58 protein-coding genes and 2 tRNA genes (2 of these 60 cut by a window edge) are annotated in these 54,526 nt (G+C 67.0%); 29 read left to right on the top strand and 31 right to left on the bottom strand.

What is annotated here, in order from left to right; translation table 11 throughout:
* The 4 genes in view from catC to L540_RS08140 are tightly spaced (at most 35 nt apart) and all read left to right on the top strand, a layout consistent with a single transcriptional unit that may run on beyond the window.
* A protein-coding gene (catC, locus tag L540_RS08155; protein WP_029577992.1) for a muconolactone Delta-isomerase crosses the window boundary here: on the top strand, window positions 1-131 show its final stretch. It extends 145 nt beyond the left edge of the window; only the last 131 of its 276 coding nucleotides appear in the window; the start codon falls outside the window, past its left edge; it ends in the stop codon at window positions 129-131.
* A gap of 14 nt (window positions 132-145) precedes the next feature.
* Window positions 146-442, top strand: coding sequence for a YciI family protein (locus L540_RS08150; protein WP_043206844.1), 297 nt, complete (start codon window positions 146-148; stop codon window positions 440-442).
* 35 nt (window positions 443-477) lie between these two features.
* Complete coding sequence (gene pcaD / locus L540_RS08145) at window positions 478-1,257, top strand: 3-oxoadipate enol-lactonase (RefSeq protein WP_043206846.1); 780 nt, start codon at window positions 478-480, stop codon at window positions 1,255-1,257.
* A 3-nt stretch (window positions 1,258-1,260) separates the two neighbouring features.
* Entirely contained in the window at window positions 1,261-2,301 is a 1,041-nt protein-coding gene (locus L540_RS08140) for a cyclase family protein (RefSeq protein ID WP_043206848.1), read from the top strand.
* Between the two features lie 84 nt (window positions 2,302-2,385).
* On the opposite strand, the gene L540_RS08135 is transcribed toward L540_RS08140, so the two are convergent.
* Window positions 2,386-2,724, bottom strand: coding sequence for a PsiF family protein (locus tag L540_RS08135; RefSeq protein WP_043206851.1), 339 nt, complete (start codon window positions 2,722-2,724; stop codon window positions 2,386-2,388).
* Between the two features lie 227 nt (window positions 2,725-2,951).
* On the opposite strand from L540_RS08135, the gene L540_RS08130 reads away from it, so the two are divergent.
* From L540_RS08130 to L540_RS08110, 5 genes are all read left to right on the top strand, one after another.
* Complete coding sequence (locus L540_RS08130; protein ID WP_043206853.1) at window positions 2,952-3,293, top strand: FxLYD domain-containing protein; 342 nt, start codon at window positions 2,952-2,954, stop codon at window positions 3,291-3,293.
* A 139-nt stretch (window positions 3,294-3,432) separates the two neighbouring features.
* A complete protein-coding gene (locus L540_RS08125) occupies window positions 3,433-4,080 on the top strand; it encodes a carbonic anhydrase (protein ID WP_043206855.1) in 648 nt (215 codons plus the stop codon).
* A gap of 54 nt (window positions 4,081-4,134) precedes the next feature.
* Window positions 4,135-5,658 carry a phospholipase D family protein gene (locus tag L540_RS08120; protein ID WP_043207353.1) on the top strand — a complete coding sequence of 508 codons (1,524 nt, stop codon included), beginning with the start codon at window positions 4,135-4,137 and terminating at the stop codon, window positions 5,656-5,658.
* A 147-nt stretch (window positions 5,659-5,805) separates the two neighbouring features.
* Window positions 5,806-7,545 (top strand): nitrite/sulfite reductase, encoded by a 1,740-nt coding sequence (locus tag L540_RS08115; RefSeq protein ID WP_043206857.1) that lies wholly within the window; start codon window positions 5,806-5,808, stop codon window positions 7,543-7,545.
* A gap of 8 nt (window positions 7,546-7,553) precedes the next feature.
* Window positions 7,554-8,039 (top strand): DUF934 domain-containing protein, encoded by a 486-nt coding sequence (locus L540_RS08110; RefSeq protein WP_043206860.1) that lies wholly within the window; start codon window positions 7,554-7,556, stop codon window positions 8,037-8,039.
* Between the two features lie 8 nt (window positions 8,040-8,047).
* Here the strand turns inward: L540_RS08110 and L540_RS08105 are convergent, their stop codons facing one another.
* From L540_RS08105 to hemA, 5 genes are all read right to left on the bottom strand, one after another.
* Window positions 8,048-8,614, bottom strand: coding sequence for a UbiX family flavin prenyltransferase (locus tag L540_RS08105; RefSeq protein ID WP_043206861.1), 567 nt, complete (start codon window positions 8,612-8,614; stop codon window positions 8,048-8,050).
* A 2-nt stretch (window positions 8,615-8,616) separates the two neighbouring features.
* Window positions 8,617-8,943, bottom strand: coding sequence for a Grx4 family monothiol glutaredoxin (grxD, locus tag L540_RS08100; protein ID WP_043206862.1), 327 nt, complete (start codon window positions 8,941-8,943; stop codon window positions 8,617-8,619).
* A gap of 40 nt (window positions 8,944-8,983) precedes the next feature.
* Window positions 8,984-9,793 (bottom strand): peptide chain release factor N(5)-glutamine methyltransferase, encoded by an 810-nt coding sequence (prmC, locus tag L540_RS08095; protein ID WP_043207355.1) that lies wholly within the window; start codon window positions 9,791-9,793, stop codon window positions 8,984-8,986.
* A gap of 5 nt (window positions 9,794-9,798) precedes the next feature.
* On the bottom strand, window positions 9,799-10,875 hold the full coding sequence (gene prfA, locus L540_RS08090; RefSeq protein ID WP_043206863.1) for a peptide chain release factor 1: 1,077 nt from the start codon (window positions 10,873-10,875) through the stop codon (window positions 9,799-9,801).
* Between the two features lie 81 nt (window positions 10,876-10,956).
* Complete coding sequence (gene hemA / locus L540_RS08085) at window positions 10,957-12,231, bottom strand: glutamyl-tRNA reductase (RefSeq protein ID WP_043206865.1); 1,275 nt, start codon at window positions 12,229-12,231, stop codon at window positions 10,957-10,959.
* Window positions 12,232-12,531: 300 nt separating this feature from the next.
* Here hemA and L540_RS08080 point away from each other — a divergent pair.
* Both L540_RS08080 and L540_RS08075 read left to right on the top strand, forming a co-directional pair.
* Window positions 12,532-12,607: transfer RNA gene (locus tag L540_RS08080), tRNA-Phe, on the top strand.
* Between the two features lie 225 nt (window positions 12,608-12,832).
* The gene (locus L540_RS08075) at window positions 12,833-13,162 is read left to right on the top strand and encodes a YegP family protein (RefSeq protein WP_043206866.1); all 330 of its coding nucleotides are present in this window, start codon (window positions 12,833-12,835) and stop codon (window positions 13,160-13,162) included.
* Window positions 13,163-13,237: 75 nt separating this feature from the next.
* On the opposite strand, the gene L540_RS08070 is transcribed toward L540_RS08075, so the two are convergent.
* A complete protein-coding gene (locus L540_RS08070) occupies window positions 13,238-14,014 on the bottom strand; it encodes an AraC family transcriptional regulator (protein ID WP_043206868.1) in 777 nt (258 codons plus the stop codon).
* A 100-nt stretch (window positions 14,015-14,114) separates the two neighbouring features.
* Here L540_RS08070 and L540_RS08065 point away from each other — a divergent pair, with 100 nt between their 5' ends.
* Window positions 14,115-15,029, top strand: coding sequence for a DMT family transporter (locus L540_RS08065; protein ID WP_043206870.1), 915 nt, complete (start codon window positions 14,115-14,117; stop codon window positions 15,027-15,029).
* 27 nt (window positions 15,030-15,056) lie between these two features.
* Window positions 15,057-15,890, top strand: a complete 834-nt coding sequence (locus L540_RS08060; RefSeq protein ID WP_043206873.1) for a metallophosphoesterase — start codon at window positions 15,057-15,059, stop codon at window positions 15,888-15,890.
* A gap of 113 nt (window positions 15,891-16,003) precedes the next feature.
* Here the strand turns inward: L540_RS08060 and L540_RS08055 are convergent.
* Both L540_RS08055 and ispB read right to left on the bottom strand, forming a co-directional pair.
* Window positions 16,004-16,080, bottom strand: a tRNA-Pro gene (locus L540_RS08055).
* 59 nt (window positions 16,081-16,139) lie between these two features.
* On the bottom strand, window positions 16,140-17,105 hold the full coding sequence (gene ispB, locus L540_RS08050; protein ID WP_043206875.1) for an octaprenyl diphosphate synthase: 966 nt from the start codon (window positions 17,103-17,105) through the stop codon (window positions 16,140-16,142).
* A 302-nt stretch (window positions 17,106-17,407) separates the two neighbouring features.
* On the opposite strand from ispB, the gene rplU reads away from it, so the two are divergent.
* The 4 genes from rplU (at window position 17,408) to proB (ending at window position 20,449) form a co-directional block, all read left to right on the top strand.
* A complete protein-coding gene (gene rplU, locus L540_RS08045) occupies window positions 17,408-17,719 on the top strand; it encodes a 50S ribosomal protein L21 (protein ID WP_005016713.1) in 312 nt (103 codons plus the stop codon).
* 33 nt (window positions 17,720-17,752) lie between these two features.
* Complete coding sequence (gene rpmA / locus L540_RS08040) at window positions 17,753-18,013, top strand: 50S ribosomal protein L27 (RefSeq protein ID WP_029577942.1); 261 nt, start codon at window positions 17,753-17,755, stop codon at window positions 18,011-18,013.
* 120 nt (window positions 18,014-18,133) lie between these two features.
* The gene (gene obgE / locus L540_RS08035) at window positions 18,134-19,252 is read left to right on the top strand and encodes a GTPase ObgE (protein WP_043206879.1); all 1,119 of its coding nucleotides are present in this window, start codon (window positions 18,134-18,136) and stop codon (window positions 19,250-19,252) included.
* A 63-nt stretch (window positions 19,253-19,315) separates the two neighbouring features.
* Window positions 19,316-20,449 carry a glutamate 5-kinase gene (gene proB, locus L540_RS08030; RefSeq protein ID WP_043206881.1) on the top strand — a complete coding sequence of 378 codons (1,134 nt, stop codon included), beginning with the start codon at window positions 19,316-19,318 and terminating at the stop codon, window positions 20,447-20,449.
* 3 nt (window positions 20,450-20,452) lie between these two features.
* On the opposite strand, the gene L540_RS08025 is transcribed toward proB, so the two are convergent.
* The gene (locus tag L540_RS08025) at window positions 20,453-21,202 is read right to left on the bottom strand and encodes a response regulator transcription factor (RefSeq protein WP_231584759.1); all 750 of its coding nucleotides are present in this window, start codon (window positions 21,200-21,202) and stop codon (window positions 20,453-20,455) included.
* A 109-nt stretch (window positions 21,203-21,311) separates the two neighbouring features.
* Here L540_RS08025 and L540_RS08020 point away from each other — a divergent pair, with 109 nt between their 5' ends.
* The gene (locus L540_RS08020; protein WP_082149576.1) at window positions 21,312-21,716 is read left to right on the top strand and encodes a helix-turn-helix domain-containing protein; all 405 of its coding nucleotides are present in this window, start codon (window positions 21,312-21,314) and stop codon (window positions 21,714-21,716) included.
* 124 nt (window positions 21,717-21,840) lie between these two features.
* Window positions 21,841-22,215, top strand: coding sequence for a helix-turn-helix domain-containing protein (locus L540_RS08015; RefSeq protein ID WP_068945298.1), 375 nt, complete (start codon window positions 21,841-21,843; stop codon window positions 22,213-22,215).
* A gap of 18 nt (window positions 22,216-22,233) precedes the next feature.
* Here L540_RS08015 and L540_RS08010 read toward each other — a convergent pair whose 3' ends face one another.
* A complete protein-coding gene (locus L540_RS08010) occupies window positions 22,234-22,794 on the bottom strand; it encodes a SecDF P1 head subdomain-containing protein (RefSeq protein ID WP_043206890.1) in 561 nt (186 codons plus the stop codon).
* Window positions 22,795-23,086: 292 nt separating this feature from the next.
* Between L540_RS08010 and thiC the strand changes: the two genes are divergently transcribed.
* Window positions 23,087-25,000: a phosphomethylpyrimidine synthase ThiC gene (gene thiC, locus L540_RS08005; protein ID WP_043206892.1), complete on the top strand. Its 1,914-nt coding sequence runs from the start codon at window positions 23,087-23,089 to the stop codon at window positions 24,998-25,000.
* A 31-nt stretch (window positions 25,001-25,031) separates the two neighbouring features.
* Here the strand turns inward: thiC and L540_RS08000 are convergent, their stop codons facing one another.
* Window positions 25,032-25,394, bottom strand: a complete 363-nt coding sequence (locus L540_RS08000) for a hypothetical protein (RefSeq protein ID WP_043206894.1) — start codon at window positions 25,392-25,394, stop codon at window positions 25,032-25,034.
* Window positions 25,395-25,464: 70 nt separating this feature from the next.
* On the bottom strand, window positions 25,465-26,358 hold the full coding sequence (locus L540_RS07995) for a LysR family transcriptional regulator (protein WP_043206896.1): 894 nt from the start codon (window positions 26,356-26,358) through the stop codon (window positions 25,465-25,467).
* A 98-nt stretch (window positions 26,359-26,456) separates the two neighbouring features.
* Between L540_RS07995 and L540_RS07990 the strand changes: the two genes are divergently transcribed.
* Entirely contained in the window at window positions 26,457-27,440 is a 984-nt protein-coding gene (locus tag L540_RS07990) for a TerC family protein (protein ID WP_043207356.1), read from the top strand.
* A gap of 56 nt (window positions 27,441-27,496) precedes the next feature.
* Here the strand turns inward: L540_RS07990 and L540_RS07985 are convergent, their stop codons facing one another.
* The 7 genes from L540_RS07985 to gpmA form a co-directional block, all read right to left on the bottom strand.
* The gene (locus L540_RS07985; RefSeq protein WP_043206897.1) at window positions 27,497-28,927 is read right to left on the bottom strand and encodes an aldehyde dehydrogenase family protein; all 1,431 of its coding nucleotides are present in this window, start codon (window positions 28,925-28,927) and stop codon (window positions 27,497-27,499) included.
* Window positions 28,928-29,027: 100 nt separating this feature from the next.
* Window positions 29,028-30,440 carry an FAD-binding oxidoreductase gene (locus L540_RS07980; protein ID WP_043206899.1) on the bottom strand — a complete coding sequence of 471 codons (1,413 nt, stop codon included), beginning with the start codon at window positions 30,438-30,440 and terminating at the stop codon, window positions 29,028-29,030.
* A gap of 4 nt (window positions 30,441-30,444) precedes the next feature.
* Complete coding sequence (locus L540_RS07975; RefSeq protein WP_043206901.1) at window positions 30,445-31,143, bottom strand: FadR/GntR family transcriptional regulator; 699 nt, start codon at window positions 31,141-31,143, stop codon at window positions 30,445-30,447.
* A gap of 73 nt (window positions 31,144-31,216) precedes the next feature.
* Window positions 31,217-31,966: a HesA/MoeB/ThiF family protein gene (locus L540_RS07970; protein ID WP_043206903.1), complete on the bottom strand. Its 750-nt coding sequence runs from the start codon at window positions 31,964-31,966 to the stop codon at window positions 31,217-31,219.
* Window positions 31,963-33,414, bottom strand: a complete 1,452-nt coding sequence (locus L540_RS07965) for a S41 family peptidase (RefSeq protein WP_043206905.1) — start codon at window positions 33,412-33,414, stop codon at window positions 31,963-31,965. The genes L540_RS07970 and L540_RS07965 overlap by 4 nt, the downstream gene beginning before the upstream one ends.
* A gap of 27 nt (window positions 33,415-33,441) precedes the next feature.
* Window positions 33,442-34,986, bottom strand: coding sequence for a murein hydrolase activator EnvC family protein (locus L540_RS07960; protein ID WP_043206907.1), 1,545 nt, complete (start codon window positions 34,984-34,986; stop codon window positions 33,442-33,444).
* Between the two features lie 4 nt (window positions 34,987-34,990).
* The gene (gene gpmA, locus L540_RS07955; RefSeq protein ID WP_043206908.1) at window positions 34,991-35,743 is read right to left on the bottom strand and encodes a 2,3-diphosphoglycerate-dependent phosphoglycerate mutase; all 753 of its coding nucleotides are present in this window, start codon (window positions 35,741-35,743) and stop codon (window positions 34,991-34,993) included.
* Window positions 35,744-35,935: 192 nt separating this feature from the next.
* Between gpmA and L540_RS07950 the strand changes: the two genes are divergently transcribed.
* The 5 genes from L540_RS07950 to L540_RS07930 all read left to right on the top strand — a co-directional run bounded on the left by L540_RS07950 (window position 35,936) and on the right by L540_RS07930 (window position 39,392).
* The gene (locus tag L540_RS07950; protein ID WP_043206910.1) at window positions 35,936-36,358 is read left to right on the top strand and encodes a rhodanese-like domain-containing protein; all 423 of its coding nucleotides are present in this window, start codon (window positions 35,936-35,938) and stop codon (window positions 36,356-36,358) included.
* Window positions 36,359-36,415: 57 nt separating this feature from the next.
* Entirely contained in the window at window positions 36,416-36,673 is a 258-nt protein-coding gene (grxC, locus tag L540_RS07945; RefSeq protein WP_029577923.1) for a glutaredoxin 3, read from the top strand.
* A 55-nt stretch (window positions 36,674-36,728) separates the two neighbouring features.
* Window positions 36,729-37,253, top strand: coding sequence for a protein-export chaperone SecB (secB, locus tag L540_RS07940; RefSeq protein ID WP_043206912.1), 525 nt, complete (start codon window positions 36,729-36,731; stop codon window positions 37,251-37,253).
* A gap of 12 nt (window positions 37,254-37,265) precedes the next feature.
* Complete coding sequence (locus tag L540_RS07935) at window positions 37,266-38,336, top strand: NAD(P)H-dependent glycerol-3-phosphate dehydrogenase (RefSeq protein WP_043206914.1); 1,071 nt, start codon at window positions 37,266-37,268, stop codon at window positions 38,334-38,336.
* A gap of 66 nt (window positions 38,337-38,402) precedes the next feature.
* Window positions 38,403-39,392 carry a Bug family tripartite tricarboxylate transporter substrate binding protein gene (locus L540_RS07930; protein ID WP_043206918.1) on the top strand — a complete coding sequence of 330 codons (990 nt, stop codon included), beginning with the start codon at window positions 38,403-38,405 and terminating at the stop codon, window positions 39,390-39,392.
* Window positions 39,393-39,424: 32 nt separating this feature from the next.
* Here the strand turns inward: L540_RS07930 and L540_RS07925 are convergent, their stop codons facing one another.
* Both L540_RS07925 and L540_RS07920 read right to left on the bottom strand, forming a co-directional pair.
* Window positions 39,425-39,895, bottom strand: a complete 471-nt coding sequence (locus L540_RS07925; RefSeq protein ID WP_043206920.1) for a tRNA (cytidine(34)-2'-O)-methyltransferase — start codon at window positions 39,893-39,895, stop codon at window positions 39,425-39,427.
* A gap of 28 nt (window positions 39,896-39,923) precedes the next feature.
* Window positions 39,924-40,673 (bottom strand): ComF family protein, encoded by a 750-nt coding sequence (locus L540_RS07920; protein ID WP_414734119.1) that lies wholly within the window; start codon window positions 40,671-40,673, stop codon window positions 39,924-39,926.
* A gap of 73 nt (window positions 40,674-40,746) precedes the next feature.
* On the opposite strand from L540_RS07920, the gene L540_RS07915 reads away from it, so the two are divergent.
* Window positions 40,747-41,673: a methyltransferase domain-containing protein gene (locus tag L540_RS07915; RefSeq protein ID WP_043206922.1), complete on the top strand. Its 927-nt coding sequence runs from the start codon at window positions 40,747-40,749 to the stop codon at window positions 41,671-41,673.
* Window positions 41,674-41,677: 4 nt separating this feature from the next.
* On the opposite strand, the gene L540_RS07910 is transcribed toward L540_RS07915, so the two are convergent.
* The 7 genes from L540_RS07910 to rsmB all read right to left on the bottom strand — a co-directional run bounded on the left by L540_RS07910 (window position 41,678) and on the right by rsmB (window position 51,125).
* Entirely contained in the window at window positions 41,678-42,910 is a 1,233-nt protein-coding gene (locus L540_RS07910; RefSeq protein WP_043206925.1) for a YbdK family carboxylate-amine ligase, read from the bottom strand.
* A gap of 387 nt (window positions 42,911-43,297) precedes the next feature.
* The gene (locus L540_RS07905) at window positions 43,298-44,767 is read right to left on the bottom strand and encodes a TrkH family potassium uptake protein (RefSeq protein WP_043206927.1); all 1,470 of its coding nucleotides are present in this window, start codon (window positions 44,765-44,767) and stop codon (window positions 43,298-43,300) included.
* A gap of 28 nt (window positions 44,768-44,795) precedes the next feature.
* A complete protein-coding gene (gene trkA / locus L540_RS07900; RefSeq protein ID WP_043206928.1) occupies window positions 44,796-46,175 on the bottom strand; it encodes a Trk system potassium transporter TrkA in 1,380 nt (459 codons plus the stop codon).
* Window positions 46,172-46,861, bottom strand: coding sequence for a response regulator (locus L540_RS07895; protein ID WP_043206930.1), 690 nt, complete (start codon window positions 46,859-46,861; stop codon window positions 46,172-46,174). Before L540_RS07895 ends, trkA begins: the two co-directional genes overlap by 4 nt.
* Before the next feature lie 11 nt (window positions 46,862-46,872).
* Window positions 46,873-49,170 carry a sensor histidine kinase gene (locus tag L540_RS07890; protein ID WP_043206932.1) on the bottom strand — a complete coding sequence of 766 codons (2,298 nt, stop codon included), beginning with the start codon at window positions 49,168-49,170 and terminating at the stop codon, window positions 46,873-46,875.
* Window positions 49,167-49,751: a DUF4390 domain-containing protein gene (locus tag L540_RS07885; protein ID WP_043206935.1), complete on the bottom strand. Its 585-nt coding sequence runs from the start codon at window positions 49,749-49,751 to the stop codon at window positions 49,167-49,169. Before L540_RS07885 ends, L540_RS07890 begins: the two co-directional genes overlap by 4 nt.
* 42 nt (window positions 49,752-49,793) lie before the next feature.
* Entirely contained in the window at window positions 49,794-51,125 is a 1,332-nt protein-coding gene (gene rsmB / locus L540_RS07880) for a 16S rRNA (cytosine(967)-C(5))-methyltransferase RsmB (RefSeq protein WP_043207358.1), read from the bottom strand.
* An 87-nt stretch (window positions 51,126-51,212) separates the two neighbouring features.
* On the opposite strand from rsmB, the gene L540_RS07875 reads away from it, so the two are divergent.
* Window positions 51,213-51,842, top strand: coding sequence for a LysE family translocator (locus L540_RS07875; RefSeq protein ID WP_043206937.1), 630 nt, complete (start codon window positions 51,213-51,215; stop codon window positions 51,840-51,842).
* 13 nt (window positions 51,843-51,855) lie between these two features.
* Here L540_RS07875 and L540_RS07870 read toward each other — a convergent pair whose 3' ends face one another.
* The gene (locus tag L540_RS07870) at window positions 51,856-52,755 is read right to left on the bottom strand and encodes a LysR family transcriptional regulator (protein WP_231584757.1); all 900 of its coding nucleotides are present in this window, start codon (window positions 52,753-52,755) and stop codon (window positions 51,856-51,858) included.
* Window positions 52,756-52,864: 109 nt separating this feature from the next.
* On the opposite strand from L540_RS07870, the gene L540_RS07865 reads away from it, so the two are divergent.
* Window positions 52,865-54,079 (top strand): MFS transporter, encoded by a 1,215-nt coding sequence (locus tag L540_RS07865; protein ID WP_048026169.1) that lies wholly within the window; start codon window positions 52,865-52,867, stop codon window positions 54,077-54,079.
* On the opposite strand, the gene L540_RS07860 is transcribed toward L540_RS07865, so the two are convergent.
* A protein-coding gene (locus L540_RS07860) for a LysR family transcriptional regulator (protein ID WP_043206942.1) crosses the window boundary here: on the bottom strand, window positions 54,054-54,526 show its 3' portion. It continues 448 nt past the right edge of the window; 473 of the gene's 921 nt are visible here — the last part of the coding sequence; the start codon falls outside the window, past its right edge — the gene reads right to left on this strand; the stop codon is at window positions 54,054-54,056. The two genes, L540_RS07865 and L540_RS07860, sit on opposite strands and share 26 nt — an antisense overlap.

Here is a 54,526-nt window from a genome sequence, read left to right as displayed (position 1 = left end):
GCTACGCCAACGTCAGCATCTTCAACGTCGACAGCCACGACGAACTGCACCAGCTGCTGTCCTCGCTGCCGCTTTTCCCCTATATGGATATCCGCGTCACCGCGCTGGCGCGCCACCCCTCGGCCATCTGATCCCGGAGCCGCTCATGCCCTACATCATCGAGACCTTCGACAAGCCCGGCAGCCTGGCCTTGCGCCAGGCCACCCGGAACGAGCATCTCGCCTTCCTGGACGCCAACAAGCACCTGCTGCTGGCCTGCGGCGCCAAACTGCATGATGACGGCACGGATATCGGCGGCGGCCTCTATGTTGTCGACGTCGATACCCGTGAAGAGGCCGAGCGGCTGATCCAGGCCGATCCCTTCTACAAGGCCGAGCTGTTCGAGCGCGTGTCGATCACGCGCTGGCGCAAAGCCTATGTAGACGGCAAAAGCTATCTTTGATGTTGTGAACCGGCGCGCCGCGCCAAGGAATTTCCATGCCCTACGCCGATCTCAGCCAGGCTCGCCTGTACTACGTCGTCGACGGTCCCGCCGACGCCCCCGCCCTGGTCCTGTCCAACTCCCTGGGCACCAATGCCGATATGTGGGCGCGCCAGGTGCCGGCCCTGGCCAAGCACTTTCGCGTCGTGCGCTACGACACCCGCGGCCACGGCCGGTCGTCCGTGCCGGACGGCGAATACCGTTTTGAGCAACTGGCCGGCGATGTGGTCGAACTGCTGGATCACCTGGGCATCGCCCGCGCCCATTTCTGCGGCCTGTCCATGGGCGGCCCCACCGGCCTGACCCTGGCGCTGGACCACGCCAGCCGCATCGACCGCCTGGTCCTGTGCAACACCGCCGCCCGCATCGGCAGCGCGCAAGGCTGGACCGACCGCATCGCCGCGGTGCAGAAACAAACCCTGTCCGCCATGGCGCCCGCGCTGGTCGAGCGCTGGCTGACCGAAGGTTATCGCCAGCGCGAACCGGGTCTGTCGCAAGTGCTGGTGGATATGCTGCGCCGCACGCCCGATGCCGGCTACAACGGCAATTGCGCGGCGCTGCGCGACGCCGACCTGCGCGCGCGCCTGGGCGAGATCCGCGCCCGCACCCTGGTCATCGCCGGCACCCATGACCTGGCCGCCACGCCGGCCGACGGCCGCTACCTGGCCGAGCACATCGCCGGGGCGCGCTATGTCGAACTCAACACCTCGCATATTTCCAACTGGGAAGATCCCGAGACCTTCACCCGCGAGGTCCTGGCCTTCCTGACGGAGTAAGCCATGCAACGCTGGAAACAACGGCCTGCCGGATCGAACTGGGGCGACTACGGCCCGGACGACCAGCTTGGCCGCCTGAACCTCATCACCGAGGAGCAGGTGCTCAAGGCGGCCCGTGAAATCCGCGCCGGCAAGACCTTCTGCCTGTCGCTGCCGCTGGACCTGCCCGGCGGCAACGTGCTCAATCCACGGCGCCACCCGCCGCAACTCAGCCCGACGCGGCTCAACGACACGCCTTACGTCAATTTCCCGCTGCGTGCCCTCAATCCCGACGCGGTCGACGTCCTGAGCGACGACCAGGTGCTGCTGTCCATGCAGTACTCCACGCAATGGGACTCGCTGGCCCATGTGGGCGCGCTGTTCGACGCCGACGGCGATGGCCGCGACGAGCTGGTCTACTACAACGGCTTTCGCGCCGGCGTGGACGTCATCGGCCCGGTCGATGGCGACCATACCGGTTGCGGCTGCAACAGCGGCGGGCCCTCGGCCGCGCTGAAGATAGGCGTGGAAAACCTGGCCGAAAAAGGTATGCAGGGCCGTGGCGTGCTGGTGGACCTGGCGCGCGAATTCGGCACCGGCCGCACCCTCATCGGCGCGGCCGAGCTGCGGCAGGCCATGAAAGCGCAGAACGTCGACATCGAATCCGGCGACATGCTGGTGCTGCGCACCGGCTACGCCGAAGCCGTGGTGCAGATGCAGGGCAAGCCCGACGCCGATGTCCTGCACCAGTACGGCGCGGCGCTCGATGGCACCGACGAAGCGCTGCTGTCGTGGATCAGCGATAGCGGCATCGCGGCCATCTGCGCCGACAACTACGCGGTCGAAGCCTATCCGGCCCGCGACCGCCAGGGCCGGCGCGCCATGCTGCCCCTGCACCACCATTGCCTGTTCAAGCTGGGCCTGCCGCTGGCCGAGCTCTGGTACTTGAAAGACCTCGCGCAATGGCTGCAGGCCCATGGCCGCAACCGTTTCATGTTGACCGCGCCGCCCCTGCGCCTGCCGCATGCGATCGGCTCGCCGGTCACGCCCATTGCCACCGTGTAGGCAGCGGGAAGCCTGCCGCCCGGCAATGAAAAAGGCCTTGTCCGTGGACAAGGCCTTTGCTTTTATCGGGAGCCCCGCTGGGCGTCATCCCCCTTTCAGGCAGTTGCTCATGAAGGTCTTGCGCTTGTCGCCCGCCAAGGACTGGGCGCCAGCCTTGGCGTTGCAGTCCTTCATGCGCTGCTGCTGCGGCGTCAATTGCTTGGCGGGCGCTTCGCCACGGAGACAGCTGCTCATGTAGGCTTTGCGGTCATCGCCCTTTTTGCCTTCGGCGGACCGGTTGCATGCCGCCATCCGCTCTTGCTGTGGCGTCATCTGCTTGGCGCTGGGCGTGGCGGCGGGCGCGGCAGTCTGGGCGGCCACCGGACCGCTGGCCAGAAGAGCCAGGCACAGGCCGGCAACCATGCTGGACTTACGGAAAACCATGCTTTCCTCCCCTGCCCCCGGGACCGCGCGACCTGCGCGGCAAGGCCGGAAGCGGACAATGCCGGGACGGTCCCCGGTATGGGCGAGTTTCGATCAAAGCCCTGCCGCTGGCAAGCCTGCGCCCATGCCTGACGAGAATGGTTACGAACTGCACCGTGTTCGACGTTTTCGCCGGGCCGGGCCGGCGACATAATGGCGGCACTGCCTCCCGGCCTTCGGAATGCGCCATGAATCTGTTCAAGCATGTATTCGCCGCCGTCCTGCTGTGCCTGTCCGCCCACGCCGCGGCGCAAAGCCTGCCCCACGGGGTCACATTGGGCAATCTGCAGGCCACGCGCGACAACATCGCCGGCCAGACGGTGATCACGGGGACATATGGAAACCAGGGACAGACCCGCATCATCCAACCCTCCGTCACCTTCGCGCTATTTGACGCCAACGGCAAGGAAATCGGCCGTATCTCCTCGCAATCGCCCATTCCGCTGGATCCGGGCGACCTCTGGCACATCCGGGCCAGCACGCCCATGACCTTCCAGCGCTTTACGGCGGTCGAGGTGCGCGCCGACTGAGCCGGCGGCCCGGCCTGTTTTTCAGCGACAGGCCGTTGTGGGAAAATGCACGACGCCCGGGGGCCGCCTAAGCGGCCCCGGCGCACGGCCTGGCCGGCGCCAGCCAGTGTGCCCAAGAGGCAACAACCAGGATACGATCATGTTTCCCAAAAGACTTACCGACGGCTACCAGGCCTTCCTCAAGGGCCGCTTCCCCGCCGAACGCAGCCGCTACGAAGCCCTGGCCGAAACAGGCCAACGCCCCGAAATCCTGATCATCAGCTGCTGCGACTCGCGCGTGTCGCCCGAAGCGATTTTCGATGTGGGTCCCGGCGAACTCTTCGTCGTGCGCAACGTGGCCAACCTGGTGCCGCCTTGCGAGCCCGATGCCGACTCTTCCTTCCACGGCACCAGCGCGGCGATCGAATTCGCCGTCAATGGCCTGGAGGTCAAGCACATCGTCGTCATGGGCCATGCCTCCTGTGGCGGCATCCGCTCTTACTACGACGACGCCGAGCCGCTGTCCAAGATGGACTTCATCGGCAAATGGATGTCGCAGATCGCGCCGGTGGCCGATGCCCTGGGCGACAGCACCGGAGACCGCGCCCAGGACCTCAAGCGCCTGGAGCTGGCCGTCATCGGGCACAGCCTGGCAAACCTGATGACCTTCCCGTCCATCAGCCGCCGCGTGAAAAGCGGCGCGCTGCAGCTGCACGGCTGCTATTTCGGCGTCGCCACCGGCGTGCTGTTCGTGCGCGACGAAGCCTCCGGCGTCTTCGCGCCCTGCCTTGAAACCCAGCCGGGCTAAGGCGTGGCGGCGGACACCCATGTACGCCGCTATCGCTGGCTGGGCCGGCTTATCGTGACCGGCCTGTTCGCCGCCCTGCTCGGCGGCTGCGCCCTGCCCTCGCAAGAAGGCCGCAAGGCCTCGGCCAGCCTGCCGCAGGCCGAGGCCGACGCCACCGCGCTGGGCCAGGCCATCGCGCCGCGCGTCGCGCAGCATCCCGGCCTGGCGGGCATCCATCCCCTGGCCGACGCCTACGACGCCTTCGCCGCGCGCATGCTGCTGGCGCGCGCCGCGCAGCGCACGCTGGATGTGCAGTACTACATCTGGCATGGCGACATCACCGGCACCCTGCTCTTCGAGGCCCTGCACCAGGCCGCCGACCGCGGCGTGCGGGTGCGGCTGCTGCTCGATGACAACGGCACCGCCGGCCTGGACGCCACGCTGGCGGCGCTGGCCCAGCACCCCAATATCGAGGTGAGGCTGTTCAATCCCTTTGTGGTGCGCCGGCCCAAGGTCATCGGCTATCTGACGGACTTCAAGCGCCTTAACCGGCGCATGCACAACAAGTCCTTCACCGCCGACAACCAGGCCACCATCCTGGGCGGACGCAATATCGGCGACGAGTACTTCGGCGCCACCGACGGCGTGCTGTTCGCCGACCTCGATGTGCTGGCCGTGGGCCCCGTGGCGCAGGAGGTCTCCAGCGACTTCGACCGCTATTGGAATAGCATCTCGGCCTACCCCGTCGAACGCATCCTGCCCGCCGCGCCGGCGGGCGAACTCGACCGCCTGGCGCGCTCGGCCCAGGGCGTGGAGCGCGACCCCAAGGCCGACGCCTATATGCAGGCCCTGGCGCGAACGCCGCTGGTGCGCCGGCTGCTGCAGGGCGATCTGCCCCTGGAGTGGTCGCCCGCGCGCATGGTGAGCGACGATCCGGCCAAGGTCCTGGACCAGGCCCGGCCCGACGGACTGCTGGCGCACCAACTCAAGGAAATCATCGGCGAGCCGCGATCCCACGTGGACCTGGTCTCGCCCTATTTCGTGCCCACGGCCCAAGGCACGGCCGCCTTCGCCCAGATGGCCTCGGGCGGCGTGCGGGTGCGCGTACTCACCAACGCCCTGGAAGCCACCGATGTCAGCGTGGTGCACTCCGGCTATGCCAAGTACCGCAAGGATCTGCTGGCCAGCGGCGTGCAGCTGTTCGAGATGCGCCGGGCCGGCGACGACGTCCAGCGCAGCCGCGGCCTCGGCCCCTTCGGCAGCTCGGGCTCCAGCCTGCATGCCAAGACCTTCGCCGTCGACGACCGCAGCATCTTCGTCGGCTCCTTCAATTTCGACCCGCGCTCGGCCCATCTGAACACCGAGCTCGGGCTGGTCATCGACAGCCCGCCTCTGGCCCGGGCGATCAGCCATACCTTCGACACCCGCATCCCCGCCGATGCCTATCATGTGCTGTTGGACGAAAACGGCGGCCTCTATTGGCTGGAGCCCGCCGCCGACGGCACGTTCATCCGTCATGACAACGAGCCCGGCGCCAGCCTCTGGCAGCGCCTGTCGGTGTGGTTTCTGTCGCTGCTGCCCATCGAGTCCCTGCTCTAGCGGCGCGGCCCATATCCATATAACCACAATGACTTAGACGGGCCGTTCGGCCTGCTGTTAGGGTTATGTGCAAATCACCGCAATGGCGCCCGGCGACGTCGAGGCGCCTTTTGACGCCGGCGCGCCGGCCCCTCCAGGGTTCCCATCATGTACGTGTATGACCCCGTCGACCAGCAGCTCGTGCAAGAGCGCGTGGCCCAATTCGCCGGCCAGACGCGCCGCTTTCTCGACGGCCACCTGAGCGAAGACGAATTCCGCGTCCTGCGCCTGCAGAACGGTCTCTATATCCAGCGCCACGCCCCCATGCTGCGCGTGGCCATCCCCTACGGCATGCTGGCCGCGCGGCAGCTGCGCAAGCTGGCCCATATCGCGCGCCGGTATGACCGCGGCTATGGCCACTTCTCCACGCGCCAGAACATCCAGTTCAACTGGCCGCGCCTGGAAGACGTGCCGGCCATCCTGGGCGAGCTGGCGGACGTGCAGATGCACGCCATCCAGACCAGCGGCAACTGCATCCGCAACACCACCACCGACCACTTCGCCGGCGTCGCGCCCGATGAGCTGGTCAACCCGCTGGTGTGGTGCGAAATCATCCGGCAGTGGTCCACGCTGCATCCCGAGTTCGCCTTCCTGCCGCGCAAGTTCAAGATCGCCGTCAGCGGCGCCGTCGAGGACCGCGCCGCCGTCGGCGTGCACGACATCGGCCTGCAGGCCGTCGAACACGATGGCGAACTGGGTTTCCGCGTATGGATAGGCGGCGGCATGGGCCGCACGCCCATGGTGGGCCATCTCATCAAGCCCTTTGTCGCCTGGCAGCACCTGCTGACCTATATGCAGGCCGCGCTGCGCATCTACAACCTGCATGGCCGGCGCGACAACAAGTACAAGGCCCGCATCAAGATATTGGTCAAGGACCTCACACCCGAGGTCTACGCCCAGCAGGTCGAACAAGAGTGGCTGCGCATCAAGGACGGCCCGGACACCATCACGCAAGAACAGCTCGACACCATCGCCGGCCGCTTTGTCTGGCCGGCCTATGAGGCCGGGGCCGCCGACGAGCCCGACTCCGGCGCCGACCTGGCCCGCGAGGACAAGCAGTACGCCCGCTGGCTGCGCACCAATGTGCATGGCCACAAAGTGCCCGGCTATGCCGCCGTGACGCTCTCGCTCAAGCCCACCGGCGTGCCGCCTGGCGACATCACCGCCGACCAGATGGACGCCGTGGCCGGCCTGTCCGAACGCTATGGCTTCGGCGAGCTGCGCGTCTCGCACGAGCAGAACCTCATCCTGGCCGACGTCAAGCGTTCGCAGCTGCCCGCGCTCTGGAACGAGCTCAAGGCGCTGAATCTGGCCACGCCCAATGTCGGCCTCTTGACCAATATCATCGCCTGTCCCGGCGGCGACTTCTGCGCCCTGGCCAACGCCGTGTCCATCCCGGTGGCCGAGGCCATCCAGCGCCGCTTCGACGACCTGGATTATCTGTTCGAGATCGGCGAACTCGACCTGAACATCTCCGGCTGCATCAACTCCTGCGGCCATCACCATGTCGGCCACATCGGCATTCTCGGCGTGGATAAGGCCGGCGAGGAGTGGTATCAAGTGACGATAGGCGGCCGCCAGAACGGCGCGGCCCGCCCCCTGCCCGATATCGAATCGACCCGGGGCGGCGGCGCGGCCGTGGGCCGCATCATCGGCCCGTCTTTCGCGCGCGAACAGGTCGCCCATGTGGTGGACCGCCTGATCCGCACCTATCTGAGCCTGCGCGACAGCGAGGCCGAGCGTTTCATCGACGTGGTGGACCGCGTCGGCATCGACCCCTTCAAGAAGGACGTCTATGCCGATCCGCTCCTGGCCAAGCCCGCGCAGCGCGAAACCGTGGAAGCCTGAGATCCGCCATGACCGACACCTCCCTGCCTCATCTCATCCGTCACGGCGAGCTGCAAGCCAATGGCTGGCGCCTGCATGACGCCGACGACAGCCTGCCCGCCGACGAAGCCGGCTGGATCGTCCGCCCGGCGCTCTGGAACGCGCAGACCTCGGCGCTGGCCGCCCGCCGGCATCCGGTGGGCCTGCTGCTCGGCCCTGACGCCGATCCCGCCCAGCTCGACCTGGCCACGGCCCAGCCCGCCTTTATCGCCATCGATTTTCCCGTCTATACCGACGGACGCGGTTATTCGCTGGCCCAGCTGCTGCGCCGCAACCATGGCTGGCAAGGCGAGCTGCGCGCCGTGGGCGACGTGATGATAGACACCATCTACTACCAGGCGCGCGTGGGATTCGATAGCTTCCTGGTCAAGCCGGGGCACGACCCCGAACAGGCGCTGCAGGCTTTCAAGACCTTCAGCGTGCGCTACCAGCAGAGTTATCCCATCCCGGCCTGAGACCGGCCTCAGGGGCGCGTGCCGTCCCAGGTCGGGCCCGGCACATGGATGTCGAAGAGATCGAGGACGCGGGCGACCGTATGGTCGACCATTTCCTCGATGCTGGCGGGCCGGTGATAGAAAGCCGGCAAGGGCGGGAAGATAATGCCGCCCATTTCGGTGACCGCCGTCATATTGCGCAGATGCGCCAGATTGAAGGGCGTCTCGCGCACCATCATCACCAGCCGCCGGCGTTCCTTGAGCGTGACATCGGCCGCGCGCGTGATGAGGTTATCGGACAAACCGTGAGCCACGGCCGCCAGCGTGCGCATGGAGCACGGCGCGATGACCATGCCGGCGGTCGCGAAAGCGCCGCTGGCCAGCGTGGCGCCGACATCGCGCACGCCATGGCTATGGTCGGCCAGGGCCTGGACCTCATGGCGGCCCATCCCCAGCTCGTGCTGGATATTGAGCACGCCCGACGCCGACACCACCAGATGCGTCTCCACATCCTCGACGCCGCGCAGCACTTGCAGCATGCGCACGGCATAGATGGCGCCGGTGGCGCCCGTGATGCCGACGACCAGCCTGCGCATGGTCAGACCGTCGCGCCGGCGTTGTCCAGCAGCGTCTTGAGTTCGCCGCTTTCGTTCATCTCGTTCATGATGTCCGAACCGCCGATGAACTCGCCGCCCACATACAGCTGCGGGATGGTCGGCCAGTTGGAGAAGGTCTTGATGCCCTGGCGGACTTCGTCGTCTTCCAGCACATTGACCGTCACCAGCTTCTTGACGCCACAGCTCTTGAGGATCTGGATGGCGCGGCCCGAAAAACCGCATTGCGGAAACTGCGCGGTACCCTTCATGAACAGCACCACGGGATGCTGGCTGACGGTATCGCGGATGAAATCTTGTACGTCGCTCATGGATTAACTCGCAAAAGGAACAAGCGGAACACAAACACTATTATAGGAAGCCGCCGGAAATCCGCTCGATCCCGGCAAGGTCCCGGCGGCTGGCGACCTCGCGCAAGCCCGCCTGTTGTAACAAGGCCCGCACGGCCGGGGCCTGGTCCCAGCCATGCTCCATCCATAAGGCGCCGCCGGGCAGCAAACGCCCGGGCGCCTGGCGCGCGATCTCGGCCAGCGCGCCCAGGCCGTCGGCCCCGTCGGTCAGGGCCGAGCGCGGTTCAAAGCGCAGGTCGCCCTCGGCAAGATGCCCATCCGCGGCATGGATATAGGGCGGATTCGACACGATAAGGTCAAAACCGCAGTCGTCCCCGATGGCCTCGAACCAGCTGCCCTGGGCAAACGCCACCCGAGCGCCCAGCGCCTGGGCATTGCCGCGCGCCACCGCCAGCGCCTCGGCGCTCAGATCGGTCGCGGTCACCTGGGCCTGGGGGCAGGCCAGCGCGATCGACACCGCGATGGCGCCGCTGCCGGTGCCCAGATCCAGCACCCGCGCCCGCGGGCGGGCGCGCAGATAATCCAGCGCCGCCTCCACCAGGGTTTCGGTATCCGGACGCGGGATCAGCACCGCGGGCGTGACACGGAACACATGCCCCATGAACTCGCGCTCGCCGATCACATAGGCCATGGGCTCGCCGGCCAGCCGGCGCTGCGCCAGCGCCTCATAGGCCGCGGCCAGGCCGGCGTCGGCCGGCTCATCATCATGCGCCAACAGCCAGGCGCGCGGACGCCGCCAGACCTGCTCGACCAGCATGCGCGCCTCCAGGCGCGGCAGACGGCGGTCCTGCAACAGGTCCTTGATCCGCATGGCGTTCAATCACCCAGCGCCGCCAACTGCTCGGCCTGGTGTTCGGCCAGCAGCGCGCCGGTCAGTTCGTCCAGATCGCCTTCCAGGATCTGCTGCAGCTTGTACAGCGTCAGGTTGATGCGGTGATCGGTCACGCGCCCCTGCGGATAGTTATACGTGCGGATGCGCTCGGAGCGGTCGCCCGAACCCACCAGGCTCTTGCGCTCGGCGGCCTCCTTGCTCTGGCGCTCGCGCAGCTCCTTGTCCTTCAGCCGGGCGGCCAGCACCTGCATGGCGCGATCCTTGTTGCGATGCTGCGAACGGTCATCCTGGCACTCCACCACCAGGCCTGTCGGCAAATGGGTGATGCGCACCGCCGAATCGGTCTTGTTGATGTGTTGCCCGCCCGCGCCGCTGGCGCGGAAAGTATCAATGCGCAGATCCGCGGGATTGATGACGATCTCGCCCATCTCGTCGGCCTCGGGCATGACCGCCACCGTGCAGGCCGACGTATGGATGCGGCCCTGCGCCTCGGTGGCCGGCACGCGCTGCACGCGGTGCGCCCCGGACTCGAACTTCAAACGGCCATAGGCGCCATCGCCGTCGATGCGGGCGATCACTTCCTTGTAGCCGCCCAGCTCGGACGGGCTTTCCGACATGATCTCCACACGCCAGCCACGGTTCTCGGCATAGCGCGTATACATGCGCAGCAGATCGCCCGAGAACAAGGCGCTCTCATCGCCGCCCGTGCCGGCGCGGATTTCCAGGAACAGACTGCGGCCGTCATTGGGATCGCGCGGCAGCAAGAGCAGCTGCAGCTCGCCTTCCAGCGTCTCCAGGCGCTCTCGCGCCGTCTTGATCTCGTCCTCTGCCATGGCCTTCATCTCGGGATCGGCCAGCATCTCCTGGGCCGTCGCCAGATCCGCTTCGGTGCCCTGGAAACTCGTGAAGGCCGCCACCACCGGCTCAAGCTCGGCGCGCTCGCGCGACAGCTTGCGGAAACGCTCCATATCGCCCGCGGTATCCGGGTCGGCCAACAAGGCGTCTACTTCGATCAGACGGTGCGCCAGCTGTTCCAGCCGGCTGCGCATGGAGGATTTCATGGGCGTATTCGAGAAAAAAGAATTGGACAACACGCGCGCGCGGGCGCTGCCGCGCGATCACGGCGAAGGCGGACGTGGCAGCTAACGGCGCGAATCGCGGCCAGGGAACAGGCGCGGCACCCAGGCAAGCAGCTGCTTGCGCTCGTCTCCCGCGCTGCGGTTGAGCGCGGCCAGCGGGCCATGCAGATACTTCTGCGTCAGGCCATGGGCCAACTGCTCCAGCACCGCCTCGGGCGGCTCGCCGCGCGCCAGCATGCGGCGCGCGCGCTCCAGCTCGGCGGCCTGCACATCTTCGGCGGCCTGATGCAGATCGCGGATCACGGGCACCATCTCGCGGGACTGCAGCCAGTGCATGAAACCCTGCACGCGGGTCTCGATGATGGCTTCGGCCTGCACCACCGCGGCGCGGCGGGCGTCCGTACCAGACTGAACCAGACGGCCCAGGTCATCAACGGAATACAGATAGACATCGTCCAGGCGGCCGACCTCGGGCTCGATATCGCGCGGCACCGCCAGGTCGATCATGACCATGGGACGATGGCGGCGCTGCCGGGTGGCGCGCTCGACCATGCCCAGGCCCAATATGGGCAGGGAACTGGCCGTACAGGAAACCACCACGTCGAACTCAGCCAGACGCTCGGTCAGATCGGCCAGTTTCATCGTGCCGGCCGAGAAGCGGCCGGCCAGGGACTCCGCGCGCTCGACGGTGCGATTGGCCACCACCATCGAATGCGGACGCTGCGCGGCGAAATGGGTCGCGCACAGCTCGATCATCTCGCCGGCACCGATGAACAGCGTGCGGGCCTGGTCCAGATTGCCGAAGACACGCTCGGCCAGGCGCACCGCGGCGGCGGCCATCGACACCGAATGCGCGCCGATGGCGGTCTGCGAACGGACCTCCTTGGCCACCGAGAACGTGCGCTGGAACAGCTGGTGCAACAGCGTGCCCAGCGAACCAGCCTCCTCGGCCGCGCGCACCGCGTCCTTCATCTGGCCCAGGATCTGCGGCTCGCCCAGCACCATGGAATCCAGCCCGCTGGCCACGCGGAAAGCATGGCGCACGGCCTCATCCTGGCGCAGGCGGTACAGATGGGGATGCAGGCTGCCGGCCTCCAGGCTATGGTGATCGGCCAGCCAGGCCGGCAACTGCTCGGCCACGCCCACATCGGCGGCGCAATAGACTTCCGTGCGATTGCAGGTCGACAGAATGGCCGCCTCGCGCACCGCTCCGCCAAACGCCGAACGCAGCCCTTCCAATGCCGGCTTGACCAGATCGACGGGCATGGACACGCGCTCGCGCACCGAAACCGGCGCCGAGGTGTGGTTCAGACCGAAGGCTAGAACAGCGACTGACATCAGGAAAGGAAACGGGGCTGTGATTTGTAACAGCGACGTTCGTGATTATACCGCCCCGGCGGCCGCCCGCCGCCCCTGTCCCCGCGGCGCGCCCGCCCATCCAAACCCGCTTGCGCCAGATCAAAGCGCGCGCGGCACGGCCCTCGCAAAACAGCGGCTCGACGGCATCGCGAGTCGCCCGATTGCACAACTTTTGCGCAAGCCGCGCGCGTCCCGGAAGTTTTTTCGGCCGCGACAGCAAAAAAAGCAGGCCGCACGCTGCACGCCCGAAAAAATTCATGTATAGTTGCGGTCTTCGTTGGCCTGGTAGCTCAGTTGGTAGAGCAGCGGATTGAAAATCCGCGTGTCGGTGGTTCGATTCCGCCCCAGGCCACCACGAATTCCCAAATGCCCAGCGCCTGCCGCTGGGCATTTTTCATTTGGGCGCCGAATCATCCATCAGACTCGATCGGCGGCCACCCCCACCCGCCGCAAACCCAGATGTAGGAAGTTTCCTAGAACTTCCAAAAGCCGTTAGCATGAGCAGGCGTCGGAAGCAGGACGTAAAGCATCACATTACTTGTCAACCAATGAGTCCAATAACTCGGATATCGGAGATCCCATGAGTGGCACTTATGACTTGAAACGTAGTGGCGATCAGTACATGTTCAACCTGAAAGCCGGCAACGGCGAAACCATCCTGACCAGCGAACGATATGTGTCCAAGGAAAATGCCTTGGGCGGTATCGAGTCGGTGCGCAAGAATTCGCCAAGCGAGGCGCGCTACCAGCGCAAGACCGCCTCGAATGAGGCGCCCTACTTCATCTTGACCGCGACCAATGGCGAGACCATAGGGAAAAGCGAGATGTATTCCAGCGCGGCGGCCCGGGACAAGGGCATTGAATCCGTCAAGGCCAATGGGCCGGGCGCGACCCTGAAGGACAATACCTGAGGCAAAGCCCAGGGCAGGCCGAGACCCGCATGCGCGCAAGCCCATGCGGGTTTTTCTTTGCGCGTGCCGCCCACCCTAGGCATAAAAGGCCGAGGGCGGCACGCCGAAATGCTGCTTGAACATGGCCGCGAAGGCGCTCTGGCTGGCGTAGCCGTGGTCCAGGGCGATGCTCAGGATTTTTTCGCCATGCGCCAGGCGCTCAAGCGCCGACAGCAGGCGCGCATGCTGGCGCCAGCGGCCAAAGGTCATGCCGATTTCGCGCTGGAAGACGCGGTGCAGGGTCCGCGTGGAAACGCCCAGGCGCGCGGCCCAGTGCGCGACCTCATGCGGCCGCCCGGGGTCGCGCACCACGGCGTCGCACAAGGCGCGCAGCCGCTTGTCCCGGGGCCAGGGCAGGTACAGGGGCAGGCGCGGAATGGCCGCCAGCTCGGCCAGCAGCAGACGCACCAGCAGGCCGTCGCGGCCGCTGTCGTCGTAGTCCAGCGGTAATTGCGCCGCGGCCAGGATGAGCTCACGCAGCAAGGCGGGCACCTCCACCACGCAAGCGCCCCGCGGCAGATGCGCCACCGCCTCCGGCTCGACGAATACCGTGCGCATTTTCACGTTGCCGCTCATGCGCACCGTGTGCTCCAGGCCGGCATCCAGCCAGACGGCGCGCGTGGGCGGCACCACCCAGCGCCCGACGCGGGCCTCGATGATCATCACGCCTTCGATGGCATAGAGCAATTGGGCCCGCCGGTGCCGATGACGCGGAATCCGCGCACCCAGGGGGTAGTCCGCGGCCAGCACCGCCACGGCGCGCGCGGTCTGCTCAAAAGGAAGATGGATATCGTCGGCGGGGCGCGGAATCATGCGGGCCTGTCACTTTCACGATAGTTCAAGGCATTCTAGCGTGAGACAGACGCCGCCCGGGCGCGCAGCATGCGGTTTTCCTCTCCGCCCGACTCGCCTCATGCCCCCGCTGTCTTTTCTCTATCCGCTTGCCGCCATCCTGCTCTGGGCGGGCAATGTCATGGTGTCCAAACTCTCGGCCCGCAGCATCGACCCCTTGGCCATCACCTTCTGGCGCCTGGCGCTGGCCGTGGCGGTGATGAGCCTGTTCGTGGCGGGCCCGGCCTGGCGCAACCGCGCGGCCATCCGCCCGCAGCTGCATCGCCTGGCATGCCTGGGTTTTCTGTCCATGGTGTTGTTCCAGTGCCTGTCTTATGAAGCCGCCCACAGCACCTCGGCGACCAATATGGCCATCATGACCTCGCTGGTGCCCTTGCTGACCATGCTGCTGTCGGTGTGGATACTGCGCGAGCCGCCCACGCTGGGCATGCTGGCCGGCGGCCTGTTGTCTTTCCTGGGGCTGGTCTATCTGATCAGCGGCGGCGACCCGGCCTCGCTGCTGGCCGGCGGGGCGCACATCGGCGACATCCTGATGCTGATCGCCAGCCTGGCCTATGCGCTCTACGGTGTCCTGCTCAAGCGCTGGCAAGCCGGCCTGCCCGCCTGGCAATCCAACTATATACAGGGCATCGCCTCGCTCATCATGATGGGTCTGCTGACCCTGCGCCTGCCGCCCGAAGCCGTCCTGCCCACGCGGGCCAGCCTGCCGCTCATCGCCTATGCCGGCCTGTGCGCCTCGGTGCTGCTGCCCGTGCTCTGGATGCATGGCGTCAAGCTCCTGGGCCCCAATCGCTGCGCCATGTATATGAACTTCCTGCCGGTGTTCACCGCGGCCATCGCGGTCGGCTTCTTTGGCGAAACCCTGCATGGCCATCACCTGATCGGCGGCGGCGCGGCGCTGGCCGGGGTGCTGATGGCGCAACGGCTGCGCCGTCCCCTGCGTCCGCGGCCCGCGCTGAACCCCGGCAGCGCCTGAATCCCGGATGCCTCTACACTTGGAGGCATGCGCATCCAACTGCTCTCCGACCTTCACCTCGAAGCCAATCCGGACTTCGAGTTCTCGCCCGCTCCGGGCGCCGACGTCCTGGTGCTGGCGGGCGATATCGGCTCTTACCAGGCGGGCTCGCGCCTGCTGGACAATGATTTCGGCCTGGGCCGTTTCGCGCGGGCGCCGGGCCGCGCGCCCGAGATTCTGTTCGTGCCCGGCAATCATGAATTCGACGCGCTGGGCTATACCGCCACCACGGCCAGGCTGCGCGCGCTGTGCGCGCAACTGGGCATCCACTGGCTGGAGCGCGAGACCCTGGTGCTCGACGGCGTGCGCTTTGTCGGCACGACCCTATGGACCGATTTCGAGGCCCTGGCCGGCAGCCAGGCCACCGAGACCCTGCGCCGCCAGCAGTTGGAGAAGGCCTATCGCGCGGCCAATTTCTACCTGAGCAAGAACACCACGCTGGATGACGAGGGCCGGCCCATGCTGGCCGAAAGCCTGCGCGAGCTGGGCCTGCAATGCCAGCAATGGCTGCGCGAGGCCTTGGCCCAGCCTTTTGACGGCCCCACCGTCGCCATCACGCATTTCGCGCCCAGCCTGCGCAGCGCCGACCCGCGCTATGGCCTGACGCCCGGCACGGCCGGCTTCTGCAATGCGCTGGATGCGCTCTTCGCGCAGGCCGATGTCTGGATGCACGGCCATCTGCATTGCCCCAATGACTACGTGGTCCAGGATCCGGCCACGGGCCGCCGCTGCCATGTGATCGCCAACACGCTGGGCTATCAAAGAAAGGGCGAGCAGGAGGGCTTTCGCCGCCATTGCGTCATCGACCTGGGCCGCCCCTAGCGGCTGCAGGGCGCGCGAACGCAAAAAAGCCGGCAGCGCATGGGCGGTGCCGGCTCTTGCCGATGGGTGCGGCAGCGCCACACCCGAAAAATGACTGACTGACCGTTGATGATTGGTCGGGGCGAGAGGATTCGAACCTCCGACTCCTGCGTCCCGAACGCAGTACTCTACCAGACTGAGCTACGCCCCGATTTCTCTATCAACTGCCGCTGCGATTAACCGCAGCGCTTTCGCAAAGCACATTTAGATCTAGCGATCTCTGTTCACCGCGAAAGCGCAGAATTCTAACAGAGATTTTTGATAAATGGAAACCGGGTAGACAGAAATCGCGTCGCGCGCTTTCTGGGCCTCGGCTTCGGCGGCCTGGCGCGCATGGGCCAGCGCGTCGGTTTCCTGGATGGCCATGGCCACCGCGGCGAAGTCGGCGTCGCCTGTTTCGATGGCCTTGCGGATCAATTCCTGCTGCGCGGGCGTGCCGACTTCCATGACGCGGATCAGGGGCAGCGTGGGCTTGCCTTCGCGCAGGTCATCGCCCACGTTCTTGCCCAGCGCCAGCGCATCGCCGCTGTAGTCCAGGACGTCGTCGATGAGCTGGAAAGCCGTGCCCACATGGCGGCCATAGGCCGCGGCGGCGGCTTCCTGCTCGGGGGTGGCCCCGGCCAGCACGGCGCCCACCTGAGCGGCGGCTTCGAACAGCTTGGCGGTCTTGTAGCGCACGACCTGCAGATAGCGCTCCTGGGAGACATCCGGATCGTGGACATTCAGGAGCTGGAGCACTTCGCCCTCGGCGATGACGGTGGTGGCTTCCGAGAGGATCTGCATGATCCGCATGGAACCGGCCTCGACCATCATTTCGAAGGAGCGCGAGTACAGATAGTCTCCGACCAGCACGCTGGCGGCATTGCCGAACACGGCGTTGGCGGTCTGGCGTCCGCGGCGCAGATCGGATTCGTCGACCACGTCATCATGCAGCAAGGTGGCGGTGTGGATGAACTCGACCACGGCGGCCAGCAGCTGGTGATGCGTGCCCTGGTAACCCAGGGCGCGGGCCACCATGAGCACCATGGCCGGCCGCATTCTCTTGCCCCCCGCGCCGATGATGTAGTCGCCGATGGTGCGGATCAGGACGACATCGGAGTTCAGCCGCTCGCGGATAACCGCATCGACGGCTTTCATATCGTCAACAATGGGGGCAATGAGCGCGGGGAGATTCAAGACGTATCCGGATTGTGAAACGAGCCGCTCGGAGGGCTCTTACCGCCAGGCCACCGCCTGGGGCAGTGGATTTCCGGGGGATTATACGGGCTGTCCGAGATGGGCCGTGCTCCCCCTGAAAAGGCGGGGCCGGTCCCCATTTTTTCCCCGATGTGCCCGGGACGCGACGCCTAAGCCCTTAAGTCAAAAGCGATTTTTTGACATTCCCCCAGCGGCGGGCTAGAATCATGGGCTCGGCTTTGGAATTTTTGAAGCCGATCAGGGATGGCTGACATCCTGCTCTTTCTTTTAAGGAAAACCCCATGTACGCGGTCGTAAAAACCGGTGGCAAGCAGTATCGCGTTGCCGCTGGCGAAAAACTCAAGGTAGAACAGATACCTGCTGACATTGGGCAAGAAATCACCCTGGACCAAGTGCTGTCCGTGGGCGAAGGCGACCAGCTGAAAGTTGGCACGCCTCTCGTCGCCGGCGCCGTGGTCAAGGCTACGGTTCTTGCGCATGGCCGGCACGACAAGGTCAAGATCTTCAAGATGCGCCGTCGCAAGCACTATCAGAAGCGTCAGGGCCACCGTCAGAACTACACCGAAATCCGCATCGAAGCCATCACGGCTTGATTGGATTTACGGTTTTTTAGCAGGAGCTAAAACATGGCACAGAAAAAAGGCGGCGGCTCAACTCGCAACGGCCGCGACTCAGAATCGAAGCGCCTGGGCGTCAAGGTGTACGGCGGCCAGCAAATCCTGGCTGGCTCGATCATCGTGCGCCAGCGCGGCACCCGCTTTCACCCCGGCGTGAACGTAGGCGTGGGCAAGGACCACACCCTGTTCGCCCTGGCGGACGGCAAGGTCAAGTTCGGCACCAAGGGTGCTCTGAACAAAGCCACCGTCTGGGTGGAAGCCGCCAACTGATCGGCGCTCCGACCAGAACGCGAGGGCCCTGCCGCAATCCGGCAGGGCCTTTTGTTTTCAGGCAGAATATTCCCCATGCCGCGCGGCACCGCGCCGGCTCTCTATCCGTGTACACGCACCATGAAATTCGTTGACGAAGCCACCATCGAAGTGATCGCCGGCAAAGGCGGCAATGGCGTGGCGAGCTTTCGCCGCGAAAAATTCATCCCCAGGGGCGGCCCGGACGGCGGCGATGGCGGCCGCGGCGGCAGCATCTTTGCCGTGGCCGACCGCAATATCAACACCCTGATCGATTTCCGCTATGCGCGCCTGCATCGCGCCAAGAACGGCGAAAACGGCCGCGGCTCCGATCAGTATGGCGCGGCCGCGCCCGACATCACCTTGCGCGTGCCCGTCGGAACGGTGGTGCACGACGCCGATACCGGCGATGTCCTGTTCGACCTGAACCGCCACGGAGAGCAGGTCACGCTGGCCGCCGGCGGCCAGGGCGGCCTGGGTAACATCCATTTCAAGTCCAGCGTCAACCGCGCGCCGCGCCAATGGACGCCGGGCAAGGAAGGCGAGCAGCGCCGCCTGCGCCTCGAACTGAAGGTCCTGGCCGACGTGGGCCTGCTGGGCCTGCCCAATGCGGGCAAGTCCACCCTGATCAGCCGCATTTCCAATGCGCGCCCCAAGATCGCCGATTATCCCTTCACGACGCTGCATCCCAATCTGGGCGTGGTGCGGACCTCGCCGTCGCGCAGCTTCGTGGTGGCCGATATCCCGGGGCTGATCGAAGGCGCCTCCGAAGGCGCCGGCCTGGGCCATCTCTTTCTGCGCCACCTGGCGCGCACCCGCGTGCTGCTGCACCTGGTGGATGTCTCCAGCCCGGACCCCGATGCCGATCCCATCGACAGCGCGGTGCAGAACGCCCGCGCCATCGTCGAGGAACTGCGCCGCTACGATCCCGAACTGGCCGCCAAGCCGCGCTGGCTGGTCCTGAACAAGCTGGACATGGTCCCCGATCCCGAGTCCATGAAAAAACGCTTCTGCGAGGCATTCGGCTGGACCGGCCCCGTGTTCGGCATCTCCGGCCTCAACGGCGAAGGCACCCAGGAATTGATCTGGGCCTTGCAGGACTACCTGGACGCCGAGAAGCAGAAAGACCAGATCGACCAGGACAAGGCTGACGGCAGCTATGTGCACGAGGACCCGCGTTTCGACACGACGCGCGACCTGCCGCCTGGCGGTGACGAATAACACTCCGTCCCGCCCTACCGGCCGCCGGCGCGGCCCGCCCTCGAAACCTCCCTGGTCATCACTATGACTGCCACCCCTATCTCGGTCATTGCCTCGGCCAACCGCCTGGTTGCCAAAGTCGGATCCTCTCTCGTCACCAATGAAGGCCGCGGCCTGGACCGCGCGGCGGTCAGCCACTGGGCGGCCCAGATCGCGGCCCTGCACAAACAGGGCAAGCAGGTTGTGCTGGTGTCCAGCGGCGCCATCGCCGAAGGCATGGCCCGCCTGGGCTGGCGCAAGCGCCCGTCGGTCATGCATGAGCTGCAGGCCGCCGCCGCGGTGGGCCAGATGGGCCTGTGCCAGGCCTATGAGGCCGCCTTTGCCGAACATGGCCTGCGCACCGCGCAGATCCTGCTGACCCATGAAGACCTGGCCGATCGCCATCGCTATCTGAACGCGCGCTCCACGCTGTTTGCGCTGCTGCGCATGGGCGTGGTGCCCATCGTCAACGAAAACGATACCGTGGTCACGGATGAGATCAGGCTGGGCGACAACGACACCCTGGGCGCGCTGGTCACCAACCTCATCGAGGCCGACTCCCTCATCATCCTGACCGACCAGCGCGGTCTTTATGAGGCCGATCCCCGCAAGAACCCCGACGCCCGTTTCATTTCGCACGCCCAGGCGGGCGATGCCGCGCTGGAAGCCATGGCCGGCGGCGCCGGCAGCGGCGTGGGCACGGGCGGCATGTTGACCAAGATCCTGGCGGCCAAGCGCGCCGCCCATAGCGGCGCCCACACCGTGATCGCTTCGGGACGGGAACGCAATGTCCTGACCCGTCTGGCGCAAGGCGAGTGCATCGGCACCGAACTGCAGGCGGCCTTGCCGGTGTGGTCGGCGCGCAAACAATGGCTGGCCGATCACCTGCGCCTGCGCGGGCGCCTGGTGCTGGACGAAGGCGCCGTGCGCGCCTTGCTCAATGAGGGCAAGAGCCTGCTGCCCATCGGCGTGACCGAGGTGCAGGGCGAATTTGAGCGCGGCGACGTCGTGGCCTGCGTGGACGCGGCAGGCCGCGAATGCGCGCGCGGACTGGTTAATTATTCGTCCTCGGATACGCGCCGCATCATGCGCCACCCGTCATCGCAGATCACGCGCATCCTGGGCAGCATGACCGACCCCGAGCTGGTGCACCGCGACAATCTTGTGATCACTGAATAGCCTTCAAGGCTGTTCGGTCAGCTCGGACAAAAAGATATACCCCCAATGGCGCACGGCGCGCAAAGGCAGGTCCACCCCGGCCTGCCGCGCCTTGCTGCGCAGCCGCGAGACCAGCACGTCGAGGCGGCGGGACTGCATCCCCTGGGCATTGGCACTGCGTCGCACGCAACAGCCGGGCGAGGAAAACAAACCAGCAAGGAATTTGCCCTCGATGGGCGTCAAGGGCAGTGTGACGCCTTGCGGCCCGAACAGCGTGCGCCGCGTGTCGCTCAGGCTCCAGCCCCGCGACAGGCCCAGGCTGCGGGAGCGGCGCGCCGCCTGGACCACGGCCAGCAGTTCGGCGGCCAGCCAGGGGCCGCCCGTGTCGGTCAGGCTGAAGCAGATGTCCGCCCCTGCCTTGAGGGCGGCGATGCGCAGGCCCGGAGCGACGTCGCCGTACTGCACCGCCACGCACACGCCCTGCCCGCGTTCTTTCACCAGTCTGATAATGTGCGTTACGCAGGCCGTCCCGGCGGCCCCGCTGCGCACCAGCAGCACGTCCGGGGTGAGTTCGCCCAGCTTGTGCTGCCAGTCGCCGTCCATGCCTATGCTGTACACCTGCCAGCCACCGCGCCGGAAGGCCGTCTCCAGGTAGTCCTGATCGCTGGAGGACAGGGCCGCGCCCTGGCAGTTGACAAGCGCCAGGACCGGGATCCTCAGCGCACGGCCATCCGTGCCGTCTATTTTCCAGAATGATGGCTGTGCTGCATCCATATCTCGAGAAGATTGCATCGGGGTGGGTTGATCCAAGTGACGTTATCCTAACCACATAAGTGGTTTAATTAACCACCAAAGTAATTTAATCCCACGATCCAATCAGCCTGTGAAGACTTTTTCAGACCGATTGAGACAGGCGCGTGCATTGCGGGGTTACACCCAGCAGGATCTCGCTCGTGCTTGCGGTTTGTCGCAAAGCGCCATTGGCAGCTACGAAACCAGCCAGCGCTTGAGCAGCCGTTCGGTCCGACGCCTGGCGCTGGTGTTGAATGTCAGCCTGGACTGGCTCGAAATGGGCCGAGGCCCGATGGATCCCGGCCCCTCGCTGGCCGAACCCCAGCCCGAAACCCTGGGCAACAGCACACCCTGGCCCTTCCGGACGGTGACGCCGGCGCATATCGCCGCGCTGTCCAAGCGCGACCAGCGCCTGCTGGAGAACACGGTCCGCAGCTTCATTGAGGCTTGCCAGGCCGAATCCGGCCAGCCTTCCCGCCCCAGGAAGGCCCGCTGACCTGACGGTCCGCCGATTGTCGTGACTACGCTGCGTCCGGTTCACCCGCGCTTCAACCCCCGTCAATCACGTATGTGCTTGATTTGAACACCAAGGTAAGCGTGGCTCAGGCTTCAATCCCGGCGTGAACACCTTTTCAGACAGATTGAGAGAAGCGCGCGTATTACGGGGTTACACGCAGCAGGCCCTGGCACGTGTGGCGGGCCTTTCACAAAGCGCCATCGCCAGCTATGAAAGCGGCCGCAGGCATAGCAGCCGCGCGACGCGCCGGCTGGCGCGGGCGCTGCACGTCAACCTCGATTGGCTGGAGACAGGCAACGGCCCGCGCGATCCCAGGATGGCGACGGAGCTGCATGAGCCCGCGCCCGAGGCGCCGGCCTTGCATCCGCGCGATCAGTTCATCCTGGACCGGCTGATTCACACCTACATCACGGCCTGCCTGGAATGGCCGCCAGAAGATGACGCCATGAAAAAGCCCGCCGGTAAAGGCGGGCCTTGAGGCGGCGAGCGCCTTGCCTTAGCGCTTGGGCGCAGCCGGCGTGGCGGCCGGCGCGGCCGCGGGCTCGGCTTCGCCGCGGATCCTGGCGGCAATGGAGGTCGCGGCATTGGCCGAGGGCACGCCGAAGGCGAGCACGCCCTTGTTCAGGGGCTCGGCGATGCGCGGCGCGGCGATGAGTTCGCGGTCGATGACCAACACCAGCATCTTGCCCACGTTCTGCGTGCTGACGTCGGTCAGCTTGCGCGTGCCGGCCTCGCTAAAGCGCAGGCCGACGAAGTTCTGCCCCTGGCGATCCACGAGCGCCTGGGCTTCGGTCAGGTCGGCGCGGGTGAGCACCGGCATGCGCTGCAGATAGAGCGTGCCGTCGGCCACCTTGACCGGCGTCAAGGAGGGATCGGCGTCGGTCGTGGCGATGTAGAACTCGACCGCGGGGCTGGTGGCCGCCTGGCTCGACGCGGCCGTCGTGCCTTGGCCGCTGCCCGCGGCCGCCTTGTCTCCCCCCTTCGGGGCCGCGCATCCCGCCAGCGCCAAGACCGCGATCAAGGCTGCCGGTGCAAGTTTTCGCATAGTCAGTTGCATGATGGATTCCTTCTGAGGTTGGCTGTCATGCCAGGAGGGCCTGGCCTGGCCCAGGGGGAAAGTTTACAGGGCCATATTACGCGGCTTCACGCCGGACTGCTTCCAGATGTAAAGACCCAATACGGCCTATACTGCGCTTCACGCAGGGGTACTCGCGCGCCACGGGGCGCGCGTGTTGAGAGAGTCCCTTCGTACCAGTACGGATAATGCCGATGCTGGGAGCGTCCTTCCCGGGGGCTTGCCCCCTCGGGAAGGAGATCCCGATTCGGCTCCATTTTCTTTGGAGCTTTCCATGAATGCCAACCCGAAGTTCCTGGCCGCCACGGCCGAGGTCGACGCGGCCGCCGTCGCCCCGCTTCCCAAATCCCGCAAAGTCTACGAAGTCGGTTCCCGGCCCGATATCCGCGTGCCGTTCCGTGAAATCGAACAGCAAGACACGCCGACGATGTTCGGCGGCGAGCACAACCCTCCCCTGACCGTCTACGACACCAGCGGCCCCTACACCGATCCGCAAGCCCGGATCGATATCCGCCGCGGCTTGCCGGAACTGCGCCGGCAATGGATAGACGAGCGCGGCGACGTGGAGGTCCTGGACGGCCCGACCAGCGAATACGGCCGCGCGCGCCTGGAAGACCCCAAGCTGACGGCCATGCGCTTTGACCTGCGCCGCCCGCCGCGGCGCGCCAAGGCCGGCGCCAACGTGACGCAGATGCACTATGCCCGCCGCGGCATCGTCACGCCGGAAATGGAATATGTCGCCATCCGCGAAAGCCTGCGCCGCGAGCAATACCTGGAATCGCTGCGCGCCAGCGGCCCCGAGGGCGAGAAAATGGCCCGCCGCCTGCTGCGCCAGCACCCGGGCCAGTCCTTCGGCGCGGCCATCCCGGCCGCCATCACGCCTGAGTTCGTGCGCGACGAGATCGCGCGCGGCCGCGCCATCATCCCGGCCAACATCAACCACCCCGAAATCGAGCCGATGATCATCGGCCGCAACTTCCTGGTGAAGATCAACGCCAACATCGGCAATTCGGCCGTGAGCTCGGGCATCGGCGAAGAAGTCGAAAAAATGACCTGGGCCATCCGCTGGGGCGGCGATACCGTCATGGACTTGTCCACCGGCAAGCACATCCACGAAACGCGCGAATGGATCATCCGCAATTCGCCCGTGCCCATCGGCACGGTGCCCATCTACCAGGCGCTGGAAAAAGTGGACGGCAAGGCCGAGGAACTGACCTGGGAGATCTTCCGCGACACGCTGATCGAGCAGGCCGAACAGGGCGTGGACTATTTCACCATCCACGCCGGCGTGCGCCTGCCCTTCATTCCCATGACGGCCGACCGCATGACGGGCATTGTTTCGCGCGGCGGCTCCATCATGGCCAAGTGGTGTCTGGCGCACCACAAGGAGAGCTTCCTCTATGAGCGCTTCGAGGAAATCTGCGAAATCATGAAGGCCTATGACGTCAGCTTCTCGCTGGGCGACGGCCTGCGGCCGGGCTCGGGCTACGACGCCAACGACGAGGCCCAGTTCGCGGAGCTCAAGACGCTGGGCGAATTGACCCAGGTCGCCTGGAAGCACGACGTCCAGGTCATGATCGAAGGCCCGGGCCATGTGCCCATGCAGATGATCAAGGAGAACATGGAGCTGCAGCTGGAGCACTGCCATGAGGCGCCCTTCTATACCCTGGGGCCGCTGACCACCGACATCGCGCCGGGCTATGACCACATCACCTCGGGCATCGGGGCGGCGCTGATCGGCTGGTATGGCACCGCCATGCTCTGCTATGTCACGCCCAAGGAGCACCTGGGCCTGCCCAACAAGAAGGACGTCAAGGACGGCATCATCACCTACAAGATCGCCGCCCACGCCGCCGATCTGGCCAAGGGCCATCCCGGCGCCGCCGTGCGCGACAATGCGCTGTCCAAGGCGCGCTTCGAGTTCCGCTGGGACGACCAGTTCAACCTCGGCCTGGATCCCGACACCGCGCGCGAGTTCCACGACGAGACCCTGCCCAAGGACTCGATGAAGGTGGCGCACTTCTGCTCGATGTGCGGCCCGCACTTCTGCAGCATGAAAATCACGCAGGATGTGCGCGACTACGCGGCCAGCCAGGGCCTGTCGGAGCAGCAGGCCCTGACCCAGGGCATGCAGGAAAAGGCGGTCGAGTTCGTGAAAAAGGGCGCCGAGGTCTATCACCGCAGTTAAGCGGCCGGCCACGGTCCCTGGAGCCGCCCCTTCACGGGGCGGCTTTTTTTCTGGACGCCAGCCAATGCAGGCAGGCCGCCACGGCCAGCAGGCCCAAGATGATGCAGCCCCAGAAGACCCAGGCCACGAGGGCGATCACCGCCGACAGGCCGCCGGCCATGGGCAGCACGGCGTTGGCCGCCTGGGCCAGTTCCAGCAGCATTTGCTGCAGCATGGGCATCCAGGGGCCGTCCATCCAGGGCCCGGCCCAGTCGGGCGCCTGGGCGGCGGCGCCGGGCAGGCTCGCCTGGGCGACCGCGCCCAGCATCCAGTCGCTCAGGCGCAGCAATAGCCAGATGGCGAGGGTCCAAAGGCCGGCCAGCACGGCAAAGGACAGCCAGATGAGTTTCTTCATGACAGCTCCGGAAAAACGCCAGCATAGGGGCGTCGAGACCCCTGAAAAACCAGACCTCACAGGATGATAACTACGAAAAAACCGAAGTCCGGGCTTGTGCAAGTATGCGCTGCACCAGCGGATGCTGCTGCCCGCGCCGGGTGCGGATGGCATGGATTTCCTCGTGGACATCCTCGCAGCGGCCCAAGGGGCGCAGGCCATTGAGCAAGCGCACGTCCTCCCCGCCCATGCGGCTCAAGGGGAAGACGCCCAGCCCACGCGCGGCGAAGACGGCCATGAGGGCGCTGTCTTCGAATTCCGCCACGATCTGCGGCACGATGCCCTGCTCCTCGAACCAGCGGTCCAGGGTCTGGCGCAACACGGAATGCCCGGTGGGCAGCAGGACCGGCAAACGCGCCAGCGCGCGCGGAAAGGCCGCGACATCGGCGCGACGCACCCAGCGCGCCGGCCCATACCAATCCACCGGCGAGGAGACCAGGCGTTCGCTGGTCAGGCGCAGATTGGGATTGGGCGGCGCGCCCTGGCCCGTGAGCACCAGGTCGAGGTGATGGCGGGTGAGCTCGCCCAGCAGCTCATCGACCTCGCCGTCATGACAGGTCAGGCGCAGGTCGGGCGTGTCCAGGATGGGGCCCAGCAGGGCATGGACGGCCAGCTTGGAAATGCCGTCGGACAAGCCTATGGCCAGGCGCATCATGGGCCGGGTGGCGGCCGCGCGCACATCGTCGGCCAGCTGCTGGCCAATCTGGAAGATCTCCTCGGCGCGGGCGAACGCCGCCTCGCCCGCCTCGGTCAGGGCCACGCCGCGCCCGGCCGGCTTGAGCAACTGATGCCCCAGGCTGCGCTCAAGCTCGCGCACCTGGGCGCTGATGGTCTGGATGGCCATGTCCAGGCGCTCGGCGGCGCGCGCGAAGCCTCCTTCCTTGGCCACGGCCCAGAAATAGTAGAGATGGCGGTAGTTGAGCATGGGATTTCACTTCGATTTTTTCGAACCATAACTCAATTTCAGGCTGATTTATACGCAGACCCCAAGTCCGGAAGATGGCAGGCTTCCAAGACGAAGCCATGGATGCCTTGATGACTTTCTTTCTAAACGATTTCCTGGGCACGCCGGTCTGGAGCTGGCTGCTGTTTCTGGGCGTGGTCGTGGCCCTGCTGGCCTTCGACCTGGGCGTGCTGCACAAAGAAGAACGCGAGATCGGCGTGCGCGAGAGCCTGCTGCTGTCGGCCGGCTATATCGCCGCGGCGCTGGCTTTTGGCGGCTGGATCTGGTGGCAGATGGGCGCCGAGAGCAGCATGGCCTATTACACGGGCTTTCTGATCGAGAAATCGCTGTCCATGGACAACGTCTTCGTGATCGCGCTGATCTTTACCTACTTCGCCATCCCGCGCCGCTACCAGCACCGCGTGCTGTTCTGGGGCATTCTCGGCGTCATCATCCTGCGCGCCATCATGATCGGCCTGGGCACGGCGCTGGTGAGCCAATTCGGCTGGGTGATGTATCTGTTCGGCGCCTTCCTGGTCTATACCGGCATCAAGATGTGGCGCATGGTGGATGAAGCGCCCGACATCGAGAACAACGCCATCCTCAAGTTCCTCAAGCGCCGCATGCGCGTGACCGACGGCCTGCGCGGCAGCGCCTTCACGGTGGTGGAAACCGACCCGGCGACCCAGCGCAAGACGCGCTTTGCCACGCCGCTGCTGCTGGCCCTGGTGTTGATCGAGTTCGTGGACCTGCTGTTCGCGGTGGATTCGGTGCCGGCGATCTTCGCCATCACGACCGACCCCTTCATCGTCTACACCAGCAATATCTTCGCCATCCTGGGCCTGCGCGCGCTGTACTTCGCGCTCTCGGCCCTGATACACCGCTTCCATTACCTGAAGTACGCCCTGGCGCTGGTGCTGGTGTTCATCGGCGGCAAGATCTTCCTGCACGGCCTGGTGGGCAAGGTGCCCGCCACCCTGTCGCTGTCGGTGACTTTCGGCCTGATCGCCGCCGGCATCCTGTACTCGCTGTGGAAGACCCGCGGCGAACCGCAAGCCGGCTAGGGGCCCCATGAAAAAAGGCCGCCTCGAAAGAGGCGGCCTTTGTCGCGCGCGGGCGCTCAGGCCTGCGTGTAGGCGGTCTTGACCGTGGTGTAGAACTCGGCGGCATAACGGCCCTGCTCGCGCGGGCCATAGCTCGACGCCTTGCGGCCGCCAAAGGGCACGTGGTAGTCCACGCCGGCCGTCGCGCAATTGACCATGACCATGCCGGACTGGGCTTCGCGCTTGAACTGCGCGGCGTATTTGAGCGAAGTGGTGCAGATGCCCGCCGACAGGCCGAACTCGGTGTCGTTGGCCACGGCCAGGGCCTCCTCGAAGCTGTCGACCGGAATGACGGCGGCGACAGGCCCGAAGATCTCTTCGCGGCAGATGCGCATCGCGTTGCTGCAATCGGTGAACAGCGCCGGCGTGAGGAAGAAGCCTTCGGTGGCGCGTTTGACACGTTCGCCGCCCGCGGCCAGGCGCGCGCCTTCATCGCGGCCGATGGCGATGTAGTTCAGGTCCTGGTCGAGCTGGCTTTGGTCGACCACCGGGCCGATGTCGGTGCCGGGCAGGAGCGCATCATCGATCTTCAGGCCTTCGAGGCGGGCCTTCACGGCTTCGACAAAGCGCGGGTAGATGCCTTTTTGCACGATGAGGCGGCTGGACGCCGTGCAGCGCTGGCCGGTGGAGAAGAAAGCGCCGTTGACGGCGGCCTCGACGGCCACCTTGAGGTCCGCGTCGTCCAGCACGACCATGGGATTCTTGCCGCCCATTTCGAGCTGCACCTTGGCCATGCGCGGCATGGCGGCCTCCAGCACGCGGCGGCCGGTGGACACCGAGCCGGTGAAGCTGATGGCATTGACGCGGGCATCGCTCAGGATGGCCTGGCCCACGACGGTGCCGCGGCCCATCACCAGGTTGAAGGCGCCGGCGGGCAGCCCGGCGCGGCTGAGGATCTCGGCCAGGGCCCAGGCACTGCCCGGCACCAGATCGGCCGGCTTGAACACCACGGTGTTGCCATAGGCCAGGGCCGGCGCGATCTTCCAGGCCGGAATGGCGATGGGGAAGTTCCAGGGAGCGATGATGCCCACCACGCCCACGGGTTCGCGGGTGATCTCGGCATCGATGCCCGGGCGGCCCATGGGCAGCTTCTCGCCCGGAATGCGCATGGCTTCGCCGGCGAAGAACTTGAAGATATTGCCCGCGCGCACCACCTCGCCGATGGCTTCGGGCAGGGTCTTGCCCTCTTCGCGGGCCAGCAGGCGGCCCAGCTCTTCGCGGCGCGCCAGGATCTCGCTGCCGGCGGCGTCAAGCACATCGGCGCGGCGCTGGCCGGTGGCATGCGCCCATTCGCGCGATGCGGCGACGGCGGCGTCGATGGCCTGGCGCGTCTGCGCGGCATCGGCCTGCGCATAGTGGCCGATGACATCGGCCAGATTGGACGGATTGATATTCGGCCGGGCGTCGGTGCCTTCCACCCAGGCGCCGCCGATGTAATTCGCATGCATGTCTTCTCTACCTTTGGAATGAGGCGGGCCCTGGCCCGCTGGATTTATTATTGCCGCCACGCAAGGCATGGCCCCCGAAAGGCCCGCCTTGCCGTGGGGATTACAGCAGTTTGCCGGGATTCATGATCCCGGCCGGATCCACCAGACGCTTGATGCCCGCCATCAGGCGCAGCTCCAGTGGATCCTTGGTATGCAGGAAATGCTCGCGCTTGAGCTGCCCGATGCCATGCTCGGCGCTGATGCTGCCGCCATAACGATGGACCTCGTCGAGCACGGCGTCGGTCACGCGCGCGCCGTCGCGGGCCGCCCATTCGCGCGGGGCGCCTTCCGGGCGTGACAGGTTGTAGTGTAGATTGCCGTCGCCGAAATGCCCGAAGATATAAAAACGGATGCCGGGATCAAGCTCCCGCACCCTTTGCTGGGCGCTTTCCATGAATGCGGGGATTGTCTCGATGGGCAGCGAAACATCGTGCTTCAGATGCGGGCCGTCGGCGCGCTGCGCCTCGGAGATTTCCTCGCGCAGCTTCCACAAGGCCTGCAGCTGCGCCAACGAGGCCGATACCGCGGCATCCAGGCACAGGCCGTCTTCCAGCGCCTGGCCGATCACCTTTTCGAGCAGGGCCGTCAAGGCGGCTTCGTCCTCTGTGTCGGCCAGCTCCATCAGCACATAGCCCGGGTAGCGCTGGGCAAAAGGCTCCTGCACGCCTTCGGCGTGCCGCAGCACCAGGTCCAGGCAATCTCCGGTGAAGAATTCATACGCTTGCAGCCGCGCGCCGCAGGCCTGGAACAACCGCTCGTAGAGCGACAGCGCCTGCGCGGGCGATTCCACCGCGGCCAGGACGACCGTGCGCACATCGGTGCGCGGAAACAGCCGCAGCGCCACGGCGGTGATCACGCCCAGCGTGCCTTCCGAACCGATCAGCAGCTGCTTGAGGTCATAGCCGGTGTTGTCCTTGCGCAGCGTGCGCAGGCCGTGGAAGATTTCGCCGGTGGGCAGCACCGCCTCCAGGCCCAGGACCAGTTCGCGCGTCATGCCGTAGCGCACGACGTTGACGCCGCCGGCATTGGTGGCCACATTGCCGCCGATCTGGCTGGAGTCTTCGGCCGCCAGGCTCAGGGGCAGGAGCCGTCCGGCCTCCTGGGCGGCGCGCCGCAGATTGCCGAGGATGCAGCCGGCCTCGGCCACCAGGGTATTGGCGATGGTGTCGATGGAACGGATGGCGTTCATGCGGTCCAGGCTCAGGACCACGTTGGCCGGCGAGGCGTCCGGCGTGGCCGCGCCGCACAGGCCGGTATTGCCGCCGCGCGGCACCACCGGCACGCCTTCGGCCTGGCACAAGGCCAGGGCGCGCGAGACCTCTTCGGTTGTGCGCGGCCGCAGCACGGCCTGGGCCTGGCCCTTGTACATGCCGCGCCAATCGGCAAGCCAGGGAGCAATATCATCGGGCCGCGTGAACACCACATCGGGGCCCAGGGCGGCGGTCAAGCGTTCGGCAAAAGTGTTCTGGCTCATGGCTTCAAGCGGTAAGAGAGAGATCGAGTTGCAGCCGGCCGGCGGCATTGCGCAGGTGGCGCAATGCCGCGTCGCGGGCCGCGCCGGCATCGCCCGCCAGTATGGCTTCGAAGACGGCGATGTGTTCGCCATGCACGGCGCGGGCCAGGCCTTGCTGGCGGGCGGTATTGGCGCGCGCGGCGGTGACCGCCTGGCGCAATTGCAGATTGAGGTATTGCAGCAGGCGGCGATAGTGGTCGTTGTGCGTGGCGCTGGCGATCGCCAGGTGAAAGGCGACGTCATGCTCGCTGCCCTGCACCGGGTCTTCGAGATGGCGCTCAAGCGCCGACAACGCGGCCTGCATGGCCTGGAGATCGGCCGCATCGCGGCGCCGGGCCGCCAGCGCCGCCGCGCCCGCCTCCAGGTCCATGCGCAGTTCGTAGACCGCGCCCAGGGCCGCGCGATCCAGACCGACGTCCAGCGGCACCTGAAAACCCTGCGCGCCCGTGCGAGCAATCACCGTGCATCCCGATCCCTGGCGCGTGCGCACCAGGCCCTGGGCGCGCAGGCGCTCGGTCGCCTCGCGTATCACGGCCGCGCTCACGCCGTAGCGCTCGGCCAGCGCCCGGCCCGAAGGCAGTTTGTCGCCTACCGCATATCGGCCGCGGCCGATCTCGTCGGCCAATTGGAGGGAGACCTGCTCGGTCAGTGTCCTGGTCTGCATGGGCGGATTATAGCCCTAAAGATTTCAGGTTATCTGATAACTTTTGGCGGTCTGGCCTGGGCGGGCGATCGGCTCAGCGCTGGCGGCAGACGGGACAGTCGGGGTCGCGGGGCACGTTGACGCTATGCCATCGCATGCTGCGCACGTCCAGCTGCAGCAGGCGGCCGGCCAGGGTCTCGCCCAGGCCCGCGGCCAGCTTCAGCGCCTCGGCGGCCTGCGTGGCGCCGATGATGCCCACCAGCGGGGCCAGCACGCCCGTGGTGGCGCAGTTGATGTCTTCGGCTTCGTCGGATTCGGGAAAAAGGCAGTGATAACAGGGCGCGTCGTCGCGCCGCAGGTCATAGGTGCTGACCTGGCCGTCATAGCGGATGGCCGCCCCCGAGACCAGGGGCTTGCGATGCCGCACGCAAGCCCGGTTGATGGCATGGCGGGTGGCGAAGTTGTCGCAGCAATCCAGGACGATATCGGCGGCCGCCACGGCCTGGGCCATGGCCTCGCCCTGCAGGCGCTCCACCCTGGCCTGGACCTCGATCTCGGGATTGAAGGCCGCCAGCATGTCGCGCCCGGACTCGGCCTTGGGCCGGCCCAGGCTGGCGGTGGTGTGCAGGATCTGGCGCTGCAGATTGGACAGCTCGACGATGTCGTCGTCCACGAGCGTGATGTGGCCGATGCCGGCCGTGGCCAGGTAAAGCGCCGCGGGCGAGCCCAGCCCGCCCGCGCCGATGATCAGGACTTTTGCCGCCAGGAAGCGTTCCTGCCCTTCGATGCCAAGATCGTCGAGCAGGATGTGCCGGGCATAGCGCAGCAGCTGCTGATCGTTCATTTCTTGCCGGCGGGTTCGACTCCGGACGGCGTGATGGTCATGCGCTGGGTCGTCCCCGAAACATTGGGCTTGATATCGGCCTTGGCCTGGGCCCGGGCCGATCCCTTCTGGACCGGCTTGCCCTGCAGCAGGTTGATGGCCTGCAGCAGTTGGAAGTCGTCCTTGCCGCCGAACTCGAACACCTTGCCCGCGGGCGTGTCGGGGTTCTCGCCGGGATCGGACTTCACTTCGGAGTTGGGGCTTTGCTGGTTGGACAGATGGCGCTGCAGGTCCGCCTCGCGCGGCAGGCGGAACAGATCGCCATCGGCCGTGTCGGCCACGACGTAGTCGGGCTCGATGCCGGTGGCCTGGATGGAACGGCCGCTGGGCGTGAAGTAGCGCGAGGTGGTGAGCTTGACCGCCGTGGTTTCGGACAGCGGCAGGATGACCTGGACCGAGCCCTTGCCGAAGGTGCGATTGCCCAGCACCTTGGCGCGCTTGTGATCCTGCAGCGCGCCGGCCACGATCTCGGAGGCCGAGGCCGAACCGACATTGACCAGCACCACCATGGGCACGGTCTTGGTCCAGCCCGGCAGGCCGCTCAGGTAATTGCCTTCGCCGCGCGCGAATTCCGACGGCGTGGCCAGATACTTGTGGCGCGAATCCGGCGTGCGGCCATCGGTGGAGACGACCAGCTCGTCGGGCGGCAGGAAGGCGCCCGCCACGCCGATGGCGCTGGTCAGCAGGCCGCCCGGGTCGTTGCGCAGATCGAGCACCAGGCCCTTGGGCGCGCCCTTGGCGCCGAGTTCGTTCAGGTGGCGGGCCAGGTCCGGACCGGTTTTTTCCTGGAATTGCGCGATGCGCACATAGGCCACGCCGTCGTCGAGCATCTTGCTGCGCACGCTGCGCACCTTGATGATGTCGCGCACGATCTTGACCACGATGGGCTGCGGGCGGTCCGCGCGCATGATGGTCAGCGTGATCGGCGACTTGGGCTTGCCGCGCATCAGCTTGACGGCGTCATTGAGCGACATGCCCTTGGTCGGGGTGTCGTCGATCTTGATGATGAGGTCGCCGGCCATGATGCCGGCGCGCGCGGCCGGCGTGTCTTCGATGGGGGAGATCACCTTGACGAAGCCGTCTTCGGCGCCGACCTCGATGCCCAGGCCGCCGAATTCGCCCTGCGTGGCCGTCTGCATCTCGCGGAAGGCGTCGGCATCGAGATAGGCCGAATGCGGGTCAAGGTTGGACACCATGCCCGAGATCGCATTGCTGATCAGGGTCTTGTCGTCGACCTGCTCAACGTAGTTGTTCTTGATCGCGGCAAAGACATTGGTCAGCTGGCGCAATTCGTCCAGTGGCAAGGGGCTGCCCCGCTGTGCGACCGCGGTGACGCCCACGCTCAGCAGTATGCCTGCCACGATGCCCGTGGCGACCAGACCGAAACCGCGAAACTTGCGAGTGCTCATGCACACATCCTGATTTTGATGCCCGATTTATTGGGCCAGCCACTGAGCTGGATCCACCGGGGCGCCACTGTGGCGAATTTCAAAGTATAGGCCCGATTCCACCTGACCGCCGGTAGCCCCCACTGTAGCAATAGTATCTCCCGTTGCCACGCGGTCGCCCACCCGTTTGAGCAGACTCTGGTTGTAAGCGTAGACCGTCAGGTATTGCTGGCCATGATCCACGATGATCAGATTGCCGAAACCGCGCAGCCATTCCGCGTAGACCACGGTGCCGGGCGCCACGGACTTGACCGCCGTGCCCTCCGGGGCGCGCAGAACGATACCGCGCCAGACGCCGCCATCGGGGCGGCTTACGCCGAATCGGCCTTGTACCTGCCCGCGCACCGGCGGCGGCAGGCCGCGGCGCAGGCCGCTGCCGCCGCCCACCAGGGGCCGCGCGTCTTCGCGCGCGGCGGGCCGGGCGGGCGCTTCGGGTTCGGGCTTTGCTGTTTGGACCGGCTTGGCCGCGGCAGGTTCACGCGGCTCGACCAAGCGCGGATGGGTGGTATCGGCCGGTTTGAGGCCGGCGCCTTCGGGGTCGGCCACCACGGAGGGGCCGCGCCCGCGCTCGACCGCCGCCTCGGCCTGTTGGCGCACGCGTGCGGCCTCGTCGGCCTCGCGCCGGGCCTCCTGGGCCTTGCGGGCGGCCTCGGCCCGGCGGGTTTCTTCGGCCTTGCGGGCCAGTTCCGCCTTGCGCGCCTCCTCGGCCCGGCGGGCCTCTTCGGCCTTGCGGGCTTCTTCGGCCTTGCGCCGGGCTTCCTCGGCGGCGCGGCGGCGGGCTTCTTCTTCGGCCTGCCGGGTGATGGCCACGCCCAGGTCGTCGATCAGACGGGACAGACGCTGGTCGTCACGGCCCAGGCGGGTCGCCTCGGCGCGCTGCGCTTCTATCTGCCCCTCTAATTTTGCCAGCAGGGTGGCGCGCTCTTTCTGCTGCGCCACCAGATCCTGCTTCTCGTTGGCGGTCTCGGCCGTCAGGCGCTGGAGGTCCTCGCGCCGGGCGTCGGCGCGCTTTTGCAGGGCGGTCAGGCGGTCGATGTCCTGCCGCACTTCGGTCACCGCCTGGGCGCGGGCCCGGGAGACATATTCCAGATAGCCCAGATTGCGGCCAAGCTCCTGGGGATCGCCGCCCGAGAGCAGCTCGGTCCAGGGCGACAAGCCGCTCGTATATTGGGCCTTGAGCTGGCCGGCCAGCTGGGTGCGCCGCTGCTGCAAGACCTCGGTCTGGTGGGCGATCTGCTTTTCGAGCGAGGCCAGGTCGCCCTCGGCCAGCCGGCTGCTGTCCGCCAGTTCACGCAGCCGCCGGTTGATCGAGGAAATCGCGGACTCGGAGGCCTTGAGCGCGTCGGCCGCTTCCTTGCGGGCGGCCTCGCGCTCATCGATCAATTTTTGCAAGGAATCGATGCGGTTGCGCAGCGCCGCCTGTTGGCGTTCGGCCTCCGACTGGCGGTTGGCCAGATCGCCTGGCGCCGCCTGCGCCGCCAGCGGCACCCACGCCGCGACGGCCAAACCCAGCAAACCCGCTGCGAACCGCATGCAATCAGTCCTTCTTTGCCTTACCTTGCGCGGCCACGGCGGCCATCGCCGCTTCGATTTCGGCCGCATCGCCCAGATAGTAATGGCGAATCGGGCGCAGGTTCTCGTCCAGTTCGTAGACCAGGGGCTGGCCGGTGGGAATATTCACGCCGACGATGTCGTCATCCGAAATATTGTCCAGGTGCTTGATCAGGGCGCGCAGGCTGTTGCCGTGGGCGGCGATCAGGACGCGGCGGCCCGACCGGATGGCCGGCGCGATGGACTCGTTCCAGAAGGGCAGCACGCGGGCCACGGTGTCCTGCAGGCACTCCGTGGCGGGCAGCTGCTCGGCCGGGATCTTGGCGTAGCGGCTGTCAAAACGCGGATGGCGGGGATCGTCCAGGTCCAGGGGTTCGGGCGCGATCGCATAGGCGCGGCGCCAGATCAGCACCTGCTCGTCGCCGAACTTGGCGGCCGTCTCGGCCTTGTTCAGGCCCTGCAGCTGGCCGTAGTGGCGCTCGTTCAGGCGCCAGTTCACGCCGACCGGGGTATACATGGCGTCCATGGCGTCCAGGGCGATCCACAGGGTGCGGATGGCGCGCTTGAGCACCGAGGTGTAGGCGAGGTCGAACACATACCCTTCGCGCTTGAGCAGTTCGCCGGCCTTGCGGGCCTGTTCGCGGCCGGTTTCGGTCAGGTCGACGTCGGTCCAGCCGGTGAAGCGGTTTTCCAGATTCCACTGGCTTTCACCGTGGCGCATGAGGACGAGTTTGTACATGGTCAATGGCGCAAATCGCGCAGGTTGGAGGTGAACAATAGGCTCATTTTATAATTGACTGATTTTGCCCCAGGCTTAGCCCTCCCGGCGCGGTATGCTGCCGGGCCGTCGCCATCTGGCCCCAAAGCCGCCCGACCCGACGCCGCGCGTCGGAAATCCGGGCGTCCAGGGCGCCGCACTTCAGGATGTCTCGTGGATTTTCTGCAATTTTTGATCGACAAGAACAATATCTTCATCGTGGCCGTGGCGCTGGCCTCGGGAGCCATGCTCCTGGTGACCGGCCTGCGCAAGGGCCGCGGCGGCTCGGCCCTGGACACCACCTCGGCCATCCAGCTGGTGAACCAGCAAGGCGCCGTCTGGGTCGACGTGCGCGCGGCCGAGCAGTTCCAGGCCGGCCATATTGCCCAGGCACGCAGCGTGCCGGCCGACGAGCTCGAAAAGAAGGCGGCCGCGCTGCCCAAGAACAAGCCGCTCATCGTGGTCTGCGAGCAGGGCCGCAATGCGCCGCGCATCGCCCAGCGCCTCAAGGCCCTGGGCCTGACCGACGTCAAGACGCTGGAAGGCGGCATGCGCGCCTGGTACGCGGCCAATCTGCCTGTCACGCAAAAAGGCTAATACTGCAAGCCTCAGGCCCATTAATGGGTCCTATATTGCTTTCGATGGAGGGAAGCCATGCAAAAAGTTGTTATGTATAGCAAGGACTACTGTCCGTACTGCGCCCGGGCGGAAGCTTTGCTGCGTCAACGCGGGGTCACCGACATCGAAAAAATCCAGATCGATCGCGAACCCGCCCAGCGCGACGCCATGATCGAACGCACGGGCCGCCGCACGGTGCCGCAGATTTTCATCGGCGACACCCACGTAGGCGGCTGCGACGATCTCCAGGCGCTGGACCGCGCCGGTGGTCTGCTCCCCTTGTTAAACGGCTGACGGCAACCGCCAACGGCTTCTCTCAAGCCTTACAACCCTAAAACCGGAATCTCTCATGGCCGATCAGGACCAAAACACCCAGCAAGCCGGCTCCGATGCGCCCGCCTTCAATCTTCAGCGCGTCTACCTGAAAGACCTGTCGCTGGAAATGCCGAATGCGCCGCACATCTTCCTGGAACAGGAAGGCCCGGCCGTCGAAGTGACCATCAATGTCGGCGGCCAGCGCCTGGCCGACACGGTCTTCGAATCGACCGTCACCGTGACCGTCACCACCCGCGTCAACGACAAGGTCCTGTACCTGGTCGAAGCCACGCAGGCCGGCATCTTCGAACTGGCCAATATCCCGCCCGAGCAGATGGACCCCATCCTGGGCATTGTCTGCCCGACCATGCTCTACCCCTATCTGCGCGCCAACGTGGCCGATGTGATCACCCGCAGCTCGCTGCCGGCCCTGCACCTGACCGAGGTCAACTTCCAGGCCCTGTACGAGCAACGCCTGGCCGAAATGGCCCAGCAGCAAGACAAGCCCAACGGCGCGGAATCCGGCATCATCCTGCCGCCCGGCGCCACTCGCCAGTAAGTCCCTCCCGCCATGGCCCGCCCCCCTGCCCACGCGCTGCGCGTCGCCGTTCTCGGCGCGGGCAGCTGGGGCACGGCCCTGGCGGCGGCGGCCGCCCGCCGCCACCCCACCCTGTTGTGGGCGCGCGATCCGGCCCAGGCCCAGCGCCTGGAGGCCGAGCGCGAAAACACCCGATATCTGCCGGGCGTGGCCCTGCCGGCCGCGCTGCAATTCAGCGCCGACCTGGACCAGGCCCTGGCTTTCCTGGGCAGTGATCCCGACCACGCCCTCATCATCCTTGGCGTGCCCGTGGCCGGCATGAGCGCCATGATGGCCGAGCTGGCCCGGCGCCTGCCGGCGCTGGGCATGGCCGGCACGCCCATTGTCTGGACCTGCAAGGGTTTCGAAACCGATACCGCCCGGCTGCCGCACGAAATCGCCCGGCAGGCCGCCGCCGGCATGAGCGGGCTGGCCTGCGGCGTGCTGTCCGGACCCTCCTTCGCGCGCGAAGTCGCCCAGGGCCTGCCCGTGGCGCTCACGGTGGCCAGCGATGACGCGCGCGTCACCCGCAGGGCCACCGCCGCCCTGCATGGCGGCGCGGTGCGCGTCTACGCCAGCCAGGACGTGGCCGGCGTCGAGGTGGGCGGCGCCCTGAAGAATGTCATCGCCGTGGCCTGCGGGATTTCGGATGGCCTGGCGCTGGGCACCAATGCCCGCGCCGCCCTTATCACCCGCGGCCTGGCCGAGATGACGCGCTTTGGCGCGGCGCTGGGCGCGCGCGCCGACACCTTTGCCGGCCTGACGGGCCTGGGCGACCTGGTGCTGACCGCCACCGGAGACCTGTCGCGCAATCGCCGCGTGGGCCTGGAGATCGGCGCCGGCCGCAAGCTCGAGGACATCCTGGCCAGCGGCGTCACCGCCGAGGGCGTGCGCTGCGCCCGGGCCGCCCTGGCGCGGGCGCGCTCGCTGGGCGTCGAACTGCCCATCACCGAAGCCGTGTGCGCCGTGCTGTTCGAGGGCGTGGCGCCCATGACCGCCGTTTCCGCCCTGCTGGCGCGCGAGGCGCGCCAGGAAGGCCTCGGCCCCTCCGACCCCACCCGCTGAGGCCGAGCCCCCGCCTCCCCCACATTCACGCGCGTCTACAACAACAACCCCCGAGGAGAGTCTTCCATGTCTTTCGCACGCCTGTTCGGCCGCCTGCGCTGCGGCCTGGGTCTGGGCCTGGCCAGCGTTGTGCTGCCGCTGGCCGCGCACGCGGCCTGGCCCGAACGCCCCATCCACCTGGTGGTGCCCTTCCCGCCCGGCTCGTCGCCCGACCTGCTGGCCCGCACCATCGCCGAGCCGCTGTCGCAGGCCTTGCAGCAGTCCATCGTGGTGGATAACAAGCCTGGCGCGGGCGGCAACATCGGCACGCGCCTCGTGTCGCAGGCCAAGCCCGACGGCTACACCCTGCTCTACACGATCAATGGGCCGCTGGTGACCGCCCCCACGCTATACAAGCGCACCCTGGGCTATGACCCGCTCAAGGACCTGGCGCCCATCACCCTGGTGGCCACCAGCCCCAATGTGCTGACCGTGCCCGCCAAGCTGGGCGCCGACAATCTGCAGGATTTCGTGAAGCTGGCCAAGACGCGCGCCGGCACGCTGAACTACGGCTCGGTCGGCCCGGGCAGCTCGGCCCACCTGGCCATGGAGATGTTCAAACAGGAAGCCAAGATCGACCTGACGCAGATCCCCTATCCGGGCTTTCCGCAAGTGATCTCGGCCATCATCGGCGGCGACGTGCAGGCGGGCTTCATGGTGCCGGCCATCGCCATGCCGCAGGTCAAGGACGGCCGCGTGAAGGCGCTGGCCATCACCAGCCTGGAGCCCAGCGACGCCCTGCCCGGCATCCCGACCATGGCTTCGCAAGGCTATCCGGGTTTCGAGGCCATTTCCTGGAACGCCATCCTGGCGCCGGCCGGCACGCCCACGCCCATCATCGAGCGGCTCAATAGCGAGCTGGCCCGCATCATCGGCAGCGAGGCCGTGCGCAAGCAATTGCTGCTGCAGTACTTCACGCCGGCGCCGTCCACGCCCGAAGCGCTCACGCAGCGCATCCGCGACGAGAAAGCGCGCTGGGACCGCGTGATCGAAAGCCTGAACCTGTCGCTGGACTGAGCGAATGAACAAGGGGCCCTCGGGCCCCTTGTTCATTCGCCGCCCGCATAGCCTTGCTGGCGCCAGGCCTCGAACACCGTCACCGCCACGGCATTGGACAGGTTGAGGCTGCGCTGGCCGGGCCGCATGGGCAGGCGCAGGCGCTGCGCGGGCGCGAACAGCGCCACATGCTCGGGCGACAGGCCGGCGGTCTCCCTGCCGAAGACAAAGACATCGCCAGGCTGGTATTGCATGCCGGCGGCGCTGCGCGCGCCCTGCGTGGTCATGGCGAAGATGCGGCCGGCCGGCGCGCCCGTGGCCGCCAGGGCGGCAGGCAGATCATCATGGACCCGCATGGGCTGCCACTCGTGATAATCCAGGCCGGCGCGGCGCAGGCGCGCGTCATCCAGTTCGAAACCCAGCGGCCGCACCAGGTGCAGTTGCGCGCCGGTATTGGCGCAAAGCCGGATGGCGTTGCCGGTGTTGGGCGGGATTTCGGGGCAGACGAGGATGACGTGGAACATGATGAAGACAATGGGTGCCGGGCGGCATTCAGGGAGTATTGTGCCAGCCCGGCGCTGGCGTGCGGGCCGCGGCCAGGATGCCGATGCAGCGCGCCCCGGCGCGGCGCAGGGCCAGCGCGGCCGCATGCGCGGTCGCGCCCGTGGTGACCACGTCATCGACCAGCAGGACGTCGCGGCCCGCGAGCGCGGCGTCGGCGACGAACAGGCCGCGCAGACCGCGCCAGCGCGCCCGGCGCCCGCGCCCTCTTTGCGGGGCGCGCAAGCCCGCCCGGCGCAGGCCCTGGCGCCGCAGCGGCAGGCCCAGGCCTTGCGCCGCCACGCCGGCCAGCTCGGCCGCCGGGTTGAATCCCCGCCGCCGCAAGGCGGCCGGCGAAGCGGGCACGGGCACCAGCACCACGGCGCCGGCCCTGCCCCGGCGCCGCCAGGCTCCCGCCATCAACAGGCCCAGGGCCCGCGCCAGGCCCAGCCGGCCCTGCCGCTTATAGGCCTGGACGAGGCCATCGCCCGGGAATGCGTAATCGAAAGCCGCCACGCAGACGCCGAAACGGGGCCGCCGCCGCAGGCAAGACGCGCATAGCGGGCCGCCTGTCCGGGGCAGGAGCGCCGCGCAGGCCGGGCAACGCGCGGCCTGGCCGCGCATGGAGGCCGTGACATCGCGCGCGCAGCCATGGCAGAGCCGGCCATCCACGGCCCGGCCCCCGCACAGGGGGCAGTCGGTGATCCAACGCCATGACAGCCGGCAGGGCTTATACCAGGGGACGGATGGAGGATGGGCCATAATGTCGGCGGCGAACGCTGAGTCCGCCATCTCAACATACCGGCGCGCGCCTGCCGCCCGCCACTGCATGCTTATGTCCCAGCCATCGTCACTTCCCGACCTGCCCATCAACCCCCTGGACGTCAGCCGCCAGTTCGCCCGGCGCGGCGACCTGGCGCAGGCGCAGTTTCTCTATGGGGAGGTCGCCAGCCGCATGATGGGCAGGCTGGGCTATATCCGCCTGCAGCCGCAGGCCATGCTGGACGCCGGCTGCGGCGCGGGCGACAACCTGCCGCTGCTGCGCGAGCGCTATCCGCAGGCCGCCTACACGGGGCTGGATCACTGCGCGCCCCTGTTGGCGATCGCGCGCCAGCGCTTCCAGCCCGCGGGCCTGTCGGCCCTGGTGGGCAAGCTGACCGGCCGCGGCAAGCCGCCGATCCAGTTCGTGCAAGCCGATATCGCCGCCACCGGCCTGGCGCCCGAGTCGCTGGACCTGGTCTGGTCCAACCTGGCCCTGCACTGGCATCCGGCGCCGCACGCGGTGCTGGCGGAATGGCGGCGCGTCCTGCGCACGGGCGGCCTGGCCATGTTCTCCTGTCTGGGCCCGGCCACGCTGCGCGAGCTGCGCGGCGCCCTGGACGCGGCGGGGCTGGCCACCGCCACGCCGGCCTTTGTGGACATGCACGATTTTGGCGACCTGCTGGTCGAGAACGGCTTTGCCGACCCGGTCATGGACCAGGAAATCCTGACCCTGACCTATGCCACGCCCGAGAAGCTGCTGCAGGACGTCCGCGCCCTGGGCGGCAATCCGGCGCGCGGGCGCCGCGCCGGCCTGGCCGGCCGGGCCTGGCGCGACCGCCTGTGCGCCGCGCTGCAAGACCAGCGGGGCGCCGATGGCCGGATTTCATTGACGATCGAAGTGGCCTATGGGCACGCCTGGCGGGCCGCCGCGCACCGCGCCGCTCCGGGCGAGACCCGGCTGTCGGTCAGCGCGATCGGCGGCCGGCGCGCCGGCCGCTAAACGCTCAGTGCAGGCGATCCGGCCATAGCGCGGACGGGTCCGTGGACGCCAGCGCAGTGGCGACGGGCTCCGAGTTGGCGCGGACGCGGCGGCGCGCCGCCTCGGCCGGGCGGGGCAGCTCCGCCGGCTCGCCGCGAAAAACGCGGGTCATGGCCTCGACCATGGCGGGCAGTTCGCGGCTGCGATGGAACTGGCTGCGCAGCCAGCGGGCATCGTTGCCGCCGCGCAAGACTTCATCCCGCAGAGCCTGCAGCATATCGGTGGTGCCCAGTTCTTCGGCCACCGGCATCAGACGCTCGAACAGCTGCTTCAGGTGATCGGATAGCCGCAAGCGCTGCCCGTCGGGCGTGACGTAGCTGCCGTGCAGGCCGAAGCGGCAGGCCTGGAAATGATTGCTGCGATACGCCAGCCAGGCTTTGGCGGAAGGGGCGGGCTCGCGGCCGAGCAGCACCGCCAGCGCCTGGGCGAAAGCGCCCAGCTGGCAGGCGCGCTCGACCGTCAGCGGCGTGTCGCAGACCCGGATCTCGACCGTGCCGAACTCGGGCTTGGGACGGATATCCCAATACAGATCCTTGATGCTTTCGGCCAGACCGCTGTCGCGCAGCTCGGCCAAGTGAGCCTCGAAGCGATACCAGTCGCTCACCTCGGGCGGCATATGGCCGGCCAGCGGGAAGCTGTTGACCGCGTTGAGGCGGGCGCAGGAGAACAAGGTGTCCACGCCCTCGCGATAGGGCGAGGACGCCGACAGCGCGATGAAGTGCGGCACATAGGGCGACAAACCGTGGACCAGCCGGATGGCGGCATCGCCCGAAGGCACGCCCAGGTGGATATGCTGGCCGAAGACCGTGAACTGGCGCGCCAGGTAGCCGTACATCTCGGCCAGGTACTGAAAGCGCGGCGTGTCGGAGATGGCGCGCTCCTGCCAGCGCATGAAGGGGTGGGTGCCGCCGCCGGAGACCCCGACGCCCACGGCATCGGCCGCCTCGCACAGGGCATCGCGCATCTCGCGCATCTCGGCCAGCAGACCGGCCGGATGTTCATGGACGGAAGAATTGAGCTCGATCATCGAGCGGGTGATTTCGGGTTTGACGCGGTCGGCCACGGGGTGATTGGCCAACTGGGCGAGCAGCTCGTCGGAAGCCGCCGTCAGATCGAAGCTTGCCGGATCGATCAGTTGGAGTTCCAGTTCAATGCCCAAGGTGTTGGGGGACGAGGAAACGAACGGGATTTGTTCCATCTCCGACTCCTTGTGATTGCTGTTTGAGGGATGCGCCGTTTGACCTTGAAGCCCGGATGCTTCCCGGGGGGTGCGTGACGGCGTCTGGTGCTTGCATGATAGCCGCCACTTTGTGGCAAAAAGATTGAAATTCGTGACATTTATCAGACACATAGCAACATCACGCAAATCGCTCTCTGAGGTCGATGATAGCGAGCACTCACACACAAGGATTGGCGGGCCTCGGCCGGCCATGGGAGCTCCAGAGCCCCGTCGATATTGGTAAAAATCGACGCCAGGGAAAACCCTGGCCTGGGGTTTGCACCAGGGCAAAATGGCCGTTACAAAACCCCGGCGAGGTAAGCGTTTGCCGCTGGTTACGGATGCGGCGCCGCCCCGCGCAGCGCCTTATTTGCGCCAGAACCAGGGGGTGAACAGCACCAGCACCGTCAGCAGCTCCAGACGCCCGATGAGCATGGCGAACGTGCATACCCAGACCTGGAAGTCGCTCAGCACACCGTAGTGGCCCATGGGGCCCAGCACGCCCAGGCCCGGCCCGGTATTGTTGATCATGGCCATGACGGCTGAAAAAGCCGTGGTCAGGTCCAGGCCCGAGAGCAGCAGCAGGCTGCTGAGCACACCGACCGACAAGCCGTAGACCAGCATGAAGGCCAGGACCGAAAACATCACCCGCTGATCGACGATGCGGCTGCCGATACGCACCGGGCTGACGGCATGCGGATGCAGCATGGTGATGAGTTCGTTGCGCGCCTGCTTGATGAGCAGCATGACCCGGATCATCTTGATGCCCCCGCCGGTCGATCCGGCCGAGGTGGCGAAGGCCGACAGCAGCAGCATGGTCAGCGGCGCGAACAGCGGCCAGGCCGCATAGTCGGTGTTGGCGTAGCCCGTGGTCGTGGCCACCGAAACGGTGTTGAACATGCCGTAGCGCAAGGCCTGCAACGGATCGGTGTAGACATGCTTGAGAAAGAGATAGACCGAAATCACCAGCCCCGTGCCCAGCACCACGGCCAGGTAGGGGATGGTTTGCGGGCAGGACAGATAAGGACGCAAGCTGCGCTGGCGCAAGGCATTGAAATGCGTGGCGAAATTGATGCCCGAGATCAGCATGAAGACGATGGCCACGATTTCAACCGGCACGGAGTCGAACTTGAGAAAGCCCTCGTCGTAGGTGGAGAAGCCGCCCAGCCCCATCGTGGTCGCCATATGGGCCCAGGCGTCGAACCAGGACAGCCCCACGGCGCGGTAGGCCAGGAAGCAGAGGATGGAGAATCCGAAATACACGGCATAGAGCGCCTTGGCCGTGCTGGCGATGCGCGGGGTGAGGCGCTCGTCCTTCATGGGCCCCGGCGTCTCGGCGCGCACCACCTGGTGGCCGCCCACCCCCAGCAGGGGCAAGATGGCCACGGCCAGCACCAGGATGCCCATGCCGCCGATCCAGATAAGGGTGGCCCGCCAGAGATTGATGGAGGGCGGCAGGTGATCCAGCCCCGTGAGGACGGTCGCGCCCGTTGTCGTCAGGCCCGACATGGCCTCGAAATAAGCGTGCGTGAAGGACAGGGGCTGGCCGATCTGGCTGTAGTAGAGCAGCAGCGGAATGGCCGCCAACAGGGGCAGACCGGCCCAGACGATGGACACCAGCAGAAAGCCGTCGCGCGCGTGCAGTTCGCTGCGCCAGCGGTGAGTTACCAGCCACACCCCCGCGCCTATGCCCATGGCGATGCCGAAACCCTCGGCAAAGGCGCGCAGACCGCCATCCTCGCCCACCCAGGCCACGCCCAGCGGGATGAGCATGGTCAGGGCGAACACCACCATGGTCAGTCCGAGTACATAGAAGGTGGCCAGCAAACGCTTCATGGTCGGGACGGGGCCCCAAGGACAGGATTCAGAAGAAAGACGCCGATACCTGGAAGAGCTTTTCCACGCGCGCCATCTGCTGGCGGGTCGGGACAAAAACGATGACGTGGTCGCCCGATTCGATCATGGTCTCGGCGTCGGGCAGCAGGATTTCGTCTTCGCGCACCAAGGCGCCTATGGAGGCGCCCTTGGGCAGGCGGATGTCGCCCACGCGGCGGCCCACCACGCGCGAGGTGGCCCGGTCGCCATGCGCCACCGCCTCCAGCGCCTCGGCCACGCCCTGGCGCAGGCGGTGCACCGCCACCACGTCGCCCCGGCGCACATGGCGCAGCAGCTCGCTCATGGTGGCCTGCGACGGCGACACGGCGATATCGATGTGGCTGCCCTGCATGAGTTCGCCATAGGCGTGCCGGTTGATGAGCGAGATCACCTTGCGCGCGCCCAGCCGCTTGGCCAGCAGGGAGGACATGATGTTGTCCTCGTCGTCGCTGGTCAGCGCCAGCCAGGTGTCCATGTCCTGGATGTTTTCGCGCTCGAGCAGGGATTCATCCGTACCGCTGCCATGCAGGATGAGCACATTGGACGGCAGTTCGGCGGCCAGGTATTCGCAACGCTTCTCGTTGCGTTCGATGATGCGCACGCTGTAGTTCTCGTCGGCCAGCTCGCGCGCCAGGCGCAGGCCGATATTGCCGCCGCCGGCGATCATGACGCGGTGCACGGTTTTTTCGGCCTCGCGCAGCTGACGCACGGCGCGGCGCGCATGGCGGCTATCCACCACCAGGATGACTTCGTCGCCCGGAGCGATGACGGTGCCCAGGCCGGCATGCAACGGCCGGCCGTCGCGCAGCACATCCACGATGCGGGCCGTGACATCGGGCCAGACCTCGCGCAGGCGGTCCACCGGCGTATGGGCCATGGGGCTGCCATGCCCCACCCTGACGGTCACCACGCTCAGCTTGCCTTCGGCGAACTCCACGACCTGCAGCGCCTCGGGAAACTCGATGAGGCTGTGCAGATAGGTGGTCACGCTGCGCTCGGGGCTGATCAGGGCGTCGATGCAAAAGCCCTCGTCGCCCATGAGCTCGGGATGATCGGCGAACTCCGGCGCGCGGATGCGGGCGATGCGGCGCGGCACATTGAACAGCTGCCGGGCGATCTTGCAGGTCACCATGTTGACCGAATCGGCCGCCGCGCAGGCGATCAGCAGATCGGTGTCGGCGGCGCCGGCGGCCTCCAGCACGGAGACCTGGGTGGCATCGCCCTGCATGACCCTCAGATCGAAGCGCTCCTGGAGGTAGCCCAATTGGCCGGGCTGAACGTCCACCACTGTGATGTCGTTCTCCTCGGACACCAGGTTTTCGGCCACGCTGGTTCCAACGCGGCCGGCGCCCACGATGAGGATTTTCATGAGCTTCGCTTGCGCGCGGACTCGATGCCCAGTTGCTTGAGCTTGCGGTAGAGGTGGGTGCGTTCCAGCCCGGTGCGCTCGGAGACGCGCGTCATGCTGTGGTTCTCGCGCACCAGATGGTATTCAAAATAGATGCGCTCGAATTCGTCGCGCGCCTCGCGCAGCGGCTGATCCAGCGAGATACTGCCCAGCTGGCCATTGCCCGAGGCGGGAGCCTCGCCCATGGCCGGGTGGGCCAGGGCCGGGACAGGATCCAGCTCGTCTTCGAGGGCGATGGCCGGCGTGGCGCTGACCACTGGCGCGGCGACCGGGGCCGGCAGGCGCCCGCGCGCCAGGCCGGCGGCGATGGTCTTGAGCAAGCGCTGCAAGGTAATGGGTTTTTCGAGGAAGTCCATCGCGCCGATGCGCGTGGCCTCCACGGCGGTGTCTATGGTCGCGTGACCGCTCATCATGATGACGGGCATGTCCAGCAGACCCTGGGAAGCCCACTCCTTCAGGAGGCTGACACCATCGGTGTCCGGCATCCAGATGTCGAGCAAGACCAGATCCGGACGCGAGCGCAGCCGCGCGGCACGGGCCTGCGCCGCGTTTTCCGCCAACTCAACCGTGTGTCCCTCGTCGTAAAGAATCTCGGACAGGAGTTCGCGAATGCCAACTTCGTCGTCGACCACCAGAATTCTGGCCATAAACCTTTCACCTATTGCGTAGCCGCATTATGCTTTTGTTGCAAGGTCCCGTCCATAGTATCGGACGCACTCGCCAAGCGGGTCAACAAGATGGAAACCCTCGCGCCGCCTTCCTTGCGATTGGCGATGTCGATGCGTCCGCCATGTTCTTCCACGATCTTACGCACAATTGCCAATCCTAGCCCGGTGCCGTGGGCCTTGGTCGTGACATAGGGCTCAAAAGCCCTTTGCATCACTTGCGGCGGAAAGCCCGAGCCATTGTCGGCCACCGTGAACCGGACCGCGGCAGTTTCCGACCCATCTGAATGCGGAATATGCGTCAGCTGGGTAATCACCCTGACCTGCGCCTTGTCGCCCCGGTCGTTGACCGCGTCCCGGGCATTGGCCAGCAGATTGTGGATGACCTGGCGCAACTGGGTCAGGTCGCCCTCGATGACGGGCAGGCCCTGGGCCAGATCGACCTCCAGCCGGGGGCCGCCATTGCGCGCCTGCCCGTCGACGGGGTCCCAGCCATACAGCGACAGGACATCGGCCACCAGACCATTGAAGTCGATGGGCTGCATGACCGCCGGCGGCGTGCGGGCGTATTCGCGGAAATCATCCACCATCTGCTTGAGCGAGCCCACCTGGTTGACGATGGTATTGGTGGCGCGCTCCAGCATCTGGGCCTCGGCCGGCGGCAGGCGGCCGGCCAGCTTCATGGCCAGGCGCTCGGCCGACAGCTGGATGGGCGTCAGCGGGTTCTTGATTTCGTGGGCCAGGCGGCGCGCCACTTCGCCCCAGGCCATGGTGCGGTTGGCGGAAATCACCTCGGTGATGTCGTCGAACACCACCAGATAGCCGTTGCCGCGGCCGTCGACGCGCAGATGGGTGCCGCGCGCCAGCAGGATGATGGGCTGGGCGCCGGCCTCGGCCGGCGTGATCTCGAACTGCTGCTGCCAGTGCTGGCGCTCGGAACCGACCGCGGCATGGGCCGAAAAGGCTTCGCGCACGATGCGCGCGAACTCCAGCATCCCGTCCACGGTTTCCAGCGGCCGGCCGATGACCGAGCGCAGATCGGCTTGCAGAATGTTCTGCGCCCCCTGATTGACCGTGGTCACCCGGAAGGCCTCATCGAAGGCCAGCACGCCGGACGACAGATTGGCCAGCACGCTCTCCAGGTAGACGTTGGAGCGTTCGAGCTGGCGGCGGTTGCTCTCGACCATCTGGCGCGCCTCGTCGAGCTGGCGCGTCATGGCATTGAAGGAGCGCGTCAGCTGGCCGACTTCGTCACGTTCGGGAGGCTCGGGCAGAGGCCGGTAGTCGCCCACGCTCACCGCCTGGGTGCCGGCCGCCAGCGTGAGCAGCGGCCGCACCAGCCGCTTGGACAGCGACAACGCCACGGCGATGGCCGCGAACACCGCCAGCAGCAGGGCCAGGGTCAGCGTAATGCCGTAGAGCTTGCGCAGGCCCAGGCGGGACAGCGCAAGCTCCTGGTAGTCGCGAAAGCCCTGCTGCACGCGATTGGCGTTGTGGGCGATCTGTTCGGGGACGCTCTGCATCAATTGCAGCCAGCGCGGCTCGCCGGCGCCGGCCAGCGAACTGTCAAAGCGCACCGGGGTGTTCAGCGGAATCACCACGCGCAGATGCAGGCCATCCTCGGCGCCCGGAATGCCGGGGTCATCGGCCTCGGCGGCCGAATAGCCGCGCGCGAGCTTGAGCTGGTTAAGGACGGTGGCCGGCGGCGTGGGCGGCACCAGCTGGCCGAATTTATTGGTGGAGAAGGCCAGCGGACGCCCGCTGCCGGTAAAGACCAGGGCTTCCTGCACGCCATTGGCTTCGCGCAGCCGGGTCAGGGCCAGCGGGATATCGGCGTCGGTCAGGTTGTTAAGTTCGGACGCCATGGCGCGGGCGCGCGCATCCAGGTCGGCCAATTGGGAGTCCAGGGCCGCCCGGCCGAGGTTCAGGCCGGCTTCCAGGGCATTGTCGACCCGGACGTTGAACCAGGACTCGATGGAGCGCGACAGAAATTGCACCGACAGCGTGTAGATCAGGGCGCCGGGCACCACGCCGATCAAGGCGAAAGCCAGGGCGAAGCGCGCCGTCAGGCGGGCGCCAAAGAGGCGGCGCCGTATCTGGCGGGCCAGGCGCACGGTCAGGGCCACGACCCAGACGAACATCGCCAGCGCGAACACGCCATTGAGGATGAGCAGCACGTCGTAGTACTGCGCCAGGCGGGAGGCATTGCCCGTGGACCAGGCCAGCAGGGCCAGCAGGGACAATCCGCTGATGGCCCCGATGATCAAGGCCAGCCGCAACAAGACTCTCATGAGGGATCCCGCGCCGGTTCGGTGAGGGTGAAAGAGAACTCGCGCCAGGGAGTGCCCGCCGCCCAGGCGCTGCTGTTGAGCGCGTTGACCTGGAAGGGGCGCGCCAGCAGGGAGGTATCCAGGCGCACGCGCAGCTGCCCGTTATACACCTCGCCCGCTTCGAATTCAGCAGCCTGCGCCACGCGCCAATCGCGGATGCGCCTGACCACGTCCATGGCGTCGTCGAGCGAAGCGACATTGAGGGAAAGCTCTCCCTGGCCCACGCGCCATTGGCGCGTCAGGGCGTTGTAGCTCACGCGCCAGGTCATGCTGGTGTCCACGATGCTGCGGTCGAACCACCACCAGCGCGCCTTGGTGATCTTGAGGTCGGCGGTGAAATAAAGGGGCAGGCCGCGCTGGGCCGCGTCGCGCAATTGGTCGTTGAGCGGAAAGTCCACGTCGGCGTTGAGGGCCAGGCGGGCGTCGTGGATGACCGGGTCTATCGTCACCACCTTGGGCTCGGAGGCAAACGCCCGCCCTCCCTCTTCAAACCAAAAAGGGGCGGTAGCCAGCAAGAAGGCGACAATTAGACGAACAATCATGGACTTTCTATCGGGGCATGCTTTGTCCCTATTCTTGGCGATTCAGCGCCGCTTGGCAAACAGGGCATAGAAAAAACCATCATGCTGCGACTCCGGTGTTGCATCCACCGCAACGGGCAGTAACTGGCCCGGCGCGGGCAGCGCCTCGGCATCGGCGTGGCGCGCGGCAAAGGCCCGCGCCTGGGCCTGCCCTTCGGCGGGAAAAATCGAGCAGGTCACATAGAGCAGATGCCCGCCGGGCGCCACGACGCGCCACAGCGCGTCTGCAATGCGCGATTGCAAGGCCGCCGTGCGGGCCACATCGGAAGCCTGGCGCAGCCAGCGGATGTCGGGGTGGCGCCGCACGATGCCCGATGCCGTGCAGGGGACATCGGCCAGCACGGCGTCGAAAGGCCGGCCATCCCACCAGCTGTCGGGGTCGGCCGCGTCGCCGGCCTGCAGCCGCGCGCCGTCCAGGCCCAGGCGTTCGAGGTTCTGGCCCACGCGCTCCAGCCGCCGGGCATCGGCGTCCAGCGCCAGCAGATCGAGCCGGGCAATCTCCAGCATATGGGCCGTCTTGCCGCCGGGCGCGGCGCAGGCGTCCAGCACCCGCATGCCGTCGGCCAGCGGCAACAGCGGCGCGGCCAATTGCGCGCCGGCGTCCTGCACCGACCACCAGCCCTGGGCATAGCCGGGCAGTTGCGTGACCGGCCGGGGCTCAAGCACCACCAGCCCGAACTCGCCCGTCTCGCGCACCGGCACGCCAGCCGTGGCGAAGGCCTCGGCCGCCTGCGCGCGGCTGGCGCGGCGGCGGTTCACGCGCAGCGTCAGCGGCGCGGGCACATTGGCCGCCGCCAGCAGGGATTGCCATTGCTGGGGATAGGCCTGGCGCAGCGCCTTGATCCACCACTGGGGGTGGTTCCAGCGCGCCACGGGATCGTTGGCCAGCGCGGCCTCCAAGGCCTCGCGCTCGCGCAGAAAACGCCGCAGACTGCCGTTGATCAAGCCCTTGAAACCCGCCAGGCGCTTGTGCCCGGCCGCGGCGGTCACGGCCTGGTCCACCACGGTGTGCGGCGCATAGACCGGCATGCCGGGCACGGCCTGGCCGGGCGGGTCGGATTGCTTGAGCAGGGACAGCGCCACGCGCAGCAAGGCCCCGGCCAGCGGCGCGGGCGCGCGCGGCACCAGCCGGTTGGCCAGGGTGTCGGCCCACCCCATATAGCGCATGGCGTGAAACGACACGGCCTGGGTGGCCGGGCGCAGCGCGGCCTCGGTCTCGGCCAGGGCCTCGGTAAGGGAGCGGCCCTCGTCCACGGCCTGCACGGCGGCGGCGGCGGACAAGAGGACAGCGGAGAGCGGCGGGGCCAGATTGCCCGCCTCGGAAGCAGAAGCCATGCGAAATTCCATATTCAATAGCCGCTATGGTAGCCGCTGGACGCATCCGGCCGCTCGCGGCACACTGCCAGCTAGCCGGAGCCCGCCATGAACCTGACCACGCTGACCCTGTTTGTCTTCGCCTCGGGCCTGATCATCGCCACGCCCGGGCCGACCGTCCTGCTGGCCATGAGCAATGGCGCGCGCCACGGCTTGCGGGTGGCCTGCTGGGGCATGGCCGGCGCCGTGCTGGCCGACATGGTGCTGGTCGCCATGGTCGCCGGCGGCCTGGGCATGCTGCTGGCCGCCTCCGAAGCCGCCTTCCAGGCCCTGAAGTGGGTCGGCGCGCTCTATCTGGCCTATCTGGGCTGGCGCCTGCTGCGCCAGGACGCGGCCCTGGTCCTGCCGGCGGGCCAGGACGAAGCGCGCCCGCCGATGGGGCCGGTTTTCGCGCGCAGCTTCCTGGTCGCCCTCTCCAACCCCAAGGCATTGCTGTTCATGTCGGCTTTCCTACCGCAGTTCATCGACACGCGGGCGCCGCTGCTGGCGCAATACCTGGCCTTGGCGGCCACGCTGGCCGTGCTCAATCTGCTGGCCATGACGGCCTATGCCGGCCTGGGCCGGCGCATGGCGCGCGGCCTGCGAACGCGCGGGCTGCGCTGGCTCAACCGCCTGTGCGGCGCCACCCTCATCGGCCTGGCCGCCACGCTGGCGCTTTACCGGCGCGGCGGCCCCTGAGGCCGCGCGCGCCTCAGGCGAAGGATTGGCGCGCCAATGACTCGCTGAGATAGTCCAGCAGGACACGCACCCGGCTGGCGAGCAGGCGCTGATGCGTCAGCAAGGCATATATGGGACGCGGCGGCGTCTCGCACTCGGGCAGCACGATGCGCAAGCGGCCCGCGGCCACATCGTCGGCGATGGCCCAGGCCGGCGCGTGGACGATGCCCTCGCCTTCGACCGCCGCGGCGACCACGCCGTCCAGCACATTGGCGCGCATGCGCACCCTGGGCCGCACCGCGGCCGGCTGATCGCCGTCGCGCAACTGCCATTCCTGTTCGTTGGCGTAGTGGCTGTAGACCAGCCCGTCATGATGCGCCAGGTCGGCCAGGCAGGCGGGCTCGCCGCGGCTGGCGAGATAGCCGGGCGAGGCGGCCAATGCCCATCGGATAGCCCCCAGCTTGCGAGCCACCAGGCTGGAGTCGGGCTGCTGGCCCACCACCACCGCGATATCGATGCCTTCTTCGAGCAGATTGACCGGACGGTCCATCAGCGAGACATCCAGGCTCACCTGGGGATAGCGCACGAGGAAGTGCGCCAGCAGGGGCAGCAGATGCACCCGGCCAAACAGAATGGGCGCGGTGAGCTGCAAACGCCCCACGGGCTCGGTGGCCTCCACGCTCAGGCCGGCTTCCATCTCATGGATTTCGGCCAGCAGGCGCTTGGCGGCCTGGTAATAGCGCCGCCCGGCGTCGGTCACCAGCAGCTTGCGGGTGGAGCGCACCAGCAGGCGGGTGCCGAGGCGGTTTTCCAGCGCGCTCATGTGGCGGCTCACCGAAGCCAGGGACAGCCCCGTGAGCCGGGCTGCGGCCGACAGGCTGCCCTGGTCGACCGCGGCCACGAACAAGGCCATGTCATCGGGACGATGGTTCACGGTCATCCTTGCAAATTTGAATGGATACCTTGCAGATATTAGTGTTCCCTGCAAGAAGAGGCCATCTCATAATCCAGTCCCGCCTCTCACGCCTTTGCCTGACCTCTGTATGCGCGCCGCCACCACCCAAGCCCCGCCCACCCCTGCCCCGGCCATGCTGGAAAGCGGCCTGTTGATGACGCTGGCCGCCGCCTGCGGCGTCTTCATCGCCAATATCTATTTCAATCAGCCGCTCCTGGAATTGCTGCACCAGGCCTTTCCCGCCGATGCGGCCATCGTCAACCTCATCCCCACCGCGACCCAGCTGGGCTTTGCCTGCGGCCTGTTCCTGCTGGTGCCGCTGGGCGACCGCATGAACCGGCGCCATCTCATCCTGTGGCAATCCGCCGGCCTGTGCCTGGCGCTGGTCGGCCTGGCCCTGGCGCCCAGCGCCTGGGCCGCCGCGCTGATCTCGGCCTGTGTCGGCATGGCCGGCTCCGTGGCCCAGCAAATCGTGCCTTTCGCGGCCGAGCTGGCCCAGCCGCAACGCCGCGGCCAAGTGGTGGGCACCGTGATGAGCGGCCTGCTCTGCGGCATCCTGCTGGGGCGCGTGGTCGGCGGCTTTGCCGGCGAATACTGGGGCTGGCGCGCCGCGTTCGGCCTGGGCGCCATCGCCTGCGGGCTGATGTGGCTGGTCCTGCTGGCCAGGCTGCCGCATAGCCAGCCTCAATCCACGCATCGCTATGGCGAACTCATGCGCTCCCTTCTCGTCCTCTGGAAAGCGGAGCCGCAATTGCGCCGCGCCACCCGCGTGCAGGCGCTGCTGTTCGGCGCCTTCATCGGCATGTGGACCATCCTGGCCTTGCACCTCGAGCAAGGATACGGCCTGGGCGCCGACGTCGCCGGCCTGATGGGCCTGGTGGGCGCGGCCGGCATCCTCATGGCGCCGCTGGCCGGCCGCATCGCGGACCGGCGCGGCCCCCACGCCGTGATCGCGCTGGGCGCCCTCCTCATGCTGCTGTCCTTCGCCATCCTGGGCGCCTGGGGCAGTCTCATCGGCCTGGTGCTGGGCATTCTGCTGATGGACATCGGCGAGCAGGCCGCCATGATCTCCAACCAGCATGTGGTGTATGCCCTGCGCCCGGAAGCGCGCAGCCGTTTGAACACGCTGTACATGAGCGGCATGTTCCTGGGCGCGGCGGCCGGCTCCTGGAGCGCCGGCCTGGCCTGGCAGACCGGCGGCTGGCCGCTGGCCTGCCTGCTTTGGGGCGTGCTGTGCGCGCTGGCCTGGCTGGTCCACGCCAGAAGCCGGCCGGCCGCTAGGCCAGCGCCGGCGCGCCGATAGGCGACAAGCGCGACAAGCGCAGCAGCTCGGCCACCCAGCCCAGCACCGCGGGCTGGGATTGATTGCGGTGCACGGCGATGGCGAAGTCCAGGGTCTGCCCGGCCAGGTTGCCGGGCACCAGGGCGAGCTCGCCGGACTGCAGCTGGCGCGCCACCATGGTCTTGGGCAACAGCGCGATGCCGCCGCCGGCGGTCACCGCGTCGATCAGGCCCTTGAGCTTGTTGCAGGCGCATAGATTGCCCATATCGGCGCCGGCCGCGCGCAACTCGTTATAGGCCGGCGCGAAAAAATCCGAAGGCTTGGACACGCACCACAGCGTCTCGCGGCGCAGCAGCTCATCCAGCGGGCGGCCGCGTCCGTCGGCCGTGAAGAGCAGCGATGTCGCGCAGACCCAGACCATGGGCACCTTGCCCAAAGGCGTATACGCCAGGTCGGGATGCTCGTGGC

The organism is Bordetella pseudohinzii (assembly GCF_000657795.2).
GTDB lineage: Bacteria > Pseudomonadota > Gammaproteobacteria > Burkholderiales > Burkholderiaceae_B > Bordetella > Bordetella pseudohinzii.
The sequence above is the reverse complement of the archived record's forward strand: the minus strand, read 5'-3'. Positions and strand labels throughout refer to the sequence as shown.

Bases quoted from the DNA above. Each gene is read 5' to 3' on its own strand.
- L540_RS08110 (WP_043206860.1), top strand. From the start codon at position 7,554: ATGACCGACACCTCCCTGCCTCATCTCATCCGTCACGGCGAGCTGCAA.
- prmC (WP_043207355.1), bottom strand. From the start codon at position 9,793: ATGCGGATCAAGGACCTGTTGCAGGACCGCCGTCTGCCGCGCCTGGAG.
- grxD (WP_043206862.1), bottom strand. From the start codon at position 8,943: ATGAGCGACGTACAAGATTTCATCCGCGATACCGTCAGCCAGCATCCC.
- gpmA (WP_043206908.1), bottom strand. From the start codon at position 35,743: ATGTACAAACTCGTCCTCATGCGCCACGGTGAAAGCCAGTGGAATCTG.
- obgE (WP_043206879.1), top strand. From the start codon at position 18,134: ATGAAATTCGTTGACGAAGCCACCATCGAAGTGATCGCCGGCAAAGGC.
- L540_RS07895 (WP_043206930.1), bottom strand. From the start codon at position 46,861: ATGGCCAGAATTCTGGTGGTCGACGACGAAGTTGGCATTCGCGAACTC.
- grxC (WP_029577923.1), top strand. From the start codon at position 36,416: ATGCAAAAAGTTGTTATGTATAGCAAGGACTACTGTCCGTACTGCGCC.
- L540_RS08130 (WP_043206853.1), top strand. From the start codon at position 2,952: ATGAATCTGTTCAAGCATGTATTCGCCGCCGTCCTGCTGTGCCTGTCC.
- L540_RS07890 (WP_043206932.1), bottom strand. From the start codon at position 49,170: ATGAGAGTCTTGTTGCGGCTGGCCTTGATCATCGGGGCCATCAGCGGA.
- L540_RS07960 (WP_043206907.1), bottom strand. From the start codon at position 34,986: ATGCGGTTCGCAGCGGGTTTGCTGGGTTTGGCCGTCGCGGCGTGGGTG.
- prfA (WP_043206863.1), bottom strand. From the start codon at position 10,875: ATGAAATCCTCCATGCGCAGCCGGCTGGAACAGCTGGCGCACCGTCTG.
- L540_RS07865 (WP_048026169.1), top strand. From the start codon at position 52,865: ATGCGCGCCGCCACCACCCAAGCCCCGCCCACCCCTGCCCCGGCCATG.
- L540_RS08010 (WP_043206890.1), bottom strand. From the start codon at position 22,794: ATGCAACTGACTATGCGAAAACTTGCACCGGCAGCCTTGATCGCGGTC.
- L540_RS08025 (WP_231584759.1), bottom strand. From the start codon at position 21,202: ATGGATGCAGCACAGCCATCATTCTGGAAAATAGACGGCACGGATGGC.
- trkA (WP_043206928.1), bottom strand. From the start codon at position 46,175: ATGAAAATCCTCATCGTGGGCGCCGGCCGCGTTGGAACCAGCGTGGCC.
- L540_RS08070 (WP_043206868.1), bottom strand. From the start codon at position 14,014: ATGATTCCGCGCCCCGCCGACGATATCCATCTTCCTTTTGAGCAGACC.
- secB (WP_043206912.1), top strand. From the start codon at position 36,729: ATGGCCGATCAGGACCAAAACACCCAGCAAGCCGGCTCCGATGCGCCC.
- L540_RS08075 (WP_043206866.1), top strand. From the start codon at position 12,833: ATGAGTGGCACTTATGACTTGAAACGTAGTGGCGATCAGTACATGTTC.
- L540_RS07920 (WP_414734119.1), bottom strand. From the start codon at position 40,673: ATGGCCCATCCTCCATCCGTCCCCTGGTATAAGCCCTGCCGGCTGTCA.
- L540_RS08115 (WP_043206857.1), top strand. From the start codon at position 5,806: ATGTACGTGTATGACCCCGTCGACCAGCAGCTCGTGCAAGAGCGCGTG.
- L540_RS07905 (WP_043206927.1), bottom strand. From the start codon at position 44,767: ATGAAGCGTTTGCTGGCCACCTTCTATGTACTCGGACTGACCATGGTG.
- thiC (WP_043206892.1), top strand. From the start codon at position 23,087: ATGAATGCCAACCCGAAGTTCCTGGCCGCCACGGCCGAGGTCGACGCG.
- hemA (WP_043206865.1), bottom strand. From the start codon at position 12,231: ATGTCAGTCGCTGTTCTAGCCTTCGGTCTGAACCACACCTCGGCGCCG.
- rplU (WP_005016713.1), top strand. From the start codon at position 17,408: ATGTACGCGGTCGTAAAAACCGGTGGCAAGCAGTATCGCGTTGCCGCT.
- L540_RS08125 (WP_043206855.1), top strand. From the start codon at position 3,433: ATGTTTCCCAAAAGACTTACCGACGGCTACCAGGCCTTCCTCAAGGGC.
- L540_RS07990 (WP_043207356.1), top strand. From the start codon at position 26,457: ATGGATGCCTTGATGACTTTCTTTCTAAACGATTTCCTGGGCACGCCG.
- L540_RS07995 (WP_043206896.1), bottom strand. From the start codon at position 26,358: ATGCTCAACTACCGCCATCTCTACTATTTCTGGGCCGTGGCCAAGGAA.
- rpmA (WP_029577942.1), top strand. From the start codon at position 17,753: ATGGCACAGAAAAAAGGCGGCGGCTCAACTCGCAACGGCCGCGACTCA.
- L540_RS07915 (WP_043206922.1), top strand. From the start codon at position 40,747: ATGTCCCAGCCATCGTCACTTCCCGACCTGCCCATCAACCCCCTGGAC.
- L540_RS07925 (WP_043206920.1), bottom strand. From the start codon at position 39,895: ATGTTCCACGTCATCCTCGTCTGCCCCGAAATCCCGCCCAACACCGGC.
- rsmB (WP_043207358.1), bottom strand. From the start codon at position 51,125: ATGGCTTCTGCTTCCGAGGCGGGCAATCTGGCCCCGCCGCTCTCCGCT.
- L540_RS08060 (WP_043206873.1), top strand. From the start codon at position 15,057: ATGCGCATCCAACTGCTCTCCGACCTTCACCTCGAAGCCAATCCGGAC.
- L540_RS07935 (WP_043206914.1), top strand. From the start codon at position 37,266: ATGGCCCGCCCCCCTGCCCACGCGCTGCGCGTCGCCGTTCTCGGCGCG.
- L540_RS07965 (WP_043206905.1), bottom strand. From the start codon at position 33,414: ATGAGCACTCGCAAGTTTCGCGGTTTCGGTCTGGTCGCCACGGGCATC.
- L540_RS07930 (WP_043206918.1), top strand. From the start codon at position 38,403: ATGTCTTTCGCACGCCTGTTCGGCCGCCTGCGCTGCGGCCTGGGTCTG.
- L540_RS07975 (WP_043206901.1), bottom strand. From the start codon at position 31,143: ATGCAGACCAGGACACTGACCGAGCAGGTCTCCCTCCAATTGGCCGAC.
- L540_RS07985 (WP_043206897.1), bottom strand. From the start codon at position 28,927: ATGCATGCGAATTACATCGGCGGCGCCTGGGTGGAAGGCACCGACGCC.
- L540_RS08135 (WP_043206851.1), bottom strand. From the start codon at position 2,724: ATGGTTTTCCGTAAGTCCAGCATGGTTGCCGGCCTGTGCCTGGCTCTT.
- L540_RS08105 (WP_043206861.1), bottom strand. From the start codon at position 8,614: ATGCGCAGGCTGGTCGTCGGCATCACGGGCGCCACCGGCGCCATCTAT.
- L540_RS07980 (WP_043206899.1), bottom strand. From the start codon at position 30,440: ATGAGCCAGAACACTTTTGCCGAACGCTTGACCGCCGCCCTGGGCCCC.
- L540_RS08065 (WP_043206870.1), top strand. From the start codon at position 14,115: ATGCCCCCGCTGTCTTTTCTCTATCCGCTTGCCGCCATCCTGCTCTGG.
- L540_RS07875 (WP_043206937.1), top strand. From the start codon at position 51,213: ATGAACCTGACCACGCTGACCCTGTTTGTCTTCGCCTCGGGCCTGATC.
- L540_RS08000 (WP_043206894.1), bottom strand. From the start codon at position 25,394: ATGAAGAAACTCATCTGGCTGTCCTTTGCCGTGCTGGCCGGCCTTTGG.
- pcaD (WP_043206846.1), top strand. From the start codon at position 478: ATGCCCTACGCCGATCTCAGCCAGGCTCGCCTGTACTACGTCGTCGAC.
- L540_RS07885 (WP_043206935.1), bottom strand. From the start codon at position 49,751: ATGATTGTTCGTCTAATTGTCGCCTTCTTGCTGGCTACCGCCCCTTTT.
- proB (WP_043206881.1), top strand. From the start codon at position 19,316: ATGACTGCCACCCCTATCTCGGTCATTGCCTCGGCCAACCGCCTGGTT.
- L540_RS08140 (WP_043206848.1), top strand. From the start codon at position 1,261: ATGCAACGCTGGAAACAACGGCCTGCCGGATCGAACTGGGGCGACTAC.
- L540_RS07910 (WP_043206925.1), bottom strand. From the start codon at position 42,910: ATGGAACAAATCCCGTTCGTTTCCTCGTCCCCCAACACCTTGGGCATT.
- L540_RS07970 (WP_043206903.1), bottom strand. From the start codon at position 31,966: ATGAACGATCAGCAGCTGCTGCGCTATGCCCGGCACATCCTGCTCGAC.
- L540_RS08150 (WP_043206844.1), top strand. From the start codon at position 146: ATGCCCTACATCATCGAGACCTTCGACAAGCCCGGCAGCCTGGCCTTG.